The sequence below is a fragment of the Candidatus Kurthia intestinigallinarum genome (assembly GCF_003991225.1).
In the GTDB taxonomy this organism is placed as follows: Bacteria; Bacillota; Bacilli; order Bacillales_A; family Planococcaceae; genus Kurthia; species Kurthia populi.
The window spans coordinates 1-57,671 of sequence record NZ_JTFC01000031.1; the positions used below are offsets into that span (position 1 = coordinate 1).

The window sequence follows — 57,671 nt, forward strand, 5'->3', positions numbered from 1 at the left end:
ACATGGGTAGATCACCTGGTTTCGGGTCTACAACCACATACTCATTCGCCCTATTCAGACTCGCTTTCGCTACGGCTCCGCCTTATCAGCTTAACCTTGCATGGGATCGTAACTCGCCGGTTCATTCTACAAAAGGCACGCTATCACCCATTAACGGGCTCTAACTACTTGTAGGCACATGGTTTCAGGATCTCTTTCACTCCCCTTCCGGGGTGCTTTTCACCTTTCCCTCACGGTACTGGTTCACTATCGGTCACTAGAGAGTATTTAGCCTTGGGAGATGGTCCTCCCAGATTCCGACGGAATTTCACGTGTTCCGCCGTACTCAGGATCCACTCTGGAGGGAATGAACTTTCAACTACAGGACTGTTACCTTCTTTGGTGGGCCTTTCCATGCCGCTTCGCTTAACTCATTCCTTTGTAACTCCGTATAGAGTGTCCTACAACCCCAAGAAGCAAGCTTCTTGGTTTGGGCTCTTCCCGTTTCGCTCGCCGCTACTAAGGGAATCGAATTTTCTTTCTCTTCCTTCAGGTACTTAGATGTTTCAGTTCCCTGAGTCTGCCATCATCACGCTATGAATTCACGTGTAGATACTGTCCTATTAAAAACAGTGGGTTCCCCCATTCGGAAATCTCCGGATCAAAGCTCACTTACAGCTCCCCGAAGCATATCGGTGTTAGTGCCGTCCTTCATCGGCTTCTAGTGCCAAGGCATCCGCCATGCGCCCTTAATAACTTAACCTGTTTCATCATTATCTGCTACGCTACTCTGCCTCCATATCAGTTGTCCAAATACTCATGTACTGAAGTACACTCCGTTTTGTCCGCCCTCATGTCGTTGATTAGCTTGCATCTAATGCGAAATCAAACAATAAGTTATTAAGCCTAAAAAATTTAAAACTTAATAATTATAATAAAAATCTTTAAAAAGAAATTTGTTTGTTACTTTCAATGTCGTTTTATCCAGTTTTCAAAGAACAATGGTGCGCCCAGCAGAAGTCGAATCCACAACCTTCTGATCCGTAGTCAGACGCTCTATCCAATTGAGCTATGGGCGCAAATATAATATTTATTTTACTAATAAATGGTGCCGAGGGCCGGAATCGAACCGGCACGGTAGTCACCTACCGCAGGATTTTAAGTCCTGTGCGTCTGCCAGTTCCGCCACCCCGGCACATATGGAGCGGAAGACGAGGTTCGAACTCGCGACCCCCACCTTGGCAAGGTGATGTTCTACCACTGAACTACTTCCGCATGTGCTTGACTTATTTAAATATTCAAATGTTTTACGTCTTATTTCTTAAGAACATAAATTATTATATAGTGTACACAAACAAATTGCAATACTTTTCGCAAAAAAAATTGATTTGTTTTTAGCTTACAAAGCCCGTCATCGCGCGATTTCTAGTTAAAACAATAGTTCGCTATTTCGTTCATTCATTCTTCTTTAAAAACAAAAAAAATCCCACTGCATCGTAACAATACACTGAGATTTCTATGGTTTTCTTGCATAAAAATTACTCTTCTTTCTTATACGTAAGTTCTACAAATTGATTATAGTTTTGTGTTTGAATCAATTTCCAGTCACTCATCGGCACACGTTCTGAAAATAGTGGGATGCCTTCACCTAGTACAACGGGAGCAATCGTAAGAATCATTTCATCAACTAAATCGGCTTGTAAAAAGCTCTCTACTAACTTCGCCCCACCTGCTAGCCAAATATCACGCTCACTATCCTGCTGTATTTGTGTAACAAGTTCTGCTGGTGATTGCTGTGTAAATGTCACATTGGCATTGTTCATGCGCTCTTTCGAGGTCATCACATAGCAACGACGCTGCGCATACGGGAAAACGCGCGCATGTCGTAAAATCCAATCATATGTAAGACTCCCCATCACAACAGTTCCGATGGTTGAGTAAAAGGCGAGATAGCCATTATCGCCTTCGCCTTCTACCTTATTTAAAAAATCGATTGAGCCGTCTGGTGTTGAAATATAGCCATCTAAGCTCATCGCAATGTATAATTTTACGCGTTTCATTAAATCCCCCCTTTCCTCAGTGTAACAGATACCTTTTCTTTCCAAAAATAAAAACAATACGTTATGATAGATTCAGTGTACAAATTTATCTTTTTATAAGGGAGCGAGTATGTGTGTCAAAAACAATTGAATTAAATAATGGATTACTTATTCCGCGCGTAGGATATGGTACATTCCGCGTACCAGAAGGCGCTGATTTAGCTGCCGCCGTTAAAACAGCAATTAAAGAAGGCTATCGTTTAATCGATACAGCAGCGATTTATGAAAATGAAGCTTCAGTAGGTCAAGGGATTCGCGAAGCCATCGCTGAAGGACTTGTCACACGTGAAGAATTATTCATCACATCAAAAGCATGGAATGACGGCATTTCATACGAAGAAACACTACAAGCATATGATGATGCACTCGCGCGTATGGAACTAGATTATTTAGATTTATACTTATTACACTGGCCAGGAACGAAAAACGATTTTATTCCACAGTGGGAGGCACTTGAAAAGATTTATGCAGATAAACGCGTAAAATCGATTGGTGTCAGCAACTTCCATGTACATCATTTAGAAAAATTACTAAAAGAGACAACGATTGTGCCTGCGGTGAATCAAATCGAATTAAACCCACTGCAAACGCAAAAACAAGTCCATGCCTTTTGTATTGAAAAAGGTATCCAAATTGAAGCGTGGTCACCACTAATGAATGCTGAAATTTTAGAGCACGCTACTTTAAAAACAATCGCATCAAAATACGGTAAGACCACTGCGCAAATTATTTTACGCTGGCAAACACAAACGGATATCGTAACCATTCCAAAATCAATGACATCTAGTCGTATTGCAGAAAATATCGCTATTTTTGATTTTGATTTAGATGGCGAAGATATTTTATTAATTGAAGCATTAAATGAAGATGGCCACTATGGTCCAGATCCAGAAGGCTTTGATTTCGGACGTTAATCTCGAACACTCACAACACAAAGAAGGAACCGCACCAAAGCGGTTCCTTCTTTTCTTGTTATTTCGTCTGTGCTAAGGCATGCTGCATAAGATTTTTCACGAGTTGTCCAAACTGTTCAAAGCGTGCATCTTGCGTCTGCCCATGACGATAGCGCGCGTAAATTTGTTGCCCAATGACCGCTAATTTAAAATAGGCAAAGGTTATATAGTAAGGCATCGCCGATACATCGCGTCCACTTTTTTCAGCATAGCGCGCAATCATTTCTTCGCGCGTATAAAATCCTGGGAGTACGGTAACGGGTGGTTTGCCGAGCATATATTTTAGCGTATCCTCATCCTGCTCGGTAACCCAGTAGCTCATCATAACACCTAAGTCCGCAAGCGGGTCCCCAACTGTCGTCATTTCCCAATCAAACAACCCTATAATGTCTGAGAAATCGTCATTGAACATGACATTATTCAATTTAAAGTCATAATGAATAATCGTCGCATCCGATGAATCGGGTATATGATTTTTAAGCCAAAGCGTTAATTCCTCCACTGCTTTAATATCATCGGTTTTTGCCTTATCATAGCGCGCAATCCAGCCATGCACTTGGCGCTCTAAAAACCCTTCTGCCTTCGTCATCTCATAAAGCGCTGTTTCCTTATAATCAATGGCATGCAGTGATACGAGCAAATCAAGCATTAATTCTGAAATGCGCTGACCAAGTAGTTCGTCATACGTGCCATCCATTTTTGTATCGAGCACGATGCCACGCTTTCTTTCCATTAAAAAGAATGGTGCACCGAGGACAGCTGTATCCTCACAATAAAGAAGCGGTGTCGGCACTTGTTTCAAATGTGGCTGTAGCATCGATAAAATCGTATATTCACGCGCCATATCATGTGCTTTTGGTGCAACAGGGCCAAGTGGTGGACGACGTAGTACATACTCTCCCCCTTCAAATGTGAGTGCATACGTTAAATTCGATGCACCGGCGCCGAATTGTTCATATGTTCGTAACCGCCCAAGCGCTGGCTTATGCTGTTGAATAAATGCTTCTAATTTTACTATGTCGAGCTCTTCTCCTGTGCGTACATCAATCGTATCTTTCATGGCCTTTCCTCCATTCCATCTAACAATAATGTGACATAATAATCAGCTAAATCTTGCGGTGCCATCTCGCCATCTGGCTGATACCATTGATAGCTATAATTGGTCATACCTAAAATCGCAAACGCCGTCATATCCGGGCGCAATGTGTAACGAAATGTGTGATTCTCTACACCATTGGCAATGACTTGCTCGAGTACGATGCGAAACTGACGTCGCTTATCACGAATACGTGCCCCGTTCGTCTCATCAAGATGCCGAATTTCGCGAAAAAAGACGCGACCTTGTTGCCCATGTGTTTGAATATCTTCTATTAATAGCTGCACAATATGGCGTAATTGTGTACGCACATCTTTTGTCTGCGCTAAAACCCGCTGCTGCCTATCGAGTAGCGAATCAATATAGCTTTCATGAATTGTCATTAAAAGCGCTTCTTTTGTTGGAAAGTAATAATAGAAGGTTCCCTTTGTCACACCGAGTGCTTCGACGATGTCTTGCAAGGATGTATTCGTAAAACCACGTTGTTCAAATAAGCGCACACTTTCTGCCACAAGTTGTTCCTTCATCTAAACCCCTCCCTAATACGTGCTCATACCGCCATCAACTGGCAATATTGCGCCGGTAATATAGCTCGCTGCAGGTGATGCTAAGAAAATAGCCGCACCTTTTAAATCTTCCGCACCGCCTAAACGGCCAAGTGGTGTATGCCCTTCAATATACGATTGCCCGTGCTCAATAAGCGCCGTCGACATTTTTGTAGGGAAAAACCCTGGTGCAAGTGCATTGACACGAATATTGTAGCGCCCAAGCTTCACTGCTAAATCCTTTGTCATCGCAATAATGCCCGCCTTGCTCGCATTGTAGCCGACTGTTTCCATAAAAGGTGGTGTGCCGCCAAAACCTGCAATCGATGCAATATTTAAAATGACACCTTGCGCTTGCTTTTGCATAACCGTTGCTGCTGCCTGGCTCATTAAAAAGCTTCCCGTCATATTCGTGTCAACAACCTTATTCCAGGCTTCAAGTGGCATCTCTAAAAAAGAGGCTCCCCATGAGACACCGCTATTATTCACTAAAATATCGAGCTGACCAAACGCTTCAATTGTTTGCTCGACTGCCTCGCGCACGCTCGTAGCATCCGTCACGTCGCAGGCAAGTGCTAATACATTGACATCATATGTGCTACGCAACTGTGCCGCCATTTCCTCGCATGCCTCCTGCTTACGTGAGCATAAGACAAGATTTTGAATGCCCGCTTCCGCATAGCCCTGTGCAATTTGTGCGCCAAGTCCGCGGCCGCCACCTGTAATCATCGCTGTTTGCCCATCTAAACGAAACATCTCCATTTAGTTCACACTCGCTTTCTGTGTCGCATATTTTCGTAGCTCTAATTTTGCAATTTGCGCCTTATGCACTTCATCCGGACCATCTGCAAAGCGCAGTGTACGTGCCTGCACCCATAAAAAGGCAAGCGGTGTATCGTCACTAACGCCTTTCGCACCAAATGCTTGAATTGCTCGGTCAATCACATTCAAGGCCATTTGTGGCGCTACTGCCTTAATCATCGCTATTTCTTGTTTAGCCGCTTTATTGCCGACCGTATCCATCATATACGCCGCTTTTAATGTTAAAAGACGTGCCTGCTCAATCTCCATACGTGATTCCGCAATCCACGTTTGCACAATTCCCTGTGCTGCTAGCGGCTTGCCAAACGCCACACGCGCCTCAACACGCTTACACATTTCCTCAAGCGCTCGTTCTGCTGCCCCAATAAGACGCATACAATGATGAATTCGCCCAGGTCCAAGTCGTCCCTGCGCAATCGCAAAGCCCTTGCCTTCTTCCCAAATGACATTGCTAACGGGCACACGTACATTTGTATACGTGATTTCCGCATGCCCATGCGGTGCATCATCATAGCCAAATACTGGTAGCATACGCTCTATTTTCAATCCTGGTGTATCCATCGGCACTAAAATCATCGACTGCTGCTCATGACGCGGTGCATCCGGGTTGGTTTTGCCCATAACAATCGAAATCGTACAGCGCGGGTCCCCAGCACCAGAGCTCCACCATTTGCGCCCATTTATAACGTATTCATCGCCATCTCGTACGATGGACGCCTCGACGTTTGTCGCATCACTTGACGCAACATCTGGCTCTGTCATTGAAAAACAAGAACGAATTGTGCCTTCTAATAACGGCTCAAGCCACTGCTTTTTTTGTTGCTCGGTGCCATAACGCTCAAGCAGCTCCATATTACCGGTATCTGGCGCATTGCAGTTAAACACTTCAGGCGCTAAAGCAGAACGTCCCATAATTTCACAAAGTGGTGCATATTCTAAATTTGTTAACCCGGCTCCGTATGTACTATCCGGCAAAAATAAATTCCATAATCCAGCTTCTTTTGCACGTTGCATCAATTCTAATTTAATTGGTGGAATTGCACCAAAACGGTCTTTTTGTGCGGCAAGCTGTTCCTCATACAGTGTTTCATTCGGATAAATAAACTCCTCCATAAACTGTGTTACACGTGCCTGTAATGCTTGTACTTTCTCTGAATACATAAACTCCATTAAAAGCCCTCCTTTTACATACTAACCGGTAGGTATGTTTACAATGAGTATACTTCCATTAATTAGAAAATTCAATCATTTTCTATTTCAGACACGTTTTTTCGCAATTAAAAAAGGAATTGCTTTCGCAACCCCTTACGTTAAATCAATATCCATCTTATCGGATAGCCACGCAATGCCGATTAATACAACACCTGTTACAACAATTGCTTGTAGGCGTGGATCTGATTTTAATGTTTCAAGCATAGTTATCACCTCTTACTTAAACTGTTCCCATTTTACGGAGCGATCAATCACTTTTTTTAGACTCCTGCTTCATTTCTTTTTTTTCAAATGTTAATACAGCAGAGCCTATTAATAAAAGCATCGATAACATCGCTCCTGTTCCGACTACCAAATAAATCATCGTAAACACTTTGGAAAAACCTGTAGATGGCGAGAGTCCCGTATTAAGACCTGTTGGCATTAATGTCGTAAAAGCAAAGTAAAATGAATCGAGAAAACGCCAGTTCTCTACTTGATGATAAAATAATGTACCCGATAGCAAAATAAACCCTAAGGTCGTCAGTACAGACCAAAATAACTTGCGGCGCATCATATGTAAAATCGCTTTAAATAAGCGAAGCGAGGTCAATAGAAATGATACCATAGCACACTCGGCCTCCTTTCCTTTCAATCATTAGTTTACCTTAATTCTCTATTTTTCTCTACAAAAAAAGAGATGAAGCCATTGCTTCATCTCTTATACATAAAATTAGAATTTTACAACGTTTTCAGCTTGTGGGCCACGAGCGCCGTCAGTTACTTCAAATTCTACTTTTTGACCTTCGTCTAAAGATTTGAATCCTTCGCCTTGGATTGCTGAGAAGTGTACGAATACGTCGTTTTCGCCTTCTACTTCGATGAAGCCAAAACCTTTTTCTGCGTTAAACCATTTAACTGTACCTTGTTTCATGTGAAAAAACCTCCAAAAATATAAAAAAATTAATACGCAAATCTTGATTTACATATTATAAAAGGTAGCATAGATGCTGCCCTTTATAATAAATAAATAAGGGAGTAAAGCGGAAGCTTCCTCCCTTAAAATAGTTAAGAACTAAAGTTTTACAACGTTTTCAGCTTGTGGGCCACGAGCGCCATCAGTTACTTCAAATTCTACTTTTTGACCTTCGTCTAAAGATTTGAATCCTTCGCCTTGGATTGCTGAGAAGTGTACGAATACGTCGTTTTCGCCTTCTACTTCGATGAAGCCAAAACCTTTTTCTGCGTTAAACCATTTAACTGTACCTTGTTTCATGTGAAAAAACCTCCAAAAATAAAATGAACAAACAAAAAATGAAATCTACGCAAAACAAAAATTCACATATTACATAAAGTACCGTTGAAGACAAGCCGATCACTTTTTGTAATATGTGAATGGAAGTTCGCGGTCAATCAGAATTTCATTTGTTGAAATAAGTATATCACGCTGATAGACGTTGTCAAATAAAATTCAAAATTTTCCTAAAAATATCAAAAATTATTGTTATGATTTTTGCCAAATAATGCCATGATATGTTTGGATGTCATCATCACATGATTCGCAAAAGGCAATTTCTTCTTCTGTCCAAAATGCCCAAAAACGTTCCTTACGATGCTCTTGATGCGGGTATTGTTCACTCATCGTTGCAAGTGCCTGCTTTAAAAAGCGCTCCGCCTCAAATTTATTAGCAAATTCTCGCTCGCGGACAATATGCTCTTCCCAGCCATCAAATTGCCACCATGGCTCGTAATCTGCTTTCATATAAATCACTTTATACATATTTCTCGTTCCTTTCATTCTTCAAAAAACAATACTATAGTACCAATAAAAGGGGTGTTTTATGGTAAAATAAATCTATAAATTATTTATTGGAGGAATTTTATGTTTTCTGCACTGCGACCAAAACTTGAATTACACCAGCTACTTGAACGTGGCACCGATATTCAAACACTTGAACGTTTTCAACAAACACTCGCCTTCAACCATTTTTCACACCATGATGAGGAAAACTTACAGGTTTTATACGCTCAATTACGTGACACAAAGCCATCCATGGACGAAATCTTCCGTTTATATTTAACAGAAATCGCACCAAATGACAAGGATATCATTTCGGATGAGGCCATTCATCACTATTTAACAAATTTTTTCTTACAACCACGCGATGAATTATATGTAGAAAATGTCTTACAGTTCTTTTATCAATTCCGTCACTATAAATACGAGCCTGGACGAACAATTGTGGTCTTTAATCAATTTACTTTTTATATTACTACACATATATTGTATAACTTTGGCTTTAAACCTGCCAAAGCATTCGACTTGATGCGCTCGTTTCAGGCTGCCATGAACATCGACCAGGAAATGCTATTTGAGTCGATTACAGAGCGCATGCTCGAACATTCCATCACCGAAGTTGGGCATTTAATGGATACCGCCTCACAAATTGTTTATATGAAAGATTTAGCGCTTCATTTAGACCGACAGGCAGCGGAAATACAGTCCTCAACTGCTAGCACAGAGCAGGTCAGTGCATCGATTACAGAAGTTGCCTTCACGACTTCAACGATTGCCGAGAAAACCGAAAGCTCACGCCAAAAAGCACAGCATTCAAAAGATACTATTGGCGATGCCTTAACGAAAATTTTCGATACCGAAAAAACCTTTACCGCCATCGTGCAGTCATTCGAACAGTTGCAACAGCGTGTTGATAAAATCGAAAATGTCGTAACGCTTGTACATGATATTGCCGACCAGACCAACTTACTCGCACTCAATGCCTCAATTGAAGCGGCAAGAGCCGGAGAACACGGCAAAGGTTTTGCCGTCGTCGCACAAGAAGTTCGTAAGCTCGCGGAAAATACAGTCAATGCCTTAACTGGTGTTTCGGATAATGTCGATCATCTTAAACGCTATGCGACCTCTGTTGCCGATTCCATTGCTGAAACGACCTGCATTATTACAAACGCTACTGCAGAGGCAAAAGGTTCCCTGCCCCTACTCACCGATATTGTTAATACGATTGAAACAATCAATGAGGATGTGCGGACGACAGCCGCTATTTGTGCAGAGCAGTCGATGGCTGTCGATGACATGTCACAGCGTATGATGGAAATCAATCAATTGCAACAAGACATTCGCCATCTTGGTCAACTGACGTCAAAAGGGGTTTACAAACTGAATCAAGACATCAATGCATTCCGTCTACATATTGTTTCCGACAACAACATTCCATTATCAAGCTATGCCCTTTTACAATTATCAAAAGCAGACCATATTTTATGGAAATGGCGTGTATACAATCTGTTTATCGGGCTTGAAACTATTCATCCAGATGAGGTATCTTCGCATGCGGATTGTCGACTTGGCAAATGGTACCGAGACCCTAAAACCATCGCGCGCTTCGGCGATGAAGCAAGCTATATCGCACTTGATGCCTATCATGCACAAGTTCATGAATCCGCTCGCCAGGCGGTTATCGAATTTAATAATCATCATATTTCGCGTGCTGAGCAACATTTACAAGCATTAGAACAGGCGTCTAGCCACGTACTGACGCATATTAATACGTTAATTGCGGGTATTGAAGCCAAGCGATTTACGATGTAATAAAAGGTGCGCCAATCTTTTTTTTTTGAAAAAATGAAACTTTCTTATATCCTATTCGTATATGTTATTACAATGTATTTCAACGAAAGAGGAGGATTCACATGCTCAATATAGGCCACCACTTTTTGCGTTACGCACTCGCCTTCGTAATCGGGCCAATTGTTACGGGCATTACATGGATGGGCTTCGGTCTACCATTTTTCATTAGTGTTTTTGCTGGGATTGTTGGTTTTGGCGTTACAGCCCTAGCAACAAAATTCTTTCAAAAACGTGCTATTCGCAAACAATTCAATTTAACAAAATCAGAATATAAATTAATCGATGAACAACTACAAGAAGCAACCGATACAACAGCTATGCTCGCTAGCTTATTTACAAAAGTCCGTTCGATTAAAGGCTTCCGCCAATTGTATGATATGAACAAAACCGCTAAGCGTATTGTCAATATCGTCAAAAAAAATCCGCTGAAATTTTATCAAGCGGAAACATTTTTCTACGCACACTTACCTTCTGTTGGAGAGCTTGCTGAAAAATACGTCACGTTATCACGTGAAAAAATCAAAGACCATGATGTGCAAATCGCGCTACGTCAAACGCAGCATGCTCTAGATGAATATAATCGCATGTTAGACGAGGATTTACGCGAAGTATTAGCAGACGATATTCAGTCGCTGAAAATGGAGCTTGATTTTGCGAGTATTACTGCAAAACGCTTCCACGAACGTGCCGATTCAGAGCCTGTTATGCCAACAAAAAAGCCGCAACAACTCGATGAAATGGACGAATTCGAAGCAGCACTACAAAAACCTGCCAAAGAACCTGTTTCACTTGAGAAAAAAGAGGAATTAGATAAGCAACAAGATATCCCGTTCCGCGAGCCAGAGCTTGTACCGTTAAAGCGTGTACAGGAGCAGCCGCGAACACGTATGGAACGTCGCCACTTTAATAATTAGGGAGAGATGATTTTATGACACAAAATGATAAATCGCTGGATGACTTATTAAAAGACCCCTTTACGATGGATCAATTACCACAGCAGCAACCGGTCGAAGCTGTACAGCCCGCAAAGCCCGTACGCGAAATGGACCGCTTAACACCTGAAGAACAGCAAAAAGCACACGAACTAGCGAAGCAAATTCCTATCGGACAAACGGAGGCCATTTTATCATACGGAGCAAATGCACAAGCTGCTCTATCATCTTTCTCTAATAAAATGCTCGACCATGTCCAAGCAAAAGACGTTGGTGAAGTCGGTTCGATTTTAACAGATTTAATGAATAAATTAAATCAATTAGACCCTGAAGATTTACGCGAAGAAAAACCAAAGGGCCTGAAAAAATTATTCCATAAAGTACAAAAATCAGTAAACGAAATGATGACAAAATATCAAAAACTAAGCACACAAATTGATCGCATTGGCGTACAGCTAGAACATTCAAAACGTGGTTTAGTAGATGACGTGCGCATGCTTGACCAATTGTATGACCAAAATAAAACCTATTTTGAGGCTTTAAATGTCTATATTGCAGCGGCAGAAATTAAGCGCGATGAAATCGTCAACGAAATTATCCCGGCAGCACATGCTGAAGCAGCAGCATCGAATGACCAAATGAAGGTGCAAGAAGTAAATGATTTAAACCAGTTTGTGGACCGGTTAGAAAAACGAATTTACGACTTGCAGTTATCACGTCAAATCACCTTGCAATCGGCTCCTCAAATTCGTATGATCCAATCAACGAACCAAGCGCTTGCTGAGAAAATCCAATCATCGATTATGACATCGATTCCATTATGGCGTAATCAAATTGCAATTGCCCTTACGTTAAATAATCAACGTAAAGCGGTAGAGGCACAAAAACAAGTGACGCAAACGACAAATGATTTATTATTACGCAACTCTGAAATGCTGCGTATGAATACGATTGAAACCGCACGCGAAAACGAACGCGGCATTGTCGAAATCGAAACATTAAAGAAAACACAGGACAATCTTGTGCAAACGATTGAAGAAACATTACAAATCCAAGCAGAGGGTCGTGAAAAACGTCGCGCCGCTGAAATTGAGCTTAGTCAAATGGAACAGGATTTAAAACAACGTTTGCTACAACTACAGTACACAAAAAACGAACAGCAATATCGTTAATTCGTTAAGAAGCGAGTGAATTACTCGCTTCTTTTTTTATTGCTAATTTGCGCATCATCTACACAAAATAGTTGTTCAGAAATTACTCATTAGCTCAGAAAGCATCTTTTGGATACGACTTATTTTGAAATAAGTGTCAAAATAAAACCATCGTCCTATACATTTTTTTCATTTTTGTAAGCATCATGCAAAAGCTGTCAATAAAAACCATTATTTCGCGCCATATCGCAAAAATGTACAATAGCATAAGCAGCTACTCTGCCCGTTTTTTAAAGAAATCAGGCATTTTTCATCCTCTAGCGGTACAATAAAAGGAATTTTGGCGTTAGATAACGCTCATCATCTTAAAATAAATGACAATGTATACTAAAAAAGGCTTGGCATAGGTCGGCTTGAAAAATCTTCCCATTCTCGATCAAAAATGTCCCGTAAAGTGCGCAAAGCGGTCAAAAAACATCCCGTAGAGCACCATAAATAGCCTCTTTTTTAAAGAAATCAGGACAAAACTTACTACATATCGTCAGTATTTTTTGTATGTATTTATTTTTTTATAATAAAAAGGCATATCGTTACTACAGTTGCAGGTCTATTCACTTAGAGCTGTCACATATTCAAAAATATGTCGTATCTAAAAGACGCTTTCTGAGGTAATTCGCGATTTCATTTCACGATATTAAAAAAGCCGCTCCCATATTAGGAACGGCTTCTAAATTAACGAATCGTTAATTTTGTCATGTAATAACGACCATTGATATTTTTCACCGTATACTCAGATACTTGGTGAATATTTTTTGCGGCTTCTCCGGCTTTTTGTACGACATAATCTTCATTTACCGTCGCAATAAATTCCGTGCTGCTTAACTTATTAATTGATGCAATTTGATAATTTCGTAAATCAACTTGCGTCCCTTTTTCTTGTAGCCCTCTAACGTAATTCGTTTGACTGCTTAAAAATTCTGTTCCTGGTGCGATAACTTCACTTAAGCTATTGGCATCACCATTCACATAATAGACAAAATAAGCATCTAGTAACGTGTTCATTTCGGCTTTAACATCTGCTGTATTGTTGTCTGCTGTAGTATCTTCTTCAGGTTGCTGAGGCGTAGCAGCTTGCTCTTTTTTACCATAGTCTTCAAAAATAAGCTCTGTTGATGTCGTCGAATTAACCTTAATCGTTTTCGACGTATATTCTTTTCCGTCTTCTTCAAATTTCGCTTGTAAATCAAAGGCGCTATTACGGGGCACTACTAGTTGATTATCTTCGATTAATACATCTGCTTTGTCGCCGTTCACATAAAACGTTAAATCCTTGTCCTCATAGGTGCTCGGAATAGAGACAGGTGAGAATAACTCCATTTCGGTCGGCCATTCATTCGTATAGTCATTATACACTGCACCTGTAAACACTTTTTCAACTTGACCGTACGGCGAATCCCAAATAATTGTATAATCATATTCACCTGGTAATAATTTTTGCTCCCATGTATCTGCACTTCTACCGAGCTCATCTTCCTTCCCATCAAATTTGATTTTTAGGTTTTCTTGCTCTGTCGGTACTGTGACAGTTGCAGAAGTTGGCTCGATCGCATAATTTGTAAACAAGCCCCATTTTTTCGTTTTAAGTAACGTTAGTTTATTTTGCCCTGAATTAAAGGCCAAATCACTTGTTGTGGCATTGTCTTGCTCCATTTTCTCAAAAGCATTGATAGTCTCAGTTGCTAGCTGTGCGCTATTTTCCTCTTCAATCATCTTACCAAATGCTTTCTTTTCAATAGCTGAATAATCATCCATTGATACTACCGATAAAAAGTCGCTTGCTTTACCTGTTTCTGATGCCTTATCAAGCTGTTTGAGTACGCTTGATTTATTCCCGACTGTAAAGAATAAAATGGCAAAAGCGATGACGCATAACGCGATAATACTACCTACAATAAATAAGGGCTTTTTCGATGATTTCTTCTTGATTGGTGTCACCGTTTTTTTCTCTAAACGTGACGCTGTTTTAGGTGCTTCTGCTGACGTCTTTGTTAGCGTGATTGATGATGCTGCGCCCTCTACATGTGTTGGATTTTTAGGAATTTCTTCTTTAGGCAACGGTTTGCCACAGGTTGAACAAAAATTATTTGTTACTTTGTTTTCCGCACGACAATCCGGATTGCCACAAATTTTTACTTGTTTCATTGTATCCACCTTTTACGTTTATTTTAAATAATTGACGTTTGTCTTCCTATGTATAACATGCTCGGTTGTTTACTATCTAAACGAGCATACTATTACGTTTTAAAACCATTTCTTTTTTATTATAGATGAAAAGGTTTTATAAATATACAACATTTCCCATTAATTATACGTCATTTTTGTATATTTTCGACTTTTCTAGTAGATTCCAATCAAATTTGAGCCAATTCTAGTCATTTACGTACTTTGAATCACATAACGAATGAGCTTGCGAAGTAGGCGCAGTGTAATATCGCTAAACTGCGCAACATCCTCTGCGGCGACGGATTTATTACCGTAAATAGTCGCGAACAGATGGCGCTGTTCGTCCGTTGGTTGTTCCGTATTTAAAAATAAATGCACGACTGAAATGCCGTTTTTCTCCGCTTCCATTACGGCTTCAGCTGTATCGAGCACCCCATTAATAGCATAGCGGAATGCAGAGGGCTCCCCGTCTGAGAAAATGAGCAAGAAGCGATGTTTTTCGTCGCGCTGCAATAGGCGCTTCGCCATCCAGCGAATCGCAAAGCCATCGCGATTGTCCTCATGTGCCTCTAATGCCATAATGCGTGCGCCGTCATCTTGCACCCCGTCCTCAAGTCGGTGCAGCCACTCAAACGTATTCGGTTGCTCGGTTGATGTTGCCTCGTAGGCATCTTCGTAAAAGCACACCATATCATGCGCGATTGCAAGCTTACGCAGCACATCATGGAATAACAATACGGCCTGCTTCGTCTCGTCTAATTTATCAAGCATCGATGCAGAGCCATCAATCAATAAGCCAAATACCGCATCTAATGGCTTGGCGGGTGCATCCTTTTTATAAAAAGGCTTAGGACGCTCATCCGTCACAAACTGTAGCAACTCACGGCTATTTAAGCGACCATACGATAAATGTGTACGCTTGGCGACTTGCTTTTGTGCCATTTGCTTTTGAAACTCGAGCGTCATTGCCTTCACTAACGGTTCTTGCTCAGTACGGAAGCGTAGCAGCTCACTTAGTTGCTGTGCATCCTCCGTTTTTTCAAGGCGCGTCTCCTCATACGTAACATGGCGGTTATCATCGCCAAATGCTTCACCCGCATGCTTTTTCGTACCACGCTGTAATTTCTTCGTTTCCGGGATATCGTCTTTTTTAGGCTCCGCTTCATGATCTGTATCGCCGCCCGTTCCGACTTCACTAACGTCATTTTGCGCATCGCCTTCTTCGGCATCCGTTGATAGGCTACGGCCCTCATTACCACGACCAAGCTCTAAGCGTAAATGCGCCCCTTCTTGTTCCTTCGTTTCACGATGCCAGGCGCGAAATACTTCCTCAATCGTTTCCTTCGCGGTGTCCTTATCACCTGTAGCTAAGCAGGTTGCACCTTTTGATTCGATAAAGGTCACTGCATCAGGCACAGTATCAAATAATGCATAAAAGTTTTGTTTCAAATCCTTCTGTACACGCCGCTCAATTAAATTCATTAAGCGCCATGCGAGCGCGATGCTATCATTTGTGGACGTAACGTCATAAATGCCCTGCATTTGCCAGCGAATTTCCTCAAAGCCATCCGTTGGTAGTGTTAAAGTGCCTTCATTTGCTGCTACATACAAATAATTGATGGCGTATTCTGCATACAGTTGCTTTTGACGGTGTACATTCATTTGCTGACGATGTGTCGCGCTATACGTACGGCGGCGCACATTAAAGGCCTCCGCTGTGCCAGGACGCTGTTTGGATACATATTCGACTAAACGAAATTCTTCTATTAATAATACGAGCTGCCGGCGTAGACGCGGTAAGCGCTCATTCTTTGTGTCATCGACATAATCTAGATAGGCACGCACATCAAATGAACGCCAAAAACCCGCTGCCATTAAATAAATATCTGATAGGCGTCCTAAATGCATAACGGCTTCCTCGCGGTGGCGCCAAAAGACGGAAAGTGATAATTTCTGCTGCTGTGGATTCATTTCAATAAGCTGGCGTTCATTAATCGCGAGTTCCTTATTACCTGCTAATGCGCGTGCGAGCATTTCATATTGCAGCATTTGACGTGCATTTAGCTGTTCATTATTAAATTGAATAAACCGGCCCATTTCTGCCATCGTTATCGCCTCACTTTATCCACGTTTTTGCAAGCTCAATGACTAGCTCACGTTCACTTTGGTCGGCTAATTTTTCAGCAATCGCATAGCGTACAGCACGCAGCGGCGCGATAAATTGTGCAAGCTCCGTCGCATCTAGTAAGCTCCGAATCGATGCCGCCTCCTCGCTCAAAATGCCTTGCTGTACTTGATTTTTTAAATCCTCTGCAAGCGAGAGCATCATCGTTTTGATCGTTGGCAGAAGCTCTGGGAATCGCTCATCCCATAATTCGCTTAGCTGCTCCCCTGAAATATACGGCACACTGTACGATACGAAGCGGTTTTTCAGCGCCTCATTCATCGGTGTCGTACCAATATAGCCTTCATTGATGGCCGCAATGACGTTAAAATCCTCATGTGCATAAATGACTTCTCCGGTAAATGGATTTGTCAGCATTCGTCGGTGATCGAGCACACTATGTAAAATCGGCAATGTCTCGGCCTTCGCCATATTGATTTCATCAATGTATAAAATATGCCCCGCTTTCATCGCCTTAACAACAGGTCCTTCCACAAAATCAATCATCGTTTGTCCCTGCTGCTGTACAACGGTTTTAAAACCTAGCATACTCTCCGCATCAAGGTCGACTGAGCAGTTAATGCTATGCATCGGCTGATTAAAGTATGCAGAAATCGTTTCCGCCATCTTCGTTTTCCCCGAGCCAGATGGTCCCTTTAGTAGCACCGGCTTTTTCAGCGCAATGCTCACGAGCACATCCTCTAGTAAATGCGCATCCGGTGAACGGTAGCCCCCTGTAGCGATGAGCTTCGTGTCCGCTGGCTCATATTGGCGTTTTAAACGTGCTGCGTGTACGTGTTCGATTAATTCCATGAAAAATTCCCTCCTAAAATAAAAAAGCGACTGTTTGCTTAATGGTAGCAAACAGTCGCCTAGTCGTCTAATGATTACGCGAAATAAGATTTGTAGAAACCGCCAACGTGGCCAGAATTGTCTACGATGAAGATAAATTCTTCTGTTTCGTTTTTCACTTCGTACTCTTTACCGACAGTTAAAACATTAGATACTAAGAATTTTTTAGCATCAGTATTTGTGCATGTTACTTTCTTGATTGTTGGTGCGTTTTTCCAGTTTAAATGGATTGTCATTTCAGTCACAACCTCTTTCTATTAAATTCCTTCTTATTTTACCCGATTTTGCGCATATTGTGTAGTTCCCCGATGAAAAAGGCTGTGCTATGATTAATGGATTAGGAGGGATTCGATGATTTTAAGTTTTATGTCAGGTGTGCCAACGTGGTTTTTTGTCTGCGCATTCCTATTTGTCATTGCTTTTATCGCTTATTCAGAGTGGAATTCTCGCCGCTAAGTGCTGTGGGGTGAAGCATCCTTATATTTAAGCAGAATGGAGGTCTTTTATTGATGAAAACAGGTTATTTAGCCAATGGATTATTTAGCCTTGGCGACCGCCTTGTGAACGAAATTATCGCAAAAGAAGTGCGTCAGGCGCTTCCTGGCGTTGATTTATATGTGCCACAGGAAAATGGCGCGATTAACGATAAATCTGCGTATGCAGATAGCGCACAAATCGCCTCGGCAGATATGGATGCCTTAATGGCAAGCGACTTTTTAATCGCCGTTATTGATGGCGTTGAAATTGATAGTGGTGTGGCGGCAGAAATCGGCGCATTCGCTACATTAAAACGCCCTATTTTTGCGTTACTAACCGATTCACGTCAACAAGGACGCGATAATGTGAAAAAAATCGATGCATTAAAACAAGATGCAACGGAAAACCAATTTATTTACCGCAATCTATTCGTTGTGGGCTTAATTAAGCAACATGGCATGATTGCTTCTTCTGTTGAAGAGCTCGTGGCGGCATTAAGCAAAAAAGATTCGCCTTAGTTTGATTCCTTTTTCCATAAAAAATGAATCAAACAATTAAAAGGAGAATAATTTTATTATGTGGTTTTTATTTGCAATATTAACATGGATTTTATGGGGTGCGGCTAACCTCTTTTATAAAAAGGCGTCTGTAGAAACGGATCGTCATAGTCATGCTAAAATCGCCATTATGGTCGGCTTAGTAATGGGGCTTCACGCAACGATTTATTGGATTACAGCAGATGTTCATGTACAGGCACAGGACTTCATTACGTATTTACCAGTATCTGCGCTGTATATCGCGTCGATGATTTTTGGCTATGTAGGCTTACGTTATTTAGAGCTATCAATTGTTGCACCACTCCAAAACTCATCAGGTGCTATTACTGTATTACTACTCTTATTTTTCTTCCCGAAAGATATTACATGGGTTCATATTACCGGCTTCGTCTTTATTTTAGCAGGTATTTTATGGTTAGCCTTTATCGAGAAGAAATACGATGATATCGAATTACGTCGTAAAGGCATTCAAGTCGATACAAAATATCGTTACGGCTTTATCGCACTAATCTTCCCGTTACTATACGCATTACTTGATGGGGTCGGTTCATTCGCAGATGGTGTTGTGTTAGATGAACTCGCACTAATTAAAGAAGGACCAGCCATTATTGCGTATGAGTATACATGGTTTGCAGTAGCCGTTGTGTACTTTATTTACTTAAAAGCAAAAGGCGTCGATTTCAAAATCCGCGAGCAAAAAAATGGTGGGATCGCCGCTGTACTCGAAACAGCAGGTCAATTCTTCTACACGTATGCGATGGCGTCAGCAGCTGTGTTAGCAGCGCCAATCATTTCTTCGTTCTTCGTGTTCTCAATGATTTTAGGACGTATTTTCTTAAAAGAAAAACTATCCAAAGCCCAGTACGGTGTCATTTTCCTTATCTTTATCGGGATTATGATTTTAGGCTACTTGGACGTGTAATTTAAAAAGCAGGCACTTTGTGTCTGTTTTTATTTTGCCTAATTTGCTCGAAAAAGCATTAAATTGTCGTTTATTTTCAGAAATATTGAATTGTTCAGAATTAATCGTTTACTTTTACACTTCAACGCGATAAACTAAGTCTACTTTATTTAACGGCTTACAAGGAGGATTTATTTTATGAAAGATTTCTTCAATAAACTATTAACCGGGATGAGTATCGGGATTGTCGTTGCACTGATTCCAAATGCCCTTATCGGTGAGATTTTGAAATTATTAATTCCAACATTCCCGGCACTATCCCATGTACTAAATGCCACGGTGCTCGTGATGAGTATGCTCCCAGTATTAATCGGGATTACAATCGGGATGAGTTTCAAATTAACACCGATTCAAACAGCAAGTATCGGCTTAGCGGCGGTGCTTGGGAGTGGTGTCATTACATTCACAGAAGGTGGCATGGTTATTTCAGGCATTGGTGTTGTATTAAACACCGGGATTACTGCAGCACTGGCGGTACTATTCGTCCAAACAATCGGCACAAAATTAAAAGGCTACACGATTTTATTAATGCCGACATTAACGGTTTTAATTCCAGGGATGGTCGGCTATATGTTACTTCCTTATGTCAAATCAGGTACCGGCTATATCGGTGAGGGGATTGCATATGTAACGGGCCTACAACCCGTTCTTATGGGTGCCCTACTCGCAGTCATTTTCTGCCTCCTTATTTTATCACCACTTTCAACAGTTGGTGTGGCAACGGTCGTATCACTAACAGGCATTGCCTCTGGTGCTGCGAACTTAGGGATTGTAGCAGCAGGTACAGGTTTATTCCTTGCAAGCCTAAAAGCAAATTCCGTCGGTACAGCGCTCGCACATGTGCTCGGCTCACCTAAAATTCAGATGCGTAACTTCTTTATGAAGCCCAAAATGGTGACGCCGATGCTCATTACTGCAGCCGTTCTTGGTGCGATGGCAGGTGTGTTAAACATTCAAGGAACACCGATGTCGGCAGGCTTCGGCTTATCTGGACTTGTTGGGCCACTAAATCATATGAATCTTGTCGATGGCGGTTGGTCGATGAAAAACACGCTTGTGATGCTTGTGACATTCTTCGTCGTACCCTTCGTCTTAAACTTCGTATTAATCAAAGTATTTATGCTCAAAGTGAAGCTAATTCAGCCAGCAGATTATAAAATTGATATTGAATAATGAAAAGACGAGGCTTTGACAAAACACATCACGTTCCTTTTTGAACGTTCGCAACAAAAACCCGGAACCGCACAACAGTACGATTCCGGGTTTTCTTATGCTCACATATATGCTCTAGCCTCTTTTGTTATGCGTCATAAATTTGTTGCATATTTTCACTCCAGCGTTCCTCTTGTTGCAAGCGTTCGATGCATTTTTTAGCTTGCGCAGCAGTAATAATTGTTTGACGCTCCCATAATTTTAAATAATGTGGCACAAATTGATGTGCCTCTTCACTTGGGTAGCGTGCTACATCCAATAATTCACCGACGAAATACACATCTGCCTCTTCATCTGGATTTTCCTGCATATAATGCGTTGCCGCTTCTAATGCTTCACGTAACTCATCTGGTGATTCCGCGTTATTTAGCTGTTCCTTAATATCGTAAATCGCCATCTCTGAGTCCGCTTCATCATCGCCCTCATCATCTTCCATAAATTGCTCCCCGTCATAGCCAAGGCCTGTAATAAAGGCATCAAATGACGGCGCAAGTTCAATAACATCTTCATCCGCAGTAAAAACTAGTACAGCCGGCTCTGTAGCGCTCTGACGATAATCAAAGGCAAACCATTCCTGACCATCTCCAGCAAAAATGACGATATTTTCTTCTAAATTGTATTCCTTGATTAACTCTGGTGTGTCTTTTAACGACGGTGAACCCGTTGTGCCATACATATATTCAATTAATAACGGCTCTGCTAATTGTTCATTATTATAGCTCGTATAGCGTAGCGTCCCTCCGTTATGTACTTTTAATTGTGCTACATAACTTTTCGGTAGCTTCACGCCTAATCCGCGCTCTACAGCGACAATTTCTGTATATGTCGCGCCTGGTGTTTGTTCTTGTTCATGCCAAATTGTCATCTATTCCACCCCTTCATTCTTTACTCTTCTTATTCCCTTTCATCAGCAAATAATCCTTTATTATGGTACATTATTTACAAAAGGAGGGTTCGTATGAAAAAAATAGGGATTATTGTTCTCGCTATTATTATTTGTATCATTGCCGCCGTTGTAATCGAGCAAGCAGATGAGGCCCCTTCACCGAATAAAAAGGTGCAAACAGATGGTGATATTCGCGTACATATTATCGATGTCGGACAGGGCGATGCCATTTGGATCGATACGGGGAAAGAAAACATCGTCATCGATTCTGGCAATAAGGGTCAAGGGAAAACGGTGATTAATTATTTAGAACAGCATGATGTCAAAGCGCTTGATGCTGTCATCTCTACTCACCCCGATGCTGACCATGTAGGCGGCTTAGCCGATGTCATCAATCATTTCCCGGTGAAGACCGTCTATGCACCGCGTGTGACGCATACAACACAAGCCTACAAGGAATTTTTACAGGCGGTGAAAAAGCAAAAGCTATCGATTAAAGTAGCCAAGCAAGGCGTCGATATTCCGTCGGTGGCTGAAGGTGTAACGATGACCTTTATTGGGCCAACAAAGGATTACTCAAAAGCCGATTTAAACGACTGGAGTGCCGTCCTTGAACTTACGCATGGACAAAAGAAATTTTTATTAACAGGTGACGCTGAAACGCCTGCTGAAAAAGATATGCTAGCAGCAGGCGTATTAGAGCCGATTGATGTATTAAAAGTGAGTCACCACGGTGCAAGTGAAGCATCGAATACCGACTACTTAGCTGCGTTACAGCCTGAATATGCAGTCATTAGTGTCGGTGAAGGGAATCGCTACAATCACCCAACAGCCGATGCACTGAAGCGTTTAAAAGCGACTGGCGCTAACATTTTACGTACAGATCAGCATGGTTCTATCGTCTTTACATCCGATGGACAGACCATTTCAGTTGAGGAGGAGCGCTAATGAAGGCCATTGTTGACCGTTTTGAACTTTGTCTCGTTGTCATTGAATTAGAAGATGGTACTACACAGGACATTCCGCGTTCACAATGTCCCGATGAAATCGAAGTCGGCCAAGCAATCGATATTGCGGAAGATGGAACGATTACGATAGATGAGGCGCGCACCCAAACACTACAAGAAGAAATCGATGAACTTGCAGATGATTTATTTGAAGAGTAACAACACAGAGAATGGGAAATTCCCATTCTCTTTTTATTTTTCTCTAAAACGGGACATTTCATCACGATAGATAAGTAAAAGGATTTAAATATAGAATAAAAGTATGTTATTTTCTATTTACTTTATAATAAAAAACATAAATAAATTGGTTTATTCTTTTATTTTCTAAATAAGGATTTTGAAACAATTTATGAATAAAGAAAATCAAGTTGTTTTAAATAACGATTTTTTTATTTATATAGACCTAGTCACACAGATTTTTTTGTGCCATTTTACATTTCAGGAAGTCACACTTCATTTTTTATGCGACTATACTTTCTATCGCATCTACCTAAATAATCCAATGGAATAAAAAGGATTTCTTCACTATTTACGCTACCGTAAAAAAATTGTAAATTATTTCTTGAAACGAATTATACCTGGAAGCGAGGGGTTCCTTATCATTGAACCAATTTTCTGTTTATGTCTCACATAACTACCCATTACTTAAATTATTCCAAGATTATTTAAGGATTGTCGACACAGCCTTTTTCACAGAAGTTTATAAACAAGATCGTGAAGAAATTCAAACTATTTATCGCACTTATCTTTATTATTCTGATATCGATTATGATATTGTAGCTAGTGCTATTTGCTCGACAATTCGAACACTTGAGGATTTCATGCAAGGCCATGCACACAAACACATCAATCGGCTTCATTCATTTATAGAAGCAGTGATGGAAACGGCTTTAGTTGATGTTATTGACTATACCTCACTGCTATTTGATAAACCAAAACATTTATTCAATCTTTGATCCCATCTAAAATATAGATGGGCTTTTATTTTGAACGCATAAAAAAACGCCTACGTTCATGACGTAGACGTTTAATATGGGTTTGGACGGAATCGAACCGCCGACACTTAGAGCTTCAATCTAATGCTCTACCAACTGAGCTACAAACCCGTTATGAAAATGGAGGAGGTAGAGGGATTCGAACCCCCGCGCGGTTTAACCCGCCTGTTGGTTTTCAAGACCAATCCCTTCAGCCGGACTTGGGTATACCTCCAGAAATTATATAAAAATAAAAATGGTGGAGCCTAGCGGGATCGAACCGCTGACCTCCTGCGTGCAAGGCAGGCGCTCTCCCAGCTGAGCTAAGGCCCCATAATTGGAGCGGAAGACGAGGTTCGAACTCGCGACCCCCACCTTGGCAAGGTGATGTTCTACCACTGAACTACTTCCGCATACCGTATGTTGTTTACGACTATTATATTATCACAGCATATTATTAGCGTCAATATTTTTTCGTTATTTTTTTCAAAAAAAGAGACGGGGACATGCGTGTAAAAATAACCGCTCCTATGAGCATAAGAAAAACCGGAATCGCACTAGGTGCGTTTCCGGTTTTTCGTTACGAACCCTAAAAAAGCAACAGGACGTGTTTTGTTCCATTCTCCTATCGTTAGGTCGGGCATAAATCCTCTGCTAGCTGTATAAAATAACGACTGCCATTAATTAATGCGCGCTCGTCTAGTCGAAACTTCGCATGGTGGAGTGGATACGGGTCACCAAGTGCCTTATTATACACGCCTAATAATTGCATGGCGCCAGGGACAACCTCTGTATAAGCTGAAAAATCCTCGGCAATAAATAACGGCTCTGGTATTGGCACAGTACGCATTTCACCGACGACCGCAATGGCCGCCTGCTCAGCGTACGCCGTTGCTTCCTCATCATTAATGACAGCCGAACAGCCTAAATCCCAGTCAACACTTGCGGTTGCACCGTGCATCAGGCACACATTATGGACGATTTTCTCTAATTGCTCGCGCGACGCCACACGTACGCGTTCATTATGCGAGCGAATGGTACCGCCGATTTTCGCTTGGTCATCAATAATATTCGGTGCACTACCACAGTGAAACATTGTCACAGACAATACCGGTGTATCGAATGTGGGCATTTTACGCGATACAATTGTCTGTAAGGCCGCTACAATTTCTGTACCGATAATAAGCGGATCAATGGCTTTATATGGCTCGGATGCATGACCACCTTTCCCACGTACCGTAATTTGAAAATCATCCCCTGCCGCATTCATTTTCCCTGAGCGAAGTGCAATTTGCCCCGTTTCATAATCTGGATGGACATGGAGCGCGAAAATATAATCGACATCATTCATAATGCCTTTTGCGACTAAATCAACCGCGCCACCTGGTGCAACCTCCTCGCCGTGCTGAAATATAAAACGAATTTCACCCGCAAAATCCGTTCCACGGGCACTAAGTTCACGTGCGGCGCCGAGTAGCATCGCCGTATGCGCATCATGGCCACAGGAATGCATGACACCAGCATGTTTTGATTGAAACGGTAAATCCGTTTCTTCTTGAATCGGTAGCGCATCCATATCTGCACGAAGCGCAATTGTTTTTCCTGGCTTAGTGCCTTTTAGTACGGCTAGTACACTCGTTTCTGTAAGTTTTGAAAGGTGTAAATTCGGCATTGTTTGTAACTGTTTCTCTACATAGGCAGCCGTTTCAACTTCATGATACGACAGCTCCGGGTATTGATGTAAATGACGTCGCCAAATGATGAGTTGTTTTTGTAAATCCTTCATGCTGTAAACGCTCCTTTAAAACGGACCATAATTTGTCCATTGTGCAATTAATAATAAAATAATCGACGCAATCGTCATCATGATGCAGTACGGCCAAATCCATTTCAGCCATTTTGTATACGGAATACCCGCAATCGCAAGTCCTGCCATCAGCACACCACTCGTCGGGAAAATCATATTCGAAATACCATCCCCTAACTGGAAGGCCAGCACCGACGTTTGTCTCGTCACACCAATCATATCTGCTAGTGGTGCCATAATGGGCATCGTTAACGCTGCTTGTCCACTACCTGATGGTACGAGGAAATTCATGACCATTTGAATAAAGAGCATCCCTACTGCATTAATCGACGCAGGTAAATTGCCAATTAGGCCAACGATAAAATGAAGAATCGGATCAATAATACGTGCATCTTCTGAAATAACGAGAATGGCCTGCGCGAAACCGATAATAAGCGCCCCACTGACCATATCTTTCGCCCCGTCTACAAAGCTATCCCCCATATCTGACACTTTCACCGAACAAATCGCGCACATCATAATCGCTGTCACTAAAAATAGCCCGCCAATGACGCTAATATACCATTGATACTTCATCACGCCATATATTAATAACATAAAATTCGCTAATAAAATGAGTAACGCAATCAAGTGGCGCGGATTCATTTTATAAGCCAAATCCACTTCAAAATGTTCCTCACGCCCGAACTTACCGTACTCCCCGAGTTCCGGATTTTTTTTCACTTTTCGCGCATGCCACACAATATAGCCTACTGTAATGACATAGAAAACAATAAACGTAATAATGCGTAGCCACATCCCTGAATACATTGGTAATTCAGCAATCGTTTGCGCAATTGCGGTATTAAATGGATTTGTAATACCCGATGCAAAACCTGTCGCCATGACACCAAGCATGACGGTCGCAAAGCCCGTCAACGCATCCATCCGAAGCGTAATCATCAGTGGAACGACAATGGCAATATACACAAGAGCATCCTCTGCCGCGCCAATTAATGACCCTAAAATCGCAAAGACGAGAACAAGCAGTGGCACTAAAATCATTTCGCGCTTTCCAAACTTTGATGCTACCTTATGGATAAAAGCATCAATCGCGCCTGATTTTTTCATCATGCCAAGTGCTCCACCAAATAAAAATACAAATAAAATAATTTCTGCGCCTTTTACAAGCCCTAAATGAAAGCTCGAAATAAGGCCCAGTGCATCGGTTGGATGCTTATCAACCGTTTGGTAACTCTCCGGGTTGACGAGCGTACGACCATTTTCTTCGATGCGCTCATATTCCCCTGCAGGCATTATGTACGTTAAAGCAGCCATAATAAAAATAATCGCCACCATTAACACAAATGGGTTCAACGTGCTTTTTTGTTTTTTCATCGCCTCATCCTCTCTTTAATTGTACATATACCCTATATTTTACCAATTAAATCGATAAAAAAAGAAGAGGCTAGACGGTGTCCTCGTCTAGCCTCTCCGATTCATTCTTATGCTTCTGCAGATGCGTCAAATGAGCGTTTTGCAAGCTCATCATCTAGCATGATAACCGCATTTGAATCTTTGCGGATACGTTCTAATTTCGCGATCAAGTTGTCGAATGTTGCTTCTTCTTCTACTTGTTCGTCGATAAACCATTTTAAGAATGCCATTGTCGCATGCTCGCGCTCGTCTAAGGCAATATCTGATAGTTCATAAATACGTTTTGTTACTTCTTTTTCATGTTTTAATGCTGTTTTAAATGTATCAAGTAATGATGTAAAATCATTTTTCACTTCTGGGAATGGTTGGATTGTTACGCGGTAGCCCATATCGCTTAAGAAGTTATAAAACTTCATTGCGTGGAAGCGCTCTTCTTCTGCTTGGATTAAGTAGAAGTTTGCAAAACCGTCGTAGTTTTCATCTGTGCAATATGCGGCCATTGCAAGGTACGCATGTGCTGAATAAAATTCAAAATTTAATTGGTCATTTAATGCTTGATGTAATTTTTCTGATAACATTGAAATACCTCCTCTTCTATGTCTCTGTTCCCATTATACCCCATTTATTTGAAATCATGCAGGTTTTCAAATAAATAGATTTTTCATGTTCTAGCTTCTGCTATACTAAAAGTACATGGTGAAATTAAAGGAGATTTTTATGATTACGTTAGCAATACACACCGCCAATCATTGGCCAGATAGTGTGTGCCATATTAGCTTAGCAAAAATCCAGCAAGGCCAAATAATCGATACACTCGACACGTATATTTACGCCGAAGAATTCGATCCTTTTTTCACGAGCCTGCATGGTATTCGCGCAGAGGATGTTAAACAAGCGCCGACATTTAAAACATTTGAACCTATTTTAACACAGTGGCTGACAAATGAGACAGTAGTCGCCTACTATGCACCTTACGAGGAGCAAGTGCTACGTGACGTGTATGCCGCACAGGGCAAGCTCGTACCAAATGTGAACTTTTTAAGCTTATTGCAACGTGCGAAAACCGAGTGGCCACATATTACCCCTTCACTGCCGCATATCGTGCTCCAAGTAGCACCAACACTCGCGCCAACAGAGGGAGAAATGCTTGCAACGATTCTTTGTGCGATGCAGTGGACTGCGACAGATCTAGTGCTGACTGCACCGAGCGCAGTAAGCTCAGTACAGTTGCTTGCAGGAGAAACGATTGTTTTCACAGGCGGCTTAGAAGGTATGACGCGTTCAACTGCCGCACGCTTGATTCGACAACAAGGGGCAATGTTTAGCAATACGATAACAAAGCATACGACGCTACTCGTTATTAGCGCGAGCAGCCTTGAACGACATGAGCGCACCGGTCAAGAAAGCACAAAATGGCGACGTGCTAAGCAATTAATCGCACAGGGACAAACACTTCGTATTATTACAGAACAACAATTTAAAGATTTTCTATAAAATAAAGAGGCTGGGACAAAACACGTCATGTTCCTTTTTTAGCGTTCGCAACGAAAAACCGGAACCGCACTATAGCGCGATTCCGGTTTTTCTTATGCTCATAGGAACGGTTGTTTTTATACATATGTCCCAGCCTCTTTATGATGCGCATCGGTTACTTATATAAATCTTCCGGCAAATCATACGTTTCGATTAACTCATTTGTAGCGGCATCATAAATATTCATGACCGCATCAAAATCCTCTTGCGAATGCCCATCATATACTTGGTAATACATAAGCGATGAGGCCAAAGCTAATAATGCGGTCTCTAGCCCTTCATCATATTGTGAAAAATCAACCTTCACATCGACAATCGTATGCGAACGATTCACTAAAATCTCGGTAAAGGCGGGATATTGCAGTTGAATCGATGTTAAGCTTTGCTGTACTTGCGATTCAATTGCCGCCATTGCTTCTCGGTAATTTGCGTGTGACAGTTTATATGTAACATGGGTATCCGTTGTCTCGATGTCTGTTGCTAGTGCCTCATCTACTGTCCCCATATAATCAGGCTCCATTAAAATTGTGACACCTGTTAAGCCTTTATGCACTTCGACGGGCTCAGTGACCTTATTTGTCGTACAGCCTGACAACATCACTGCCAACGCAGTCGTTGCTACTATCCATTTTTTCATGCAAACACTCCTTATATCTCTTTAAGTATAAGAGAAAGTTGTGAGTAATTGCATCTAAAAACAATGTACAAAAAAAGTGGATGGCACGATATGCGCTACCCCCTCTTACACTAAAGCCTAGTAAGCTCCCCAGCCCGCATCCGCTTCGATTACTTGACCTGTCACAAAACTTGCTTCATCAGAAGCTAAAAATAATGCAAGTTGTGCAATTTCTTCTGGCTCCCCAACACGTGGCATTGTACCTTGTCCTGTTTGTTGACGAACCATACCTGCTTGCGAAATTATGATGCGAACGCACATCTTCAAAAGTGCATTTATGATAAACTGCATGAACTATTTTACACCGATTTATTCTATCGGAAAGATACCAATCAAACGATTGCCCTTGCGTTATTTGCTGGCTATCAAGCCGGTGCGATTTTAGGCATGGCTCGTACATGGATTTTTAATGATTTTAAAGACGATGTAGCACATCTCAATACACAGCTCAAAAAAATCATGCTCTTAAATACGTAAAAACCGACCTCTTTACATTGCACATCTTGTAAAGTAGCCAGTTTTTTTAATTTCGATTCGCAGTCGCTATTTCTACATAGAAGGAAGCTATTTTATCAGGTGTTTCACGCGTTTCGCATGCTAGCCATTCAACTAAACAGGAGACAAGTGAAGTTGCAGCCATTGTCGCCAAATAATTATTTGGAATATTTTCACGCAAAGAAATCCACGGATGTGGGCATTCTCCATAAATAAACCATTGTTTAATTAAATGACTCAACTTATTACTAAATGAAATACTACTTGGATTCAACAACAACGTTTGAAATACCGTCATGTGCTGTTCAATATATGTAAAAAGGTTACCCGTATATTGCAAAAGCTCATATCGCTTTGGTGATTCGAGTGAAAATTCAATTTTTGTACGTAATACATATTGTTCTAAGTCCATTAAAATAGCGGATTGCACAGCCTCAAATAACTCATCTTTATCCTTATAATGCAAATAAAAAGTGCCACGATTAATATCAGCTTTTTTTGCAATTTCTGCCACAGAAATTTTTGCAAAATCTTTCTCTTTTAACAGCTCTAATAAAGCGTGCTGAATCACTGCTTTTGTCGAAGTGTGTAGGACTGCACTATTTTTCATCCTGCCCCTCCTTCTAAAATAATAAGTTCATATCGTTACTATCGGATTTAAATCTTTATTTTTTACTATTTCTATTTAAATAAGCCTAGTTTTTTTTAAATTTATAAATTTCCTTAACTAACGTTACCTATTTCACACATTAAAAAAATTCTCTTATCTTTTTATTTTATTTTTTTATATCTATGTTAATAGACAAATGGTAAAAAATTACATTAAACTCCATATAAAAAAGCAGAAATTGCATATTACTGCGAATTTCTGCTTTTTATTTGGGCGATAATCAACTGCTTTTAAGCTTTTACGTGTAAGCTATTTTTCGCATGAAGCCCAACTAATTTTGCCATTTCAATGAATTGCTGTTGTTGTGTATCATCTAATACAGAGAAAATCTCAGCTACTTTTTTCTCGTGTTGCGGGAAAATATCATCCATAAATGTTTGACCTTTTTCCGTAATCGAGGCAAATGTTACACGACGATCGCTCGGACAGGCAAGGCGCTGTGCAAAACCTTTTTTCTCTAATTTATCCACTACATATGTGATACTACCACTCGTAATCAAAATCTTCTCACCAATTTTTTGAATCGGTTGATCGCCCTTATGATATAAAAGCTCAAGTACCGCAAATTCCGTCATATTTAAGCCGTATTTTTGCATATCCTTACGAAGCACTTCTTCAATTGATTGTGATGAATGTAGTAAGACTGTTAATGACTTTAACGCTACTTCTGACATTGTAAGTCCCCCTGTATCTTTGAAATATATATCTTAATTTAAAGATATTTTATCAAATTCACTACCAAAAGTCAATGTACTTGCCTCACAAATAAAAAAAGCCCACTTTCGCAAGGCTTCTTTCAGGATTAAGCAATGTTTAATTTTGCTAATAATTGTTCAACGCATTCTTCAATTGAATAACGTTCTGTATCTAAGATAATTTCCGCATTTTCTGGCTCTTCATAGGGTGCTGAGACACCTGTGAAGTTCGGAATTTCACCACGTTTTGCTTTTTCATATAAGCCTTTTGGATCTCGCTCTGAGCACGCTTCGACAGAGGCTTTTACATACGCTTCAATAAATTCGCCCTCTTCCACTAATTCACGGACGATTTGACGATCTGCACGGTAAGGTGAAATAAACGCTGTTAAAACAATTTGACCGCTATCAACGAATAATTTTGCGACCTCTCCGATACGACGAATGTTTTCCTTACGGCTATCCTCATCAAAGCCAAGATCGTTGTTTAGGCCATGGCGAATATTATCTCCATCTAGTACATAGGCTTGTTTATTACGTTCAAATAATGCGCGGTTGAAAGCATTGGCCAAAGTTGATTTACCAGATGCTGAAAGACCTGTAAACCAAACGATAACGCTTTTTTGACCAGATTGTTGTTCACGTTCTTGCTTTGTTACAGAGGCTTGATGCCAGACAATATTTTCTACCATTATGCATTCACCTCTACTTGTTTCATACCTTTGATTAAAATTTCAACAACCTCTTTACGGCTGAATTCTTTTGGCGGTACTTGACCTGAACGTAGCATTTCACGCACTTTTGTACCTGAAAGAATAATATGGTCCTCCTTACCGTGTGGGCATGTTTTTGTTGTCGCCATACCGCTACAAGCGTTGCAGTAGAAGCTATGCTCAAATTTAAGTGGTTGAATTCCTAATTCTTCTGGTGAGAATTCATTGAAGATTTCTTGTGCATCGTATGTGCCGTAGTAATCACCAACACCTGCATGATCTCGTCCAACGATAAAATGTGTACAGCCATAGTTTTTACGTACTAATGCATGGAAAATTGCTTCACGTGGTCCTGCATAGCGCATGGCTGCCGGGAAAATTCCTAAGTGCACGCGATTTTCAGGGTAGTAATTTTTCAATAATACTTCATAGCTTTCCATACGCACATCCGCTGGAATATCATCTGATTTTGTTTTCCCTACTAATGGGTTTAAGAATAATCCATCAATTGTTTCAAGTGCCGCCTTTTGAATGTATTCATGCGCACGGTGAACAGGGTTACGTGTTTGGAAGCCTACAACTGTTGACCAGCCTTTTGCTGCAAATGCCGCACGTGTTTCTTCTGGTGTAAATGTATAGGCCTCAAATTCTGGTTCTTGGTGTTTAATTAATACAATCTCACCACCAACATATGTATCCGGACGATTTAGCATTTGTTTAACACCTGGGTGTGCTTCATCGTCTGTACGGTAAACATTCACTGCTTCTTTTTGTTTATCTGGTGTATAAATAGATGAAATCGTAATCGTACCGTATACATCACCGTCACGTACTAATTTTGCTTCATCACCAATTGTTAAGTCTTTTAATTCCGCTTCTGCTACAGGTAATGCGATTGGAATCGACCAAACCGTACCATCTGCTAAACGCATCTTTTCAACAACACTTGTATAATCTTCTTCATTAAAGAAGCCAGTAATTGGGCTATAGCCACCAATACCGATTAACTCTAAATCACTTTGTGCGATTTCATCGATTGTAATGACCTTTGTTAAAGCCGATGTATCATATTGTGGGTTGAAGCGGTTCACCAATGTGCCGCCATGTGCTGAAATTGTCATGTTTTTTTCTCTCCCTATTTCTGAATTATCAAATAATTAACCGTGCAAGCCACACTCTGTTTTTCCTTGTCCTTGCCATCTACCGGCACGTAAATCCTCTGCAGTCCAAGCTGGTTTTGTACATTTCTCACAGCCAATACTTGGGTATCCTTGATCATGTAGGACATTGTACGGAAGATCATATTTTGACACATAGCGCCAAACATCCTTCCACGTCCAGTGAATTAGTGGGCATACTTTAATCGATTCGAATTTTTTATCTTCATTAATGAAGTTTGTTTTCGCACGCGCACCGCCTTGCTCACGTCGCAGGCCTGAAATCCATGCTGTAGAAGCCGATAATACTTCATGCAATGAATCGAGCTTACGCAGCTGGCAGCACTGATTCGGGTCAGTCTCCCATAAGTTTTCACCATACTCTTCCGCTTGTTGTTCAAGCGTTAGCTTCGGTTGCTTCATGTCAATTTGCAGTGCTGGATATTTCTCTTTTACTTTATTAATTGTGTCATACGTTTCTTTAAAATGAACATTCGTATCTAAAAAGACGATTTTTGCATCGGGTTTGACCTTCGAAATTAAATCGATCAGTACAATCCCCTCGATACCGAAACTGCAGCCATAGACGATATCATCACCATATTCGTCGTATGCCCATTTCAACGTATTTAATGCGCCCTTGTACACCTCATCGACTTCAAAATCAGGCAGTGTCGCATCTTGAATTGTATTAAACGTTAACATATCGTTCACCTCTATTTAATAAAAAAAGACACCGCATCGCCGCATAAATGTATTATGGACGTTGGCAGTGCCTCCAGTTGTCTGGTCAGCGTATCTATTCGGTTCATCATGATGAATTGTTTCAAAGTATAAACCATTCATTTCCGAGTTGTCAACTTGTATTTAAGAAAAAAGTTTTTAATTCATAGTTGACTTATCGGAAATAAACTCTTAAAGTATAGTAAAGCATTTGTACATGAGCTGATCAGACGACTGAAGGCTACAAAGGCGCAAACGACGTATTTCTACGTCCTACTGCGTCTTTGTAGCCTTTTGTCTTTTATACATATTTAGAGGATGTGAATGAGATGAAAAAACGTGCCGTTACCGTAGCAGCGCTTTCGTTATCACTATTACTCAGTGGATGTTCATCGAGCGATAGTAAAGGAAACGCTGAAACGGTCAACCTATTAAATGTTTCCTATGACCCGACACGTGAGCTTTACGAAGATATTAATACGGCGTTTGCAAAAGAATGGAAACAAGAAACAGGACAAAATGTGAAAATCCAACAATCCCATGGTGGTTCTGGCAAACAAGGACGAGCCGTTATCGATGGCTTACCTGCGGATGTCGTCACACTCGCACTCGCCTATGATATTGATGAAGTTGCCAAAAATCGTCATTTAATCGATAAGGGCTGGGCCGATGAATACGCCGATCATTCTTCGCCTTATACATCAACAATCGTTTTTCTCGTACGCAAAGGCAACCCGAAAAACATTCAAGACTGGGATGATTTAGTGAAATCGGATGTCTCTGTTATTACACCAAATCCAAAAACTTCAGGAGGCGCGCGCTGGAATTACTTAGCAGCATGGGGATATGCAGCGAAGAAATACGATAATGATAAACTGAAAATTGAGAATTTTATGAAACAATTATATGGCAATGTACAGGTGCTTGATTCAGGTGCACGTGCCTCGACGACAACCTTTACGGAACGTGGCATTGGTGATGTATTAATTTCATGGGAAAACGAAGCGTACCTATCATTAGATGAGCTTGGTCATGATAACTATGAAATCGTTACACCGTCAATGAGTATTTTAGCGGAACCTCCTGTTGCGGTTGTCGACAAAAACGCCAAACATAAAGGGACTGAAAAAGTTGCAGAGGCGTATTTAGACTTCCTTTATACAAAAGAAGGTCAAAAAATCGCAGCGGAAAACTATTATCGTCCGCGCGATAAAGAAATTTTAAAAGACTATCAGAAGCAATTTCCTAAAATCGATATGCTAACAATTCGTGACTTCGGTGACTGGAACAAGGCGCAGGCCGAGCATTTTAGCGACGGTGGCACATTCGATAAAATTTATACGACGAATTAAGAGGTGACTTTACATGACGTTATCACAGCATACTACGACGCCGACAAAGCGTAAGAAAATAACGGTATTACCGGGCTTCAAATTAACGCTTGGTTATACCGTACTGTACATTAGTATTTTAGTTTTACTACCATTATCAACACTCGTTTGGAATACGATGCAGTTATCATGGGCCGATTTCTGGGCCGTCATTACAGACCCCCGCGTCGTTGCCTCGTATAAAGTAACATTTGGCACCGCCCTCATTGCCGCCATGATCAATGTTATTTTCGGCACGATGATTGCGTGGGTGCTTGTGCGCTATGACTTCTTCGGTAAGAAATTGATTGATGGCCTTGTCGATTTACCATTCGCTCTGCCAACAGCCGTTGCCGGTATCGCCTTAACCGCTTTATATGCACCAAATGGCTGGATTGGTCAATTTCTACCGTTTCAGGTCGCCTTTACACCACTGGGCATTATCGTGGCACTAACATTCATTGGACTTCCATTTGTTGTGCGTACTGTTCAGCCAGTGCTTGAAAATGTAGGGGCTGAATCGGAAGAAGCAAGCGCGTCACTTGGCGCCAATCGCCTACAAACCTTTACAAAGGTCATTTTTCCGGAGCTTATTCCAGCAATCTTAACAGGCTTTACACTCGCCTTCTCGCGCGCACTTGGTGAATACGGCTCGGTCGTTTTCATTGCCGGTAATATGCCAATGAAAACCGAGATTACCCCGCTGATGATTATGACGAAGCTTGAACAATATGATTATGCAGGCGCCACAGCAATCGCCGTTGTCATGCTTGTCGCATCATTCGTTATTTTACTAGTCATGAATACGATTCAATGGCTCGTTAGCCGTAAATATACTGTGTAAGGAGTTGAAGCACCAATGGTTATTTCACTGGATTCATCCAAACAATCGGTTAAAGCCGACCCGACATCACTTAAAGAACCGCGTATCGTTCGCATTGCGCTTACGACGCTTTCACTATTGTTTTTATTTATTTTTCTCGTTATGCCGCTAGCAGTTATTTTTATTTCGGCATTACGCAAAGGGCTCGATGTTTACGTCGCCTCGATTACAGAATCGGATGCACTTAGCGCCATCCAATTAACGTTATTAGTAGCGGTTATTGCGGTACCACTGAATACGCTTTTTGGTATTATCGCCGCTTGGTGTATTACGAAGTTTAACTTCAAGGGACGGAACCTGCTTATTACAATTATCGATTTACCATTTGCCGTATCGCCGGTTATCGCCGGTCTTGTTTTTATTTTAGTATTCGGTGCACAGGGCCTATTTGGCGAATGGTTTTTAAATCACGACTTCCCGATTGTCTTTGCGCTACCAGGGATTTTACTAGCCTCCCTCTTTGTGACGGTACCATTTGTAGCTCGCGAGCTTATTCCACTTATGCAAGCACAAGGCACACAAGAAGAGGAAGCGAGTGTATCACTTGGCGCAAACGGCTTCCAAACCTTTTGGCATGTCACACTGCCCAATATTAAATGGGGACTTTTATACGGTGTTATTTTATGTAATGCCCGCGTCATGGGCGAATTCGGTGCGGTATCAGTCGTATCCGGTCATGTACGTGGCTTAACAAATACGATGCCACTACATATTGAAGTACTTTACAATGAATATCAATTTACTGCAGCCTTTGCGGTTGCATCGTTAATGTCGCTACTGGCGATTTTAACGATCATTATTAAAAACATCATCGAATGGAAAACGGCACATCGCTAAGGGGGAACTTACATGAGTATTACGATTCAAAATGTCAAAAAACAATTCGGCGATTTCACAGCCGTTGACAATGTCTCAATCGATATTGAATCCGGAGAATTAATCGCGCTACTTGGCCCGTCCGGCTCAGGAAAAACATCATTACTACGCATTATTGCAGGTCTTGAGCAATTAGACGAAGGCGCTATTTTATTCGATGGTGAAAACATTACAAACATCCATGCGAAAGAACGAAATATTGGCTTTGTGTTCCAGCATTATGCGCTATTCCGTCATATGACGGTGTTTGATAATGTGGCCTATGGCTTAAAAGTACGCCCGCGTAAAACACGTCCATCTAAAAAGGAAATTCGCGATAAAGTCATGACATTACTATCACTCGTCAAGCTTGAAAATTTCGCTGATCGTTACCCAAATCAATTATCTGGTGGGCAGCGTCAGCGTGTAGCACTCGCTCGCGCATTAGCCGTCGAGCCAAAAGTATTATTACTTGATGAACCATTCGGTGCGCTTGATGCTAAAGTACGTAAGGATTTACGCCGCTGGTTACGCAAGATGCATAATGAATTCCATGTAACGAGTATTTTTGTGACACATGACCAAGAAGAGGCGCTTGATGTAGCAGACAGAATTGTTGTTATGAATAAAGGCCATATCGAACAAGTCGGTCCACCTGAGGAAGTATATGACCATCCAAATAGCCCATTTGTCTACGATTTCTTAGGCAATGTCAATTTATTTAAAGGACGTATGCAAAATGGCCAACTTGTAAATGGCAACTTCTCAGTGGATGTCCCCGAGGCGGAGACGACATCCGAAGCTGAGGCAATTGGCTATGTTCGCCCACATGATATTCATATTGAGCGCACGAAAACATTTGACGATGCCGTACAGGCGAATATTATTTATATTCATGCTATCGGGCCAATCGTGCAAATTGAATTACATCGTGATGATATCGATGAATATTTAGAAGCGGAGCTACCGAAAGAACAATTCCGTGCACTTGAATTAAAACGCGGCGAACAGGTCTACATTCGCCCTCGTCAGTTAAAAGTATTTATTCCAGAAGATTTTTCAATTTAAGTATCAAAAAAACGGTCAGCGCATTACGCGTTGACCGTTTTTTGGTACGGGGGAGCAGCAATAAAAAACCATCCTTCTTCGTTTGAAGAAGGATGGTTACTACTTTTACTAATTATACATGCGCTAATTGTGCTTCAAGTTGTGCAATAAGCTGACGAGTTTGCAGTGTTGCGGCACATTTTTCACGTGCATAACGAATGCCCATCAGATGATCTTCTTCTGAGAAATCCGCTACAGCATCGGTAATATAAAATGGCTGAATATCGTACATAAAGGCCTCCGCAGCCGTTAAAAGACAGCCGATATGCGCGTAAATACCACAAATCATTAATTGATCGCGCTCCCACACATCCTTCATGAGCTCTTCTAAATTACTTTTCTTAAATGCACTATAGCGCCATTTCGTCATAACCGTATCTTTTTGTGTTGGCGCAAGCGCGGGTGTAATCGCGGTAATCGTATCGTCCTCACGTAGACCGTCACCCCAGAAATCGGTTAGTAAAGCACGGTCCTCTGCATGCTGGTCCCCTGGCTGTGCTGTATAGACAACTGGAATTTCTAATGTAGCGCATAGCTCTTTAATGCGCTGAATATTGGCAATCAGCTCAGGGATTGGCGCCTGTGTTTGATCATAATAGCTTAAAAAGTAATTTTGCATATCATGCACAAGAAGTACGCTACGTTTTGCATCTACTTTCCAGTTGATTTTTTCATTTACTTCCTCCGCCTTTGGCATTGGATACGATTGAATTTTTGGAATTGACATGATTAAAACTCTCCCTTCGTTGTTACCTCTTCAGGCATTGCATTGAGCATTGTTTGGAATTTCGCACCGGTTTCACACGCTTCTTCAGCCGGCACAGATGTTTCAACAATGCCCGCCCCTGCATAAAGTGTTAGCCCTGTTGCATGGATTTTCCCGCAGCGAATCGTCACGACCCATTCACCATTCCCTGCTGCATCCATATAGCCGACGATCCCGGCAAAATAACCACGGTCAAATGGCTCGATTTTTTGAATGGCGCTAAATGCCGCTTCACGAGGTTGACCACAAACAGCGGGTGTTGGGTGTAATAAATTAGCAAGTTCAAGAGATGACAGCGCCTCTTCGCCAACCTCCGCTGTTACGACCGTTGATAAATGAATCATTGAATCGGTATATAAAATACTTGGTGAGGCTGGTACATGTAAATTTTTCACATGCGGCCCTAGTGCCTGTTTTACCATTTCAACGACGATGCGGTGCTCATGTAAATCCTTCGCTGATTGCATTAATTCAGCTGCACTCGCCGCGTCTACCGCTTCCACATATGTACGCTTTCTAGAGCCAGCGATTGGATTAGCAGTAATGCGGTTGCCCTCTCGTTTAATAAGCAGCTCAGGACTTGCGCCAAGTAATGTTTCATTATTTGCTAATGGAATCGAATACGTATAACCTTTGTCATTATGCGTTGCTAAATAATGCAGTAGCTCACGATGTGGCACACTTGGCGCCTCGATTTCAAGCGTACGCGCTAGTACAACCTTTGTCATACTACCTTGTTTAATTTGCTTCACCGATGCATCTACCATCGCTTCAAATTTTGTGCGACTTGGATACGATGTCACACGTGTAGCGTCAAACTGTGCCTTCGCTGCGCGCTCTTCCTCATACGCTTCATTGGCTTCAATTTGTGGATGAGAAGCAAGCTGTAGTGCCGGCTGTTTCGTAATATCAAACGGAATAGCACCGACGATGACCGCCTGATCATCGTCCGCTGCATGGAGTGCCTTCATCATTCGTTCATTTACAGAAGCAAGTGAATGACATGCAGGTATATTGACCGCGCTGCAAGCTGTGCCTACAATTGTTTTTGTCGGTGTTTTAAAAAATACATGCTTTGTTGAAAGCTTTTGTAATTGTTGCTGTAGCGAATACGTTGTAATCATCGAATTTCCTCCTAGACTCCTAATGTAGCGCCGCCGTCGACTACGACATTGCCCATCGTAATATGATTTGCCTTTGATGATAGTAAGAATAAAATGACGTTTGCGATATCTTCTGGCTCTGCAATTTTTTGTAGCGGAATACCAACTTTATAGCGCGCTAAATTCCCTTGAATCACATTGGCAGCACCTGATTCATCTTGCCACATTGACGTTTGCATATTCGTAAATGTTGACCCTGGTGACACAACATTACAGCGAATACCATAAGGAGCTAATTCTAGTCCTAGTGCCTGGCAATAACGAATTGTTGCTGCCTTTGATGCACCATATGCGCCAATATCTAAGCGCGGTAGAGAGGCTGAGTTCGACCCAACGACCACGATATTCCCTTGCTGACGCTGTTTCATATAAGCTGCGACATGCTTCGTCACATGAAATACCCCTTTGACGTTTACATCAAATAGCTTATCCCACTGCTCTTCTGTACAATCACATAGATCGCCAACAACGAGTACCCCTGCCACATGCACAAGTGCGGTAATTTGTCCGATTGTCGCTTCGATTGTATCAATGGCAGCCTTCACTGCTTGGCCGTCACGAATGTCGACCACGAATTTCTCGACATCCGGTATTTGCTGTAATTTTTCTTCATCATAATCAATGACTGCGATTTGTTGATATTGTGCGCGTAATTGGTCGACAACTGCACGACCAATCCCATTTGCGCCACCTACTACTACTGCTACTTGCTGTTCCACTACTCATCATCCTTCGTCTGTTTTGGTAATACGAGATACATCACTGCTGCGATACATGCTGGAATCGCAAACAATAAATAATTCCAATAATTTGCGACATTCGCTGCTAATAAATAGCCGCCGATCAAGGGACCAACAATCGCACCGAGGCGTCCTACCGATAGCGCAGCACCTAATGCGGCACCACGACAGCTCGCATCATAATAGCTTGCGTTACAAGCATTATTAAGATTTTGTGCACCAATCGACGCCGCGCCGCTAATGGCGACTAATACGTATAGCACCGGCATCGAAAAATGACACATAAGTAGTACTAAGCAAACTGCACCTAAGCTATACAGTGTCGTTTGCACAATGCGACTGCCGAAGCGGTCCGCCACTAAGCCCCCGATAACTGAGCCGATAATTGCCCCAATATTTAAGGCGCATAGGAAGCTAATACTTGATGTAATGCCATAGCCCTGTGCACGCATGAGCTGTGGTAGCCATGTGCTTAAGCCGTATACGAGTAGTAATCCCATAAAGCAAATCACCCAAAACGATAAGGTGATTCGTGCACGACCCGCCGTAAATAATGCGCGTAGCGGCTGTTTCTTTTGCGGTTGCTTGGTGTGCCACTGGACATCTTCTTCAAGGGCGAAATCCGGATTCATTTTTTGAACGATGGCACGCATTTTCTCAGGCTCACTTTGCGCTAGAAATGGTAAGGATTCCGGTAAGGATTTAATCATCCACGGTAGCACAATAAGCGGCAGTGCACCGACAATAAATAATGACTGCCAGCCAAAATGTGGCATCATATACATGCCAAGCAGCGCGACTAAAATACCGCCTAGCGAATAGCCGCTAAACATAATGCCAACAAAGCGATTTCGCATTTTTCGTGGTGCGTACTCTGCCGTTAATGCGACAACAAGAGGCGGAATACCACCAAGTCCAATACCGGCGATAAAGCGGCAAATCGCGAAAAAGGGAATCGATGTGGCCAATGCATTGCAAAGCGTAAAGACGCTAAATAGCACAACACAGTACACCAAAACCTTTTTGCGTCCTAGCTTATCTGCCATCACTCCCGCCATAAATGCGCCAATTAAGCTCCCAACAAGGGTGAGACTTGCAACCAGGCCAAGCGTTGCAACTGATATTCCCCATTCCTCGTGTAATACCGGGATGACGACTCCTAAAACCGATAGATCATAGCCGTCAAATAAAATTAAAAACATCGTCCATGCTAAAATGGTTAGATGTACGCGTGAGACGCGACTTTTCTCGATGACCTCTTCAACAGAAACCATTTGCATATAAAACACTTCCTTTAAAATCTACAAGTTGTGGACGTTCTTTTCGGTATGTGCAAACCGCAATCGTAAATGCGTCGTAAACGGTACGATAAACATATGGGCGCTGCCGCTCATTATGGAAATACAAGCGATTGCGTTCAATATGCATCGCCGATAAATCATAATTCAAGCCAACACCGAGTAATTTGCCGTACGCTTCCTTCGCAGTCCAAACAGCGCTAAACGAACACTTCCCTGCTGTGACACGCTGCTGCTCCTTCGTGTGGAAGAGTGGCATAATCGACTCAATCACTGCTGTATCACGCCACTCGCAGTCGACACCGATTTCCTCCTCCGAAAGCGCAACAACGACAAAGCCATTACTATGTGCCACATTAAAATGCATTGTGCCATGCGTCGCAAACGGCTTACCGTATTTTGTGTACGCAATATCTGAAAAGCCAATTAAATGCTCCATCATATAGCCTGCTAAAATACATGTTCGCTCATCCTCTTGTCGGTAAAAGCTCGCTGCCTTTTCTACGCGTGCTGCTGGTAGCTCCTTTTTCATCCACTCAAAGTCCAAATCGGTCCACTGTGAAATCGAGCTTGTATAAACGATTGTCATAGCACACACTCCTAAAGCACTGGGCTTAAATCCTGCCAGTGTTGTTCAATATACGTGTCACACGCATCCTTTTGTGCAGGGCCAAACTGCTGCACCCAGCCTACTGGGATATCAATATAAGCTGGCCATAATGAAAACTGCTGGACATTATTTTGCAACACAATAAATGATGCTTCTTGCTGTTCAAATGGATTAAACATGATGAATCATTCCTTTTTTAGTAAAATAATCAGCGATTTTTGCGCCAATTTCTCGAATTGGTTCTGGCTGACACATATCCTTATGACGGCAGGCAATTTCCTCAATCGCCATGTCGCCGATATAATCCTGCCAAATACGTGGATCAACCGCTTCGAACCACTCTGGTAAAATCGTCGATTGATAAAATAGCATCGACGCCTGACAACGACATGGTTCATGCGCACGCAGTAATGTAATCGAGTTCATATAGGTTTTTAGTAAGCGCTGTAATGTCTCGATCGATAAACTTGCGAGTGCGCTGCCTTCCTTCTTCAACAACGCGAGTACATTTTCAAGCGTCGGCTCACCCTCAATCAATTCAACATCTAAACCGCCTAGTGCGAGTAATGCTTCAACCGCTTCCTCCTCTAGTGTCTGATTCCCAATTTTATGATGCACAGGGTAGGCATCAAGAACAATTAGATGTGCCTGCTCCCCTTTAGCTTCTAGCTGTACCGCCATCTCCTGCACGACATTACCACCAAGTGACCAGCCTAATAATTCATAAGGTCCCTCTGGCTGTATACGCTGCATTTCCGTAATATAGCCTGCCGCCATGTCAGTTAAGGTTTGTGGTAAAGCACATGCCTCTGCAATCCCTACCGCCTGCAAGCCATACAGCGCTTGTTGCTGTGGTAAATACTGCATAAGCCCTGCATAGCACCAGCTCAAGCCGCCTGCTGGATGGACGCAAAATAGATTGTCTGAGCCATCATTTTTTCGAAGTGGTAATAGCGATTGTAATGAACTGGTTTCGTCAAGATCCTCCATATGCAGACATAGCTTCGCAACAGTTGGTGCTTCAAATAAATGCCCAATCGTTAAATCCATATCAAATGTTTGCTTCACATTTGTCATTAGCTGCACCGCTAGTAATGAATGCCCGCCAACTTCAAAGAACGAATCATGAATACCGATTTGCTGATTCCCTAACACATCTCTAAACAGCTGTAGCATTACTTCTTCTGTCGGATTTGTTGGGCTGTCATTTGTCGAAGCATATTGTGGCTCTGGCAATGCCTTCGTATCAAGCTTGCCATTAGGTGTGAGCGGCATTTCTGTTATTTCAATAAAAGCATTCGGCATCATATAGCTTGGTAGAATGCTTGAAATTTGCTTTGTTGCGGCTACTTGCTGCCAATTATCTGCAATGACATAGGCGAAAATCCGCACATCATCTTCACTATATTTTTTCACAACAGCCACAGCCTCACGTACACCCGCTACGGCTAATAATGCACGCTCGATTTCCTCTAGCTCGATACGGAATCCTCGAATTTTCACCTGATGATCAATGCGGCCAATATACGCCAAGTTGCCATCAGCAGTCCATTTTGCTAAGTCTCCTGTGCGATACATTCGACTGCCATCTGTTTTAAATGGATTGGCAATAAAGCGCTCTGCTGTCAGGGCAGGACGACCTAAATAGCCATGTGCAAGACCATCACCCGCGACATACATCTCACCAATAACGCCTGCTGGCACTGGCTGTAGCATGGCATCTAGCACATAAATTTCTAAGTCCGGAATCGCCTCACCAATTAGACTTGCTTGGCGCTCCGTTACGAGTTCTTCACTCAATGCTTGATACGATACATGGACCGTCGTTTCGGTAATACCATACATATTCACAAGCACCGTATCCTCCTTGTATTTGGCATACCATTTGCGTAAACGCTCAAAGCTCAGCGCTTCGCCACCAAAAATAACCGTACGCAGCTGTAATCGGGTATCTGTTGCCTGATCCGCTTCAATTAATTGATAAAAAGCAGATGGCGTTTGATTTAATACCGTCACACGCTCATCAATTAATAAACGATGGAAGGCCCCTGGTGTACGACTGACATCAAATGGCACAACGACTAGCTTCGCACCTGTTAGCAGCGCACCCCAAATTTCCCAAATCGAGAAGTCAAAGGCATAGGAATGGAAGAATGTCCAACTATCTGCAGCACTAAAGTGATACCAATCATCCGTTGCATCAAGCAAACGAATGACATTATTATGTGGAATGACAACACCCTTTGGCTTTCCTGTAGAGCCTGACGTATAAATGACATAGGCTGGGTGCTGTGGTGTAATAGCCACTTCAATATTATCCGTTTCATACGCTTCAAATGGCACAGTCGCCATCACTATTTCTGCCTCATAGCCACGCGGTTCATCAACGACAATGAAGCGTGGGTTCGCGCTCTCTAAAATATAGTGAATGCGCTCTGTAGGATAGTGAGGATCAATCGGCACATACGCCGCACCTGTTTTTAATACCGCCACAATTCCAACAAGCATATCAAGACCGCGCTCCATAATAAGCGCCACATAATCACGTGGCTTAACACCCTGTGCCTGCAAATGACGTGCGAGCTGATTCGCTCGTTCATTTAACTGACGATACGTTAGTGTCTGTCCTTCATACGTGACAGCGACTTGTTCTGCATAGGTGATGGCCATTTGTTCAAAACGCGCGACAATCGTTGCCGGTGCATAATGCTTCGCCTCTGTGACCGCCTGTGTCAGTAATGTCGTTTGTTCATGAGGCAGTAATAATGGTAATGCCGTAAGCGTCAGCTGTGCATCACTACTTACCGCATCGAGTACTTGCTCAAAGCGCATCAGTAAATCCTCGATAATTGGTGCTGTAAATTTCGTCGCATCATATTCTGCGATAACAGCTAATGCTTCTTCACGCCAATCAAATTCAAGCGCCAGCTCAACCTTCGCTGTGTCTGTTTGAATCAGACGTACATGCGCTTGCTGTCCTTCTAATGCCAGTGTCAGCGCTGGATTATTTTGCATCGTTAGCATGACTTGGAATAATGGATTTTTCGTCCCTGTACGACGTGGATTGACACGTTCTACCACTTGGTCAAATGGTACAAAGTCATATTTATATGCCTGCTGGTTCATGCGATGGGTCGCCTGTAAAGCTTCCGCAAAGCTCAGATTATCACACCACTCATAACGATACACAACGGTATTCATCATGAGACCAAGCATTTGCTGCAATGCTTCGACAGGGCGACCATTCGTTGGCGAGCCAATCGTTACATCATCCCCTGCGCCCATTTTCGTTAGCAGCATACTAAAGCCTGTTTGGAGCACCGTATACAAGCTCACACCTTGCGTTTGCGCAAGCTGCTGTAGCTTTTGCATTAAGGTTGCTGATAACTCATGGTAGGCATGCGCCCCTGCCACATCACTCGTCGTTTCTTCATAAGGTAGGGTAATTTCATCTGGCACATGCGCAAGCTGTTGCCCCCAGTAATCAAGTCCCTGCTGTGTAACATCACGCGCAAGCAAGTGCTCCTGCCACGCCACATAAGCCCCGTAAGACATCGGCGCTGTACGCGGTGCCAACTGTTCATAAGCATAGGCGAAATCATCTAAGAAAATCGACAGCCCGTAGCCATCAATCGCAATATGATGGAAGAGGAATAATAATGCATCCTCATATGCAAAGACCTTTGCACTCACCTGTTGCGCTAAATCAAAAATCGTATGGATGTCTTCCCTTTGTTTCATCGTTGTCGATAACGTTACTGGAATCGCTTGTGTTACTAGTTGTTGTACTGGCCTACCATCAATAACTGTATACGTTGTGCGTAAAATCGGATGTTGCTGCTGTACGATTGCTAATGCTTGTTTCACACGCGCTAAATCATACGATACACCCTCGACAAGCAGTGGAATATTATATGTCGCGGATGGATTCGTTTGCTGCATAAACCACATCCCGCGCTGCGTTGCACTTAGCGCTATCGTTTGCTGTGCTGGGACCTCGGTCATTTCCGGCCAAATCGTTTCGCCATCTGCCTGGTCAATAATAGCTGCAAGCGCACAAACCGTCGGATGCTCAAAAATTGTCGCAACCGTTAAATCGACTTGCCATTTCTCCCGAATTCGCATCATGAGCGTTGTTGCTAAAATAGAATGCCCACCTAAACGGAAGAAATGACTATCACGTGATACCGTCGCCACCTGTAGCACTTCTTTATAAAGGGCTGCCACTTGCGCTTCAAGTGGTGTATGCAGTACTTCTTCCACTACCGCTTCAACGGTCGGCATTGGTAGCGCATTGCGGTCAATCTTACCATTCGCTGTTAGTGGCCACGCTGTAACCGCACACCAATATTCCGGCACCATATAGTCTGGTAGCATTGCCGCCAATTTTTGCTGTAGCATCTTTTCATCTACCACACCGATCACATAGGCGATTAAACGCGTATCATCGGCAAATTGCTTCGACATGACAAGCGCCTCTTCTACGCCAGCTAGCTTCACAAGTGCAGCTTCAATTTCAGAAAGCTCAATACGGAAGCCACGAACCTTCACCTGAAAATCTGTACGTCCGATATAATACAGCTTGCCATTTATACGTTTTACTAAGTCCCCTGTTTGATACATGCGACCATACTGCTCTGTAAATGGATTGGCAATAAAGCGTTCTGCGGTCAATGCCGGACGATTGTAATAACCTCGCCCAACACCCTCACCAGCAATGTATAAATGCCCCTCACTGCCATCAAGTACCGGCTGTAAATCCTCATCTAAAATATAAAGTGCCGTTTGAGCAATGGGCTGTCCTAATGTAATACCCGTAGCATCGGTAATCTGTGCCATCGTCGACCAAATCGTTGTTTCAGTCGGTCCATACATGTTGTATACCGCTTTTGTCGTCTCAAGCATACGCGTTGCCAGTGCCTCGGGTAGTGCCTCGCCACCAACAAGTGCCGTCACATTTGCTAAAGCCTGTGGCACAAAGCGTACAAGTGTTTTCCATAGGCTTGGTGTAGCTTGTAAAAATGTAATATCATGTGCTTGAATCAACTGTGCTAGACGCTGTGGGTCATGAATATCTGCTGCATCACTTAGCACAACAGCAGCACCAACTGTTAATGGTAAAAAGCATTCAAGCATTGAAATATCAAAAGCATTCGTCGTCACTGCAAGTAAGCGGTCCTGTGCGGTCATCGGCAAACGTTCTTGCATACCGATCATAAAGTTCGCAAGATTATGACGTTCAATGACAACCCCTTTCGGCTTCCCTGTTGAGCCCGACGTATAAATCATATAGGCTGCATCATGCGGCCTTTGCTCTATCGCATTCCACTGTGTTGGGAATGCTTCCCATGGGCGCATTGCAATCGATAGTTGTGGTACATCCAAATCAATCGGTTGATCGCAAAGCATAACGCGCGCGTTCGCATCATGCACCATATACGCAATTCGGTCCATCGGATAAATCGGGTCCATCGGAATATAAGTTGCACGAATTTTCAGAATTGCAATCATAAAGCTAATGAGCTCAGGTGCACGTTTTACATACAACGCCACAAAATCATTTGGCTGAATTCCTTCACTTACTAGCCAATTTGCCATTTGATTACTTTGTTGCCAAAGCTGCTCATACGTTAGCTTTTCGCTACCACTAATCGCAAGTGCTTGTGGTGCCTTATTGACGCTTTGCTCAATCATCGACACAATATCTACTTGATGTACAGCTTCTTCGACCGGTGCTACTGGTTGCTGTAATGCCTTGTAAATACGATGGTCCGCTTCCGTCAAAATACGTTCAAAATACGCGAGCCATGTTTCAAGAACCGCTTCATCGTATAAATCAGCGTTCGCAAGTAATTCACAGCGCAAGCCGCCATCTGCTGTCGCAAATAAATTAAACGATAGGTCATCAATTACACCAATGGATAATTTATGCGTGGTCGCCTCTGCACCGACAAAAGGCAAGGTCTCATAAAATGGCATAAAGTTTAATTGTCCACTACATAGACGTTCTCCAAACGGTAAGGCAATTTCTCTACGAATTTGCTCATATGGGTAGCGACCATGCTGTTTTATCAAGGCTTCTTGCTGTTGAATTTGCTGTGCGAGCTCATAAATCGTCGCTGCTGGCGTCACATCAATATGAAGCGGTACCATATTCATATGTAAACAAGGAACATTTGCCGCCTTTGAACCAACGCGTTGCATGAGTGGCGTATTTAACACAATCTGTTTTTTATGCGCGACTTTATACGCCAAAATGGCAAAACCCGCCATAAAGTAATGCTGTGGCATAATGCGCTTAGCGAAGCCCGCTATTTTCCACTGCTGGACCACTTCTTTAGAAAACGTCGTTGCGGCTTGAATAACGTCTCCCGTTAATGTCGGTTGCTTCACTGAAAACGTCGCTAATGTGTCATCGACAGGTGCATAATGCTGCCAAAATGCGCGGTCATTTTCATAATCCGCACTTGCCGTATAATGCTGCTCCTCTTCAACGACTGCCGTAAACGCATCAAAAACATCCATTAACGGTGCTTCTGACGCCATCAGCGCATTGTATTGTTTCGCTGTCGCCTGATAAATCAATTGATACGCATAGGCATCAATGGCGATATGATGCACTTTGAAAAACCATACAACTTGCCCTGTTTGTGCGTTTTGAAGCAACGCTGTTTCAAAGCTCTGTCCTTTTTCAAGTGCCAACGGACGTCGCAAATGCGCTTGCATCCATTGCTGTTGCTGCGCCTCATTTGCTAGTTCAACGACCGGTACGTCAACATCTTTTATGCATAATGTTTGGTACACTTGATTCCTCTCTACGCGATACACTTGATGTAGCGCTTCTGCCTGCGTTAATGTTAGCATAATCGCCTCACGTAATTTTTGAAGCGATACCTCACCATGAAATGCAACATATTCAGCTGTTATAAAATTGGTTTGCGTCGGATTTAGTTGATATGCAAACCACATTGCCTGTTGTCCAGCAGTTAATTGTTCCATTGTCATCCCTCCCTACTTCACAATACGTTCCATCCATGCAGCTAACGTTGGATTTCTCACAAGCTCTACAAAGGTAACATCACTACCGCTTGCACGGAATGCTTCGACCGCCATCATCATACGCATTGAATCCACACCTACATACTGTAATGATTCATCAAGCGCTACCTCACCAATTGCACCATCTACGAAATCATCCATTACTGCTAAAAATTGTTCTTTTGTCATTATTTACACGCCTACCTTTTCTTCGATTAGTAATCGTAATTCTTTTTTGCTCACTTTTCCGAGCGCTGTTTCAGGGAATGCATCCAGCCATTCAATACGGTCCGGAATTTTATACGTTGCGAGTCCGCGTGCTTCTAAAAACTGCAGCAATTCTTTTTTGTCTACTTCTTTATTTTTAATGATGAAAGCACAAATTTTTTCGCCTAAGAAGCGGTCTGGCATCGCCACGACTGCGACATCAAACACTGCCTCATGTGCTAGTAAATGATTTTCTACTTCCTCTGCCGCAATTTTCTCACCGCCACGATTAACCTGATCCTTATCACGACCCGTTACTGTAATGTAGCCAGCCTCATCGACCCGTACTAAATCACCTGTACGGTAAAAGCCATCTGATGTAAAGGATTTTTGATTGTGCTCAGGTGCTTTGTAGTAGCCTTGGATTGTATACGGCCCTCTCGTTAATAAAAAGCCCTCTGTATTTACCGGTACTTCCTGATCATCCTCATCGACAACCTTCACTTCATCAAGCGTTGATAGCGGTTTTCCTTGTGTATGAATAATGCGTTCCTCTGAATCATCAAGACGTGTGTAATTCACAAGCCCTTCTGCCATGCCAAATACTTGCTGTAATGTACAGCCAAATGTCGGCATCACTTCTTTCGCAACTTCAACACTTAATTTCGCTCCGCCAACGAGCATGACCTCAAGCGAAGATAAATTTTCCTGTCGATATTTCGCCGCATACAGCCATTGAATGACAACTGGTGGCACAAGCGCAACCATCGTAATTTTTTGCTGTTCAATTAAGGGAAAGACCTCATCTGCACTCGGTGTATCACACATGACAACCGTTCCGCCGGCATAAAAGACCCCTAAAATCCCTGGAGAACTCATCGGATAATTATGCGCGACCGGTAACACTACTAAAAAGCGTGTATCCGCTGTGACATCACAAATCTCCACGCTGCGCTTTAACGTATAAATATATTCATCATGCGTACGTGGAATAAGTTTCGATAAGCCTGTCGTCCCACCTGACAATTGTAAAAATGCCACATCTGAGCCCGTTACTTCAACAGCTTGCATAGCTTCCTCACGATATAATGTGTTTAGCGACGTAAATTCGTCTGTATCTCCTGCTAACATAATATGTTCTACAGTCGGTGCCACTTGCTGAACTTGCTTTGCAAGCTGTTCATAATCAAAACCTTGATAGGTAGTTGAAGCAATATACGCTTTTGCTTCTGCAAATTGACAGAAGTACGAAATTTCATTGTAGCGATGCGATAGTAGGGCAAATACTGGCAATGCACCTAGTAAAAATAACGCAAATACTGTTTCGACATAGACCATCGTATTAGGTAGCTGCACTACGACACGATCCTCTTTTTCGATTCCAAGCTGTTGGAATCCTGCAGCTAGTTTTTCACTACGCGCTAGCAGTTGTTCATATGTATAAGATTGGCCATACGCTGTTACCGCAATCGTATGGGGGCGTTTTACCGCTTGTTTGCGTAGCATCTCCCCCAAGCTATAACCTTCCCAGCAACCTTGTTGACGGTAAAATGCCGCACGTTCTTCTGGCCATGGTGTAAACCCTTCTAACATTTTCTCACTCCTCTTCGTGATAATGAGAATCATTTTCACTTATGATTTGGACTCAGTATAGTCCTGCTTCTCATAGATGGTCAACAAGCGCAATGAAAATTCATACATTTTACTTATTTTTTTACTTTTTATACTTTTATGTCTTTCGATCGTTAATCAAAAAGAAAATAAACTACATAAAAGCTGATATATCAACAATTAAAAGTAAATAGCATCACCATTCAAGAAAGAATAAAAAAACAATTACCTTGAATTCTAAAGGATATTCTGTACAGATTCCGGCCCTGCATTTGTATAATTTTTCATTAAACCGTATGTATTCGGTTGGGTTTCATTATTATAAAAATCCATATTTGCTCCTTGAGATACCCTTCATACTTTTCTCACAGAAATGCTAGCACATTAAATGATTCATTCAGCGTATTTATCAGCTCAAAAAATAAAAAAGCACAACCTCCAGTGACTTTTCCACTGTAAGATTGTACTTTTATCGCTATTTATTAAATTAGCCCCACATTAATTTCGCACTCATATGTGGTACTTGATTATGCTCTTCCTCATCGACTAGCTGCATGACACCTGGAATTTCATGATGATGCCATACAAAATTTTCAGGCGTCATACCATGTTCCAAGTTAATGCGATCCAGTTCATTAAGCGCTAACTTATCACTAATCGCTTCACCTTCTTGAATAGCTTTTGACAATGCATGATTACAATAATTTATTTGTTTTTTATTAGAGGCTTTAATAAGTTCTTCTGGTAACTTTACTTCATAAATTGGCGTGAATTGCGGGAAGGAAGCATCCTCTTGACGTGCAACAAAAGCAGGTTTTCTCGCTTGCACCACATCTTCGTCCTTCTCAAAATTCGTACCAGCAGAGCCAGCTACAACTGTTTTCCCTAGTGTTTTAATGCCTTCCGTGGCACGCCGACGGTCACTATACGCTACACCCTTTAGTACCTCAACACCATTTTCAGTCACATTTTTTAATGTGCCTGTCACATCACGAACAACATAACCGCCTGCCTTTTTTAAATCCTCGACACCCTTGTCGATATTGGCTTCATCTTTTCGTACAAGACCAACGCCTGCTGTTACCGTGCCATCAACAACTGTACCAGCTAGCTTAACCGTATTCCCTGTTGCCTGACCAACTAGCGGTGCCACTTCCTCGACCCATTTCCCCGCCTCTTTTAATGGCGTGCGCTGAATTCCTTTTCCTGCTAATGATACTCCTGTTTTCACAGTACGATCGACAACATTTCCTAACCCTTTTCCCAGTCGTTTACCTAAATCCATCGTATTTTCCTCCTAGCATGAAGTTATTATCCTCATTTTACAATAGCACCGTTTTAAAGTACTAATGATAAGCAGCTCACAAAAAAGGAACCGCGCTATCGCACGATTCCCGCTTCCTTCTATTCTTACACTTCTGTTGGCACAAACTGTTCGACAATAATACTGTTTGCGGCATTAATATACGCTTCCGCACTTGCACGAATAACATCGGTATGTGTCGCTTTCGCAATATATGTTTTATCATGGCTTTGCACTTGAATTTTCACTTTACCGAGTGCCTCTTTTCCGCGTGTCACACTCGAAATTTTATATTCCATAATATTCATATCCACATCAATGACTTCTTTTAATGCGGTATAAAGTGCATCGATTGGGCCTGTACCAACTGTGCTTGCTCGGAATGATTCTTTCCCTTTAGACACTTTAATTGTCGCTGACGGGAAAATCGGATTACTAATTACTTGAATATCTTCTAACACATAAAAAGCATCCGCGTGTTTTTCAAAATTCGCCATTTTATCATGACGGCGTAGATAATCCTCTACTAAGATGAATAAATCATGATCATACACTTCTTTTTTCGCATCGGCTAACTCTAAAAAATCTGTGAAAACATCTTCAAACTGCTTCTCATTAATGTCAATTGATAAATTACAAATCGCATTGCGGACTGCATGACGACCTGAGCGTGCCGTTAATACAAGCTCCATATCATCTAGCCCCACCTCTGTCGGATGAATAATTTCATACGCATCGCGTGATTTTAATAAGCCATCTTGGTGAATACCTGAAGAATGTGCAAATGCATTATCTCCTGTAATTGCCTTATTCACCTGTACATCTAAGCCCATTAAGCTCGACACAATTTTAGATGTATTAATAATTTCCTTCTTATTAATAGAAGTAAAAGCATCAAAGTAATCGCCACGAGTTGATAATGCCATCACTACTTCTTCAAGCGCTGCATTGCCCGCGCGCTCGCCAATCCCATTGATTGTACACTCTACTTTATCAGCACCATTTTTCACAGCCTGTAGCGTATTCGCCGTCGCCATCCCTAAATCGTTATGGCAATGAACACTTAATAACACATCTGGATTTACATTTTTAATACGGTCATTTAATTTATAAATCATGTCACCAAATTGCTCCGGTACCGCCCAACCAACTGTATCCGGCACATTAATCATCGTTGCCCCCGCATCAATTACTGCTTCAATTGTCTTCCATAAGTATTCAAAATCTGAACGCGATGCATCCTCCGTTGAATATTGTACTTGTGGCATAAGTGATTTTGCGTATTTTACCGCATCCACACCAATTTGTAAGATTTGATCCTTCGATTTACTAAATTTCTTTTCTACATGAATATCTGACGTACCTAGCACCATATGAATCATTGGATTTTCTGCATATTTCACGGCATTGTATACCGAATCAATATCTGTTTTCACTGCGCGTGCTAGTGCCGTAATCATCATATTGCTTGAGCTACCTACTTGCTGCGCAATTTGCTTAACTGCTTGGAAGTCGCCCTCTGAAGATGCCGGGAAGCCCGCTTCGATAATATCAACTTGTAATTTCTTTAATTGTTGTGCCACCTCTAATTTTTCATAGATGTTTAATTTTGCACCTGGCACTTGCTCTCCATCACGTAACGTTGTATCAAATACCCAAATTTTTCTCGACATACTTCAACACTCCTCTTCCAAATTAGATAATAAAACACCCCGCCTCTATTGCTAGAGACGAGGTGTTAACTCGCGGTACCACTCTGCTTGAGCGCTTGTAATATATCGCTCCACTTAATGAACAAAAAATGTCCCATGTATAACGTCATGACCCGATTTATCCTACTGTAAGTTCAGATAATTTGCTCCCGGACGAGTTCAAAGCGTTTCTTGCTAATTTCCACCAACCATTAGCTCTCTAAAAAGAAACGATACTTTTACTACTTCCGTTCTCTGCATGTAATATATTAGCTTGATAACATCATAGTGAAAAGTTTTTAGAATGTCAACAATTTTCAGAAAAATAAAAATAAATTATTTACGCGTCATATTTGGTCGCTCATTTTGCCATGTAATTTCAACCGGCATTCCCACAAAATCGCTCATCGTTTCGGACGTTAATAAATCAGTTGTTTTTCCAGCCGCAAAAACACGTCCCTCTTTTAATAATAAGATATTTGTAAATACCGGTAAGATTTCATTTACGTGATGCGTCACATAAACAAGCGATGGACCGTGGTCTTTTTCTGCAATCGTTTGAATCGTATCGAGTAGCTGTTCGCGCGCAATAAAGTCAAATCCCGTCGCAGGTTCATCTAAAATTAATAATTCCGGCTCTCCCATTAACGCACGCCCCAATAATGCGCGTTGATTCTCCCCCTGTGACAATACTTCATATGGCTGATTTGCAAAATGATAGGCGTTTAAATCATGCAAAATACCGACCGCACGATCTCGCATAGCGTCTGTTACTTTTTCATATAAGCCAAGCGATGCGAAGGCACCACTCAAAATAATTTCAAATGTATTATCATCCTGGCGTAGCATTTGCTGAACCCCAGCAGACACAATGCCAACTTTACGTCGCAGCTCATCGCCTAACACCGATTTCCCAAATACATGACCACAAACTTCGACATCTCCTGTAGAAGGTAAATAATAGGCACATAACATATTTAGTAAAGCCGTTTTCCCAGCACCATTCATACCATATACAGCCCAGTGCTCACCAGGTTCTACATCCCAGCTCACATTTTTTAAAATTTGTGTTTCTTCTCTCCTTAATGAAATATCTTTTAAATGAATCACCATCATACTCCTCTCCCTTCCACGTAATCGTACTGCGATTATTTTAAGAAAGCAATGAACACTTCCGTACAATTAAAAAAAGGGCAACCACGCCGTCGTGTGATTGCCCTCTTGTTTCATTATCCAATTAAGTTATGTTTTACAACTTCGTATGCTTGGCAAATATCCATCATGTCTACTTCTGACTCTTCGATCATATGTGATGCAATGTCATAAAGATTTGCTTCATCATTTGTTGTTAAGTCGTTTAATAATTGGCCCTCGATTTGGTCTACATATTGTTGGATTGAGTTATTCATCTGTTGTACTCTCCTTTTGGTTTCTGTATTATTTTTTATCATCTCTCGGATGTAACGTTCCTACTTGTTACTTACATCATACAAGAGCTTTTATATAAAATCTACTATTTTCACCTATAAAAATTTGACTTTGTGACACATATATGTATAATGCTATTTTTAGCCCTTTGTGAACGTTTTCTTGTCGTTTATTACATGATTTCTTTTTGTTTTTTGAAAATTCTTTCCATATTTCAGAGTAATCATTTACTGTATGTCGATGTTATAAATCAATTCGTAATTCATTAATTGTCTGAATTAAAAAATATTATTTCATCTTTTGATATATAACAGAAATCTAAAAAATAGCAACTGTACTACTTTTTGTGTTATTTTTTTATAGACTAGAGAGTTCTAAAAAATGAAAAAATCACAAAAAAAGAGAAACCACCCAATCAGATGATTTCTCCTCGTAACATGTCTTATTATCCTAAAAATGCTTTTAACATCCAGACATGTTTTTCAAGCTCGGTATGAATGCCTAGTAATAAATCTGACGTCATTTCATCGCCTGCTTCTTGGGCAATCATCATACCTTTCGTTAAATCTTCTAGCATTTTTTCAAAATCATCGACAATCGCTGCGACCATTGCACGCGAATCTTCTTCATACGTGCCTTCTGCAATTGTTGATAGCTCCAGATACTCTTTCATCGTCGCAACCGGATGACCTTTAATCGCTAAAATACGCTCTGCTAGCTCATCAAAATGTGCTGCTGCCTCTGTATACAATTCTTCAAATTTTGTATGCAATGTAAAGAAGTCACTACCTTTTACGTACCAGTGGAAGTTATGCAACTTCACGTATAAAATGCCCCAGTCTGCAACCTGTTTGTTTAATACATCAATCACTTGTTGATTCATTTGAAAAACTCCTTTATCGTTATTCTACTATTATTATTCCACTTTTTTAGCGCTTTAAACATAGGTATACCCTTTAGAGCTAGACTTATTTTATGAATCTTAATTCGTTTCATTCATTCTCATAAAAATAGGGGTATACATACTAATAGAAAGCAGGTGATGGCAGAAAAAAAGATTGACGATTTTCTTTTCAGTTATTATTGTATTTGCTTTGTTCACAATAGTACCATTCCACTCCTCTGCAGCAATTTATGAGCCAGTCACTGTCAAAAAAACACTTGTTGTATATTGATGCCTCTAAAACTTCTATAAAGTACTAAGAAAAATCAAAGAAAATACCGCATTAAACGTCTATGATGGCGTCTCGATTGCGCGAGATCAAATAAATTGGCCAACCTATAAGCACTATGGTTGGTCATGTATTACGTATTATCAAAATCCGATTATATAAAAACGCATCAGCTTCGTTTTAAATACCCGTAACAATGGACAACTGGTATAAAAGCAAAAATCGTAAAAAGCTTACGTGAAAATAACGTTATCGGTAAAAAATATAGCACCGTTTGTAATGGTGATCCCTATTATAGCGTTTAAATTGCGTGTAAAAGCACTTGGAAATACGTGGCAACTGCCAATTGCAAAACTGGCTACTATCATGGATAATAAAATTAACAAATTGACGGATAACATGAAAAAGCCGTATGACATACGTTTTTTTCATATTCAACATCTATACTCTAATGAATTGGTAGGTAAAATAATGAAAAAACAACTCATCGCATTCGCTACAATCTGCTCACTATGTATCCCACAGACGACCGCCTATGCTACAACAACGCTAGAACAACAAAATGCAGCGTACAATAAACTATCTGTTACAAATAAAAGTATTTCTGTAGACGTCGTCGATAAAAAATCACTAGACGTATTACGTTCTTTTACGCTTAAAGCAAATCGTGTCGTTGAAATCAAAAAGGACATTCCAAAGCTCAGCGGTAAACAAATTATTATCAAGAAGAAAACACAGCCTACAGGCACCATCTTTGTCACACAAGAGAAAAAATATACATATTCAAATAAAACAAAGTCAATGCCAGCTGCAC

General features: G+C 41.6%; 54 protein-coding genes, 7 tRNA genes, 1 rRNA gene, 1 pseudogene and 1 other annotated feature (1 of these 64 running past the window's edge). Of the genes and pseudogenes, 17 read left to right on the forward strand and 46 right to left on the reverse strand.

Features of this window, described 5'->3' with window-relative positions:
• The 5 genes from QI30_RS08555 to QI30_RS08575 form a co-directional block, all read right to left on the reverse strand.
• Positions 1-742 (reverse strand): 23S ribosomal RNA (locus QI30_RS08555); the annotation flags it as partial.
• Positions 743-981: 239 nt separating this feature from the next.
• A tRNA-Arg gene (locus tag QI30_RS08560) sits at positions 982-1,058 on the reverse strand.
• Positions 1,059-1,085: 27 nt separating this feature from the next.
• Positions 1,086-1,174, reverse strand: a tRNA-Leu gene (locus tag QI30_RS08565).
• Positions 1,175-1,179: 5 nt separating this feature from the next.
• A tRNA-Gly gene (locus tag QI30_RS08570) sits at positions 1,180-1,254 on the reverse strand.
• 263 nt (positions 1,255-1,517) lie between these two features.
• A complete protein-coding gene (locus tag QI30_RS08575) occupies positions 1,518-2,039 on the reverse strand; it encodes a dihydrofolate reductase family protein (protein WP_126990521.1) in 522 nt (173 codons plus the stop codon).
• A 113-nt stretch (positions 2,040-2,152) separates the two neighbouring features.
• On the opposite strand from QI30_RS08575, the gene QI30_RS08580 reads away from it, so the two are divergent.
• Positions 2,153-2,992, forward strand: coding sequence for an aldo/keto reductase (locus QI30_RS08580; protein WP_126990522.1), 840 nt, complete (start codon positions 2,153-2,155; stop codon positions 2,990-2,992).
• Positions 2,993-3,050: 58 nt separating this feature from the next.
• On the opposite strand, the gene QI30_RS08585 is transcribed toward QI30_RS08580, so the two are convergent.
• From QI30_RS08585 to QI30_RS08620, 8 genes are all read right to left on the reverse strand, one after another.
• On the reverse strand, positions 3,051-4,091 hold the full coding sequence (locus QI30_RS08585; protein WP_126990523.1) for a phosphotransferase family protein: 1,041 nt from the start codon (positions 4,089-4,091) through the stop codon (positions 3,051-3,053).
• Positions 4,088-4,654 (reverse strand): TetR/AcrR family transcriptional regulator, encoded by a 567-nt coding sequence (locus QI30_RS08590; RefSeq protein WP_126990524.1) that lies wholly within the window; start codon positions 4,652-4,654, stop codon positions 4,088-4,090. The genes QI30_RS08585 and QI30_RS08590 overlap by 4 nt, the downstream gene beginning before the upstream one ends.
• Before the next feature lie 12 nt (positions 4,655-4,666).
• On the reverse strand, positions 4,667-5,434 hold the full coding sequence (locus QI30_RS08595) for a glucose 1-dehydrogenase (RefSeq protein WP_126990525.1): 768 nt from the start codon (positions 5,432-5,434) through the stop codon (positions 4,667-4,669).
• Positions 5,435-6,664: an acyl-CoA dehydrogenase gene (locus QI30_RS08600; protein WP_126990526.1), complete on the reverse strand. Its 1,230-nt coding sequence runs from the start codon at positions 6,662-6,664 to the stop codon at positions 5,435-5,437. It abuts the gene before it with no gap.
• 289 nt (positions 6,665-6,953) lie between these two features.
• The gene (locus tag QI30_RS08605) at positions 6,954-7,313 is read right to left on the reverse strand and encodes a potassium channel family protein (protein WP_126990527.1); all 360 of its coding nucleotides are present in this window, start codon (positions 7,311-7,313) and stop codon (positions 6,954-6,956) included.
• Positions 7,314-7,418: 105 nt separating this feature from the next.
• Entirely contained in the window at positions 7,419-7,619 is a 201-nt protein-coding gene (locus tag QI30_RS08610) for a cold-shock protein (RefSeq protein ID WP_020189813.1), read from the reverse strand.
• Between the two features lie 141 nt (positions 7,620-7,760).
• Positions 7,761-7,961, reverse strand: a complete 201-nt coding sequence (locus QI30_RS08615) for a cold-shock protein (protein WP_126990528.1) — start codon at positions 7,959-7,961, stop codon at positions 7,761-7,763.
• Between the two features lie 228 nt (positions 7,962-8,189).
• Positions 8,190-8,465, reverse strand: coding sequence for a DUF1033 family protein (locus QI30_RS08620; RefSeq protein WP_020189812.1), 276 nt, complete (start codon positions 8,463-8,465; stop codon positions 8,190-8,192).
• Between the two features lie 102 nt (positions 8,466-8,567).
• Here QI30_RS08620 and QI30_RS08625 point away from each other — a divergent pair, with 102 nt between their 5' ends.
• From QI30_RS08625 to QI30_RS08635, 3 genes are all read left to right on the forward strand, one after another.
• The gene (locus QI30_RS08625) at positions 8,568-10,295 is read left to right on the forward strand and encodes a methyl-accepting chemotaxis protein (RefSeq protein ID WP_126990529.1); all 1,728 of its coding nucleotides are present in this window, start codon (positions 8,568-8,570) and stop codon (positions 10,293-10,295) included.
• Between the two features lie 101 nt (positions 10,296-10,396).
• Positions 10,397-11,248 carry a 5-bromo-4-chloroindolyl phosphate hydrolysis family protein gene (locus QI30_RS08630; RefSeq protein ID WP_020189809.1) on the forward strand — a complete coding sequence of 284 codons (852 nt, stop codon included), beginning with the start codon at positions 10,397-10,399 and terminating at the stop codon, positions 11,246-11,248.
• Positions 11,249-11,262: 14 nt separating this feature from the next.
• A complete protein-coding gene (locus QI30_RS08635) occupies positions 11,263-12,438 on the forward strand; it encodes a toxic anion resistance protein (RefSeq protein WP_020189808.1) in 1,176 nt (391 codons plus the stop codon).
• A gap of 711 nt (positions 12,439-13,149) precedes the next feature.
• Here QI30_RS08635 and QI30_RS08640 read toward each other — a convergent pair.
• The 4 genes from QI30_RS08640 to QI30_RS08655 all read right to left on the reverse strand — a co-directional run bounded on the left by QI30_RS08640 (position 13,150) and on the right by QI30_RS08655 (position 17,892).
• On the reverse strand, positions 13,150-14,619 hold the full coding sequence (locus tag QI30_RS08640; RefSeq protein ID WP_126990530.1) for a TcaA NTF2-like domain-containing protein: 1,470 nt from the start codon (positions 14,617-14,619) through the stop codon (positions 13,150-13,152).
• A 234-nt stretch (positions 14,620-14,853) separates the two neighbouring features.
• Positions 14,854-16,746 carry a vWA domain-containing protein gene (locus tag QI30_RS08645; RefSeq protein WP_126990531.1) on the reverse strand — a complete coding sequence of 631 codons (1,893 nt, stop codon included), beginning with the start codon at positions 16,744-16,746 and terminating at the stop codon, positions 14,854-14,856.
• A gap of 10 nt (positions 16,747-16,756) precedes the next feature.
• The gene (locus tag QI30_RS08650; RefSeq protein WP_126990532.1) at positions 16,757-17,617 is read right to left on the reverse strand and encodes an AAA family ATPase; all 861 of its coding nucleotides are present in this window, start codon (positions 17,615-17,617) and stop codon (positions 16,757-16,759) included.
• Between the two features lie 74 nt (positions 17,618-17,691).
• Entirely contained in the window at positions 17,692-17,892 is a 201-nt protein-coding gene (locus QI30_RS08655; RefSeq protein WP_020189804.1) for a DUF6501 family protein, read from the reverse strand.
• A 273-nt stretch (positions 17,893-18,165) separates the two neighbouring features.
• On the opposite strand from QI30_RS08655, the gene QI30_RS08660 reads away from it, so the two are divergent.
• From QI30_RS08660 to QI30_RS08670, 3 genes are all read left to right on the forward strand, one after another.
• Positions 18,166-18,651, forward strand: coding sequence for a nucleoside 2-deoxyribosyltransferase (locus tag QI30_RS08660; protein WP_126990533.1), 486 nt, complete (start codon positions 18,166-18,168; stop codon positions 18,649-18,651).
• A 58-nt stretch (positions 18,652-18,709) separates the two neighbouring features.
• Positions 18,710-19,612: an EamA family transporter gene (locus QI30_RS08665; protein ID WP_126990534.1), complete on the forward strand. Its 903-nt coding sequence runs from the start codon at positions 18,710-18,712 to the stop codon at positions 19,610-19,612.
• A gap of 177 nt (positions 19,613-19,789) precedes the next feature.
• Positions 19,790-20,824 carry a PTS transporter subunit IIC gene (locus QI30_RS08670; protein ID WP_126990535.1) on the forward strand — a complete coding sequence of 345 codons (1,035 nt, stop codon included), beginning with the start codon at positions 19,790-19,792 and terminating at the stop codon, positions 20,822-20,824.
• 127 nt (positions 20,825-20,951) lie between these two features.
• Here the strand turns inward: QI30_RS08670 and QI30_RS08675 are convergent, their stop codons facing one another.
• On the reverse strand, positions 20,952-21,728 hold the full coding sequence (locus QI30_RS08675; RefSeq protein WP_126990536.1) for an SMI1/KNR4 family protein: 777 nt from the start codon (positions 21,726-21,728) through the stop codon (positions 20,952-20,954).
• Between the two features lie 93 nt (positions 21,729-21,821).
• Between QI30_RS08675 and QI30_RS08680 the strand changes: the two genes are divergently transcribed.
• The 3 genes from QI30_RS08680 (at position 21,822) to QI30_RS08690 (ending at position 23,712) form a co-directional block, all read left to right on the forward strand.
• Positions 21,822-22,697 (forward strand): ComEC/Rec2 family competence protein, encoded by an 876-nt coding sequence (locus tag QI30_RS08680; RefSeq protein ID WP_126990537.1) that lies wholly within the window; start codon positions 21,822-21,824, stop codon positions 22,695-22,697.
• Positions 22,697-22,915 (forward strand): DUF3006 domain-containing protein, encoded by a 219-nt coding sequence (locus tag QI30_RS08685; protein WP_020189797.1) that lies wholly within the window; start codon positions 22,697-22,699, stop codon positions 22,913-22,915. The genes QI30_RS08680 and QI30_RS08685 overlap by 1 nt, the downstream gene beginning before the upstream one ends.
• Positions 22,916-23,358: 443 nt before the next feature.
• On the forward strand, positions 23,359-23,712 hold the full coding sequence (locus QI30_RS08690) for a hypothetical protein (RefSeq protein ID WP_020189796.1): 354 nt from the start codon (positions 23,359-23,361) through the stop codon (positions 23,710-23,712).
• A 77-nt stretch (positions 23,713-23,789) separates the two neighbouring features.
• Here the strand turns inward: QI30_RS08690 and QI30_RS08695 are convergent.
• The 7 genes from QI30_RS08695 to QI30_RS08725 form a co-directional block, all read right to left on the reverse strand.
• A tRNA-Phe gene (locus QI30_RS08695) sits at positions 23,790-23,862 on the reverse strand.
• Between the two features lie 10 nt (positions 23,863-23,872).
• Positions 23,873-23,965: transfer RNA gene (locus QI30_RS08700), tRNA-Ser, on the reverse strand.
• Between the two features lie 22 nt (positions 23,966-23,987).
• Positions 23,988-24,063 (reverse strand) — tRNA-Ala (locus QI30_RS08705).
• A 5-nt stretch (positions 24,064-24,068) separates the two neighbouring features.
• Positions 24,069-24,143, reverse strand: a tRNA-Gly gene (locus QI30_RS08710).
• Between the two features lie 218 nt (positions 24,144-24,361).
• Entirely contained in the window at positions 24,362-25,516 is a 1,155-nt protein-coding gene (locus QI30_RS08715; protein WP_126990538.1) for a M20 metallopeptidase family protein, read from the reverse strand.
• Positions 25,517-25,531: 15 nt separating this feature from the next.
• A complete protein-coding gene (locus QI30_RS08720; RefSeq protein ID WP_020189794.1) occupies positions 25,532-26,914 on the reverse strand; it encodes a YfcC family protein in 1,383 nt (460 codons plus the stop codon).
• A 107-nt stretch (positions 26,915-27,021) separates the two neighbouring features.
• Positions 27,022-27,531 (reverse strand): ferritin, encoded by a 510-nt coding sequence (locus QI30_RS08725; protein WP_020189793.1) that lies wholly within the window; start codon positions 27,529-27,531, stop codon positions 27,022-27,024.
• 139 nt (positions 27,532-27,670) lie between these two features.
• Between QI30_RS08725 and QI30_RS08730 the strand changes: the two genes are divergently transcribed.
• Positions 27,671-28,447, forward strand: coding sequence for an exonuclease domain-containing protein (locus QI30_RS08730; protein ID WP_126990539.1), 777 nt, complete (start codon positions 27,671-27,673; stop codon positions 28,445-28,447).
• Positions 28,448-28,601: 154 nt separating this feature from the next.
• Here the strand turns inward: QI30_RS08730 and QI30_RS08735 are convergent, their stop codons facing one another.
• Together QI30_RS08735 and QI30_RS20935 are read right to left on the reverse strand one after the other, a co-directional pair.
• Entirely contained in the window at positions 28,602-29,123 is a 522-nt protein-coding gene (locus QI30_RS08735) for a hypothetical protein (RefSeq protein ID WP_126990540.1), read from the reverse strand.
• A gap of 117 nt (positions 29,124-29,240) precedes the next feature.
• Positions 29,241-29,393, reverse strand: a pseudogene (locus tag QI30_RS20935) (SDR family oxidoreductase); the annotation flags it as partial.
• A 3-nt stretch (positions 29,394-29,396) separates the two neighbouring features.
• Between QI30_RS20935 and QI30_RS20435 the strand changes: the two are divergent.
• Positions 29,397-29,639 (forward strand): TetR/AcrR family transcriptional regulator C-terminal domain-containing protein, encoded by a 243-nt coding sequence (locus tag QI30_RS20435; protein WP_158621015.1) that lies wholly within the window; start codon positions 29,397-29,399, stop codon positions 29,637-29,639.
• Positions 29,640-29,685: 46 nt separating this feature from the next.
• On the opposite strand, the gene QI30_RS08745 is transcribed toward QI30_RS20435, so the two are convergent.
• From QI30_RS08745 to QI30_RS08765, 5 genes are all read right to left on the reverse strand, one after another.
• Positions 29,686-30,267, reverse strand: coding sequence for a TetR/AcrR family transcriptional regulator (locus QI30_RS08745; RefSeq protein ID WP_126990542.1), 582 nt, complete (start codon positions 30,265-30,267; stop codon positions 29,686-29,688).
• A gap of 290 nt (positions 30,268-30,557) precedes the next feature.
• On the reverse strand, positions 30,558-31,001 hold the full coding sequence (locus tag QI30_RS08750) for a MarR family winged helix-turn-helix transcriptional regulator (RefSeq protein WP_126990543.1): 444 nt from the start codon (positions 30,999-31,001) through the stop codon (positions 30,558-30,560).
• Positions 31,002-31,129: 128 nt separating this feature from the next.
• Positions 31,130-31,714: an adenylyl-sulfate kinase gene (gene cysC / locus QI30_RS08755; RefSeq protein WP_126990544.1), complete on the reverse strand. Its 585-nt coding sequence runs from the start codon at positions 31,712-31,714 to the stop codon at positions 31,130-31,132.
• On the reverse strand, positions 31,714-32,856 hold the full coding sequence (gene sat, locus QI30_RS08760) for a sulfate adenylyltransferase (protein ID WP_020189785.1): 1,143 nt from the start codon (positions 32,854-32,856) through the stop codon (positions 31,714-31,716). The genes cysC and sat overlap by 1 nt, the downstream gene beginning before the upstream one ends.
• Positions 32,857-32,892: 36 nt before the next feature.
• Positions 32,893-33,597: a phosphoadenylyl-sulfate reductase gene (locus tag QI30_RS08765; RefSeq protein WP_020189784.1), complete on the reverse strand. Its 705-nt coding sequence runs from the start codon at positions 33,595-33,597 to the stop codon at positions 32,893-32,895.
• A 347-nt stretch (positions 33,598-33,944) separates the two neighbouring features.
• Here QI30_RS08765 and QI30_RS08770 point away from each other — a divergent pair, with 347 nt between their 5' ends.
• The 4 genes from QI30_RS08770 to QI30_RS08785 are packed head-to-tail and all read left to right on the forward strand — an operon-like array spanning position 33,945 to position 37,791.
• Positions 33,945-34,967 carry a sulfate ABC transporter substrate-binding protein gene (locus QI30_RS08770; protein WP_126990545.1) on the forward strand — a complete coding sequence of 341 codons (1,023 nt, stop codon included), beginning with the start codon at positions 33,945-33,947 and terminating at the stop codon, positions 34,965-34,967.
• A 13-nt stretch (positions 34,968-34,980) separates the two neighbouring features.
• Positions 34,981-35,829, forward strand: coding sequence for a sulfate ABC transporter permease subunit CysT (gene cysT / locus QI30_RS08775; protein ID WP_020189782.1), 849 nt, complete (start codon positions 34,981-34,983; stop codon positions 35,827-35,829).
• Between the two features lie 15 nt (positions 35,830-35,844).
• Positions 35,845-36,705: a sulfate ABC transporter permease subunit CysW gene (gene cysW, locus QI30_RS08780; RefSeq protein WP_020189781.1), complete on the forward strand. Its 861-nt coding sequence runs from the start codon at positions 35,845-35,847 to the stop codon at positions 36,703-36,705.
• 12 nt (positions 36,706-36,717) lie between these two features.
• The gene (locus QI30_RS08785) at positions 36,718-37,791 is read left to right on the forward strand and encodes a sulfate/molybdate ABC transporter ATP-binding protein (RefSeq protein WP_020189780.1); all 1,074 of its coding nucleotides are present in this window, start codon (positions 36,718-36,720) and stop codon (positions 37,789-37,791) included.
• Positions 37,792-37,903: 112 nt separating this feature from the next.
• Here the strand turns inward: QI30_RS08785 and QI30_RS08790 are convergent, their stop codons facing one another.
• The 14 genes from QI30_RS08790 to QI30_RS08855 form a co-directional block, all read right to left on the reverse strand.
• A complete protein-coding gene (locus tag QI30_RS08790) occupies positions 37,904-38,557 on the reverse strand; it encodes an isochorismatase family protein (RefSeq protein ID WP_126990546.1) in 654 nt (217 codons plus the stop codon).
• Positions 38,558-38,559: 2 nt separating this feature from the next.
• Positions 38,560-39,720, reverse strand: a complete 1,161-nt coding sequence (locus tag QI30_RS08795) for an isochorismate synthase (protein ID WP_126990547.1) — start codon at positions 39,718-39,720, stop codon at positions 38,560-38,562.
• 11 nt (positions 39,721-39,731) lie between these two features.
• Positions 39,732-40,478, reverse strand: a complete 747-nt coding sequence (locus QI30_RS08800; protein ID WP_126990548.1) for a 2,3-dihydro-2,3-dihydroxybenzoate dehydrogenase — start codon at positions 40,476-40,478, stop codon at positions 39,732-39,734.
• Positions 40,478-41,779: an MFS transporter gene (locus QI30_RS08805; RefSeq protein WP_126990549.1), complete on the reverse strand. Its 1,302-nt coding sequence runs from the start codon at positions 41,777-41,779 to the stop codon at positions 40,478-40,480. Before QI30_RS08805 ends, QI30_RS08800 begins: the two co-directional genes overlap by 1 nt.
• Positions 41,760-42,386: a 4'-phosphopantetheinyl transferase family protein gene (locus tag QI30_RS08810; protein WP_126990550.1), complete on the reverse strand. Its 627-nt coding sequence runs from the start codon at positions 42,384-42,386 to the stop codon at positions 41,760-41,762. The genes QI30_RS08805 and QI30_RS08810 overlap by 20 nt, the downstream gene beginning before the upstream one ends.
• Before the next feature lie 11 nt (positions 42,387-42,397).
• Positions 42,398-42,586 (reverse strand): MbtH family protein, encoded by a 189-nt coding sequence (locus QI30_RS08815; RefSeq protein ID WP_126990551.1) that lies wholly within the window; start codon positions 42,584-42,586, stop codon positions 42,398-42,400.
• Positions 42,579-49,406: an amino acid adenylation domain-containing protein gene (locus QI30_RS08820; protein WP_158621016.1), complete on the reverse strand. Its 6,828-nt coding sequence runs from the start codon at positions 49,404-49,406 to the stop codon at positions 42,579-42,581. Before QI30_RS08820 ends, QI30_RS08815 begins: the two co-directional genes overlap by 8 nt.
• A 12-nt stretch (positions 49,407-49,418) precedes the next feature.
• On the reverse strand, positions 49,419-49,634 hold the full coding sequence (locus tag QI30_RS08825) for a phosphopantetheine-binding protein (protein ID WP_126990553.1): 216 nt from the start codon (positions 49,632-49,634) through the stop codon (positions 49,419-49,421).
• 3 nt (positions 49,635-49,637) lie between these two features.
• Positions 49,638-51,245: a (2,3-dihydroxybenzoyl)adenylate synthase gene (locus tag QI30_RS08830; RefSeq protein ID WP_126990554.1), complete on the reverse strand. Its 1,608-nt coding sequence runs from the start codon at positions 51,243-51,245 to the stop codon at positions 49,638-49,640.
• Positions 51,246-51,750: 505 nt separating this feature from the next.
• Positions 51,751-52,548 carry an HNH endonuclease gene (locus QI30_RS08835; protein ID WP_126990555.1) on the reverse strand — a complete coding sequence of 266 codons (798 nt, stop codon included), beginning with the start codon at positions 52,546-52,548 and terminating at the stop codon, positions 51,751-51,753.
• Positions 52,549-52,673: 125 nt separating this feature from the next.
• The gene (locus QI30_RS08840) at positions 52,674-54,239 is read right to left on the reverse strand and encodes a 2-isopropylmalate synthase (RefSeq protein ID WP_126990556.1); all 1,566 of its coding nucleotides are present in this window, start codon (positions 54,237-54,239) and stop codon (positions 52,674-52,676) included.
• Positions 54,240-54,289: 50 nt separating this feature from the next.
• Positions 54,290-54,522, reverse strand: a binding site (T-box leader).
• Positions 54,523-54,593: 71 nt separating this feature from the next.
• A complete protein-coding gene (locus QI30_RS08845; protein ID WP_126991023.1) occupies positions 54,594-55,370 on the reverse strand; it encodes an ABC transporter ATP-binding protein in 777 nt (258 codons plus the stop codon).
• Between the two features lie 116 nt (positions 55,371-55,486).
• Entirely contained in the window at positions 55,487-55,666 is a 180-nt protein-coding gene (locus QI30_RS08850) for a hypothetical protein (RefSeq protein WP_020189766.1), read from the reverse strand.
• Positions 55,667-56,130: 464 nt separating this feature from the next.
• Complete coding sequence (locus QI30_RS08855) at positions 56,131-56,568, reverse strand: Dps family protein (RefSeq protein ID WP_126990557.1); 438 nt, start codon at positions 56,566-56,568, stop codon at positions 56,131-56,133.
• A 760-nt stretch (positions 56,569-57,328) separates the two neighbouring features.
• Between QI30_RS08855 and QI30_RS08860 the strand changes: the two genes are divergently transcribed.
• Positions 57,329-57,671, forward strand: partial view of an ADP-ribosyltransferase gene (locus QI30_RS08860; protein ID WP_158621017.1) — the 5' end (the start) only. 524 nt of this gene lie beyond the right edge of the window; 343 of the gene's 867 nt are visible here — the first part of the coding sequence; the start codon lies at positions 57,329-57,331; the stop codon falls past the right edge of the window.

What these genes read in the sequence shown, in the direction of transcription:
- QI30_RS08575 (WP_126990521.1), bottom strand. Translation starts at nt 2,039, where the DNA reads ATGAAACGCGTAAAATTATACATTGCGATGAGCTTAGATGGCTATATT.
- QI30_RS08585 (WP_126990523.1), bottom strand. Translation starts at nt 4,091, where the DNA reads ATGAAAGATACGATTGATGTACGCACAGGAGAAGAGCTCGACATAGTA.
- QI30_RS08590 (WP_126990524.1), bottom strand. Translation starts at nt 4,654, where the DNA reads ATGAAGGAACAACTTGTGGCAGAAAGTGTGCGCTTATTTGAACAACGT.
- QI30_RS08595 (WP_126990525.1), bottom strand. Translation starts at nt 5,434, where the DNA reads ATGGAGATGTTTCGTTTAGATGGGCAAACAGCGATGATTACAGGTGGC.
- QI30_RS08600 (WP_126990526.1), bottom strand. Translation starts at nt 6,664, where the DNA reads ATGGAGTTTATGTATTCAGAGAAAGTACAAGCATTACAGGCACGTGTA.
- QI30_RS08605 (WP_126990527.1), bottom strand. Translation starts at nt 7,313, where the DNA reads ATGGTATCATTTCTATTGACCTCGCTTCGCTTATTTAAAGCGATTTTA.
- QI30_RS08610 (WP_020189813.1), bottom strand. Translation starts at nt 7,619, where the DNA reads ATGAAACAAGGTACAGTTAAATGGTTTAACGCAGAAAAAGGTTTTGGC.
- QI30_RS08615 (WP_126990528.1), bottom strand. Translation starts at nt 7,961, where the DNA reads ATGAAACAAGGTACAGTTAAATGGTTTAACGCAGAAAAAGGTTTTGGC.
- QI30_RS08620 (WP_020189812.1), bottom strand. Translation starts at nt 8,465, where the DNA reads ATGTATAAAGTGATTTATATGAAAGCAGATTACGAGCCATGGTGGCAA.
- QI30_RS08625 (WP_126990529.1), top strand. Translation starts at nt 8,568, where the DNA reads ATGTTTTCTGCACTGCGACCAAAACTTGAATTACACCAGCTACTTGAA.
- QI30_RS08630 (WP_020189809.1), top strand. Translation starts at nt 10,397, where the DNA reads ATGCTCAATATAGGCCACCACTTTTTGCGTTACGCACTCGCCTTCGTA.
- QI30_RS08635 (WP_020189808.1), top strand. Translation starts at nt 11,263, where the DNA reads ATGACACAAAATGATAAATCGCTGGATGACTTATTAAAAGACCCCTTT.
- QI30_RS08640 (WP_126990530.1), bottom strand. Translation starts at nt 14,619, where the DNA reads ATGAAACAAGTAAAAATTTGTGGCAATCCGGATTGTCGTGCGGAAAAC.
- QI30_RS08645 (WP_126990531.1), bottom strand. Translation starts at nt 16,746, where the DNA reads ATGGCAGAAATGGGCCGGTTTATTCAATTTAATAATGAACAGCTAAAT.
- QI30_RS08650 (WP_126990532.1), bottom strand. Translation starts at nt 17,617, where the DNA reads ATGGAATTAATCGAACACGTACACGCAGCACGTTTAAAACGCCAATAT.
- QI30_RS08655 (WP_020189804.1), bottom strand. Translation starts at nt 17,892, where the DNA reads ATGACAATCCATTTAAACTGGAAAAACGCACCAACAATCAAGAAAGTA.
- QI30_RS08660 (WP_126990533.1), top strand. Translation starts at nt 18,166, where the DNA reads ATGAAAACAGGTTATTTAGCCAATGGATTATTTAGCCTTGGCGACCGC.
- QI30_RS08665 (WP_126990534.1), top strand. Translation starts at nt 18,710, where the DNA reads ATGTGGTTTTTATTTGCAATATTAACATGGATTTTATGGGGTGCGGCT.
- QI30_RS08670 (WP_126990535.1), top strand. Translation starts at nt 19,790, where the DNA reads ATGAAAGATTTCTTCAATAAACTATTAACCGGGATGAGTATCGGGATT.
- QI30_RS08675 (WP_126990536.1), bottom strand. Translation starts at nt 21,728, where the DNA reads ATGACAATTTGGCATGAACAAGAACAAACACCAGGCGCGACATATACA.
- QI30_RS08680 (WP_126990537.1), top strand. Translation starts at nt 21,822, where the DNA reads ATGAAAAAAATAGGGATTATTGTTCTCGCTATTATTATTTGTATCATT.
- QI30_RS08685 (WP_020189797.1), top strand. Translation starts at nt 22,697, where the DNA reads ATGAAGGCCATTGTTGACCGTTTTGAACTTTGTCTCGTTGTCATTGAA.
- QI30_RS08715 (WP_126990538.1), bottom strand. Translation starts at nt 25,516, where the DNA reads ATGAAGGATTTACAAAAACAACTCATCATTTGGCGACGTCATTTACAT.
- QI30_RS08720 (WP_020189794.1), bottom strand. Translation starts at nt 26,914, where the DNA reads ATGAAAAAACAAAAAAGCACGTTGAACCCATTTGTGTTAATGGTGGCG.
- QI30_RS08725 (WP_020189793.1), bottom strand. Translation starts at nt 27,531, where the DNA reads ATGTTATCAGAAAAATTACATCAAGCATTAAATGACCAATTAAATTTT.
- QI30_RS08730 (WP_126990539.1), top strand. Translation starts at nt 27,671, where the DNA reads ATGATTACGTTAGCAATACACACCGCCAATCATTGGCCAGATAGTGTG.
- QI30_RS08735 (WP_126990540.1), bottom strand. Translation starts at nt 29,123, where the DNA reads ATGAAAAAATGGATAGTAGCAACGACTGCGTTGGCAGTGATGTTGTCA.
- QI30_RS08745 (WP_126990542.1), bottom strand. Translation starts at nt 30,267, where the DNA reads ATGAAAAATAGTGCAGTCCTACACACTTCGACAAAAGCAGTGATTCAG.
- QI30_RS08750 (WP_126990543.1), bottom strand. Translation starts at nt 31,001, where the DNA reads ATGTCAGAAGTAGCGTTAAAGTCATTAACAGTCTTACTACATTCATCA.
- cysC (WP_126990544.1), bottom strand. Translation starts at nt 31,714, where the DNA reads ATGGTAGAAAATATTGTCTGGCATCAAGCCTCTGTAACAAAGCAAGAA.
- sat (WP_020189785.1), bottom strand. Translation starts at nt 32,856, where the DNA reads ATGACAATTTCAGCACATGGCGGCACATTGGTGAACCGCTTCAACCCA.
- QI30_RS08765 (WP_020189784.1), bottom strand. Translation starts at nt 33,597, where the DNA reads ATGTTAACGTTTAATACAATTCAAGATGCGACACTGCCTGATTTTGAA.
- QI30_RS08770 (WP_126990545.1), top strand. Translation starts at nt 33,945, where the DNA reads ATGAAAAAACGTGCCGTTACCGTAGCAGCGCTTTCGTTATCACTATTA.
- cysT (WP_020189782.1), top strand. Translation starts at nt 34,981, where the DNA reads ATGACGTTATCACAGCATACTACGACGCCGACAAAGCGTAAGAAAATA.
- cysW (WP_020189781.1), top strand. Translation starts at nt 35,845, where the DNA reads ATGGTTATTTCACTGGATTCATCCAAACAATCGGTTAAAGCCGACCCG.
- QI30_RS08785 (WP_020189780.1), top strand. Translation starts at nt 36,718, where the DNA reads ATGAGTATTACGATTCAAAATGTCAAAAAACAATTCGGCGATTTCACA.
- QI30_RS08790 (WP_126990546.1), bottom strand. Translation starts at nt 38,557, where the DNA reads ATGTCAATTCCAAAAATTCAATCGTATCCAATGCCAAAGGCGGAGGAA.
- QI30_RS08795 (WP_126990547.1), bottom strand. Translation starts at nt 39,720, where the DNA reads ATGATTACAACGTATTCGCTACAGCAACAATTACAAAAGCTTTCAACA.
- QI30_RS08805 (WP_126990549.1), bottom strand. Translation starts at nt 41,779, where the DNA reads ATGCAAATGGTTTCTGTTGAAGAGGTCATCGAGAAAAGTCGCGTCTCA.
- QI30_RS08810 (WP_126990550.1), bottom strand. Translation starts at nt 42,386, where the DNA reads ATGACAATCGTTTATACAAGCTCGATTTCACAGTGGACCGATTTGGAC.
- QI30_RS08815 (WP_126990551.1), bottom strand. Translation starts at nt 42,586, where the DNA reads ATGTTTAATCCATTTGAACAGCAAGAAGCATCATTTATTGTGTTGCAA.
- QI30_RS08820 (WP_158621016.1), bottom strand. Translation starts at nt 49,406, where the DNA reads ATGGAACAATTAACTGCTGGACAACAGGCAATGTGGTTTGCATATCAA.
- QI30_RS08825 (WP_126990553.1), bottom strand. Translation starts at nt 49,634, where the DNA reads ATGACAAAAGAACAATTTTTAGCAGTAATGGATGATTTCGTAGATGGT.
- QI30_RS08830 (WP_126990554.1), bottom strand. Translation starts at nt 51,245, where the DNA reads ATGTTAGAAGGGTTTACACCATGGCCAGAAGAACGTGCGGCATTTTAC.
- QI30_RS08835 (WP_126990555.1), bottom strand. Translation starts at nt 52,548, where the DNA reads ATGGATTTAGGTAAACGACTGGGAAAAGGGTTAGGAAATGTTGTCGAT.
- QI30_RS08840 (WP_126990556.1), bottom strand. Translation starts at nt 54,239, where the DNA reads ATGTCGAGAAAAATTTGGGTATTTGATACAACGTTACGTGATGGAGAG.
- QI30_RS08845 (WP_126991023.1), bottom strand. Translation starts at nt 55,370, where the DNA reads ATGGTGATTCATTTAAAAGATATTTCATTAAGGAGAGAAGAAACACAA.
- QI30_RS08850 (WP_020189766.1), bottom strand. Translation starts at nt 55,666, where the DNA reads ATGAATAACTCAATCCAACAATATGTAGACCAAATCGAGGGCCAATTA.
- QI30_RS08855 (WP_126990557.1), bottom strand. Translation starts at nt 56,568, where the DNA reads ATGAATCAACAAGTGATTGATGTATTAAACAAACAGGTTGCAGACTGG.